General features: G+C 45.9%; 52 protein-coding genes (1 of these 52 running past the window's edge). 29 read left to right on the top strand and 23 right to left on the bottom strand.

Annotated elements, in window-relative coordinates; all coding sequences use genetic code 11:
• The 6 genes from polA to H3V14_RS01340 form a co-directional block, all read right to left on the bottom strand.
• A protein-coding gene (gene polA / locus H3V14_RS01365) for a DNA polymerase I (protein ID WP_198226151.1) crosses the window boundary here: on the bottom strand, positions 1–2,353 show its 5' portion. Its footprint begins 599 nt before the window's first position; the window shows 2,353 of its 2,952 coding nt (coding positions 1–2,353); the start codon lies at positions 2,351–2,353; the stop codon falls past the left edge of the window.
• Between the two features lie 636 nt (positions 2,354–2,989).
• Positions 2,990–3,691 (bottom strand): DNA polymerase III subunit epsilon, encoded by a 702-nt coding sequence (gene dnaQ / locus H3V14_RS01360; protein ID WP_075869500.1) that lies wholly within the window; start codon positions 3,689–3,691, stop codon positions 2,990–2,992.
• 342 nt (positions 3,692–4,033) lie between these two features.
• Complete coding sequence (gene coaE / locus H3V14_RS01355; protein WP_075915358.1) at positions 4,034–4,621, bottom strand: dephospho-CoA kinase; 588 nt, start codon at positions 4,619–4,621, stop codon at positions 4,034–4,036.
• Positions 4,622–5,479 carry a shikimate dehydrogenase gene (locus H3V14_RS01350; protein ID WP_198226150.1) on the bottom strand — a complete coding sequence of 286 codons (858 nt, stop codon included), beginning with the start codon at positions 5,477–5,479 and terminating at the stop codon, positions 4,622–4,624. It abuts the gene before it with no gap.
• A gap of 1 nt (position 5,480) precedes the next feature.
• On the bottom strand, positions 5,481–6,077 hold the full coding sequence (locus H3V14_RS01345; protein WP_198226149.1) for a Maf family nucleotide pyrophosphatase: 597 nt from the start codon (positions 6,075–6,077) through the stop codon (positions 5,481–5,483).
• Positions 6,078–6,097: 20 nt separating this feature from the next.
• Positions 6,098–6,919 (bottom strand): pyruvate, water dikinase regulatory protein, encoded by an 822-nt coding sequence (locus H3V14_RS01340; RefSeq protein ID WP_198226517.1) that lies wholly within the window; start codon positions 6,917–6,919, stop codon positions 6,098–6,100.
• 413 nt (positions 6,920–7,332) lie between these two features.
• Here H3V14_RS01340 and hemE point away from each other — a divergent pair, with 413 nt between their 5' ends.
• From hemE to H3V14_RS01300, 8 genes are all read left to right on the top strand, one after another.
• Complete coding sequence (gene hemE, locus H3V14_RS01335; protein ID WP_198226148.1) at positions 7,333–8,358, top strand: uroporphyrinogen decarboxylase; 1,026 nt, start codon at positions 7,333–7,335, stop codon at positions 8,356–8,358.
• Positions 8,355–8,900, top strand: a complete 546-nt coding sequence (gene hemJ / locus H3V14_RS01330; protein WP_198226147.1) for a protoporphyrinogen oxidase HemJ — start codon at positions 8,355–8,357, stop codon at positions 8,898–8,900. Before hemE ends, hemJ begins: the two co-directional genes overlap by 4 nt.
• Positions 8,901–9,041: 141 nt before the next feature.
• Entirely contained in the window at positions 9,042–10,307 is a 1,266-nt protein-coding gene (gene rho, locus H3V14_RS01325; protein WP_198226515.1) for a transcription termination factor Rho, read from the top strand.
• A gap of 315 nt (positions 10,308–10,622) precedes the next feature.
• The gene (gene mnmE / locus H3V14_RS01320; protein WP_198226146.1) at positions 10,623–11,930 is read left to right on the top strand and encodes a tRNA uridine-5-carboxymethylaminomethyl(34) synthesis GTPase MnmE; all 1,308 of its coding nucleotides are present in this window, start codon (positions 10,623–10,625) and stop codon (positions 11,928–11,930) included.
• 228 nt (positions 11,931–12,158) lie between these two features.
• On the top strand, positions 12,159–14,030 hold the full coding sequence (gene mnmG, locus H3V14_RS01315) for a tRNA uridine-5-carboxymethylaminomethyl(34) synthesis enzyme MnmG (protein ID WP_198226145.1): 1,872 nt from the start codon (positions 12,159–12,161) through the stop codon (positions 14,028–14,030).
• Positions 14,030–14,677 (top strand): 16S rRNA (guanine(527)-N(7))-methyltransferase RsmG, encoded by a 648-nt coding sequence (gene rsmG / locus H3V14_RS01310; RefSeq protein WP_198226144.1) that lies wholly within the window; start codon positions 14,030–14,032, stop codon positions 14,675–14,677. Before mnmG ends, rsmG begins: the two co-directional genes overlap by 1 nt.
• Positions 14,678–14,682: 5 nt before the next feature.
• Positions 14,683–15,477: a ParA family protein gene (locus H3V14_RS01305; RefSeq protein WP_075869492.1), complete on the top strand. Its 795-nt coding sequence runs from the start codon at positions 14,683–14,685 to the stop codon at positions 15,475–15,477.
• Positions 15,478–15,512: 35 nt separating this feature from the next.
• Positions 15,513–16,388 (top strand): ParB/RepB/Spo0J family partition protein, encoded by an 876-nt coding sequence (locus tag H3V14_RS01300; RefSeq protein ID WP_198226143.1) that lies wholly within the window; start codon positions 15,513–15,515, stop codon positions 16,386–16,388.
• A gap of 508 nt (positions 16,389–16,896) precedes the next feature.
• Here H3V14_RS01300 and H3V14_RS01295 read toward each other — a convergent pair.
• From H3V14_RS01295 to dapF, 6 genes are read right to left on the bottom strand one after another with little or no spacing between them, the layout of a single operon-like run.
• Positions 16,897–17,382 carry a hypothetical protein gene (locus H3V14_RS01295; RefSeq protein ID WP_198226142.1) on the bottom strand — a complete coding sequence of 162 codons (486 nt, stop codon included), beginning with the start codon at positions 17,380–17,382 and terminating at the stop codon, positions 16,897–16,899.
• Positions 17,383–18,144, bottom strand: coding sequence for a hydroxyacylglutathione hydrolase (gene gloB / locus H3V14_RS01290; RefSeq protein WP_198226141.1), 762 nt, complete (start codon positions 18,142–18,144; stop codon positions 17,383–17,385).
• Positions 18,145–18,178: 34 nt separating this feature from the next.
• Positions 18,179–18,853, bottom strand: a complete 675-nt coding sequence (locus H3V14_RS01285) for a septation protein A (RefSeq protein WP_198226140.1) — start codon at positions 18,851–18,853, stop codon at positions 18,179–18,181.
• A complete protein-coding gene (gene ftsY / locus H3V14_RS01280; protein ID WP_198226139.1) occupies positions 18,850–20,199 on the bottom strand; it encodes a signal recognition particle-docking protein FtsY in 1,350 nt (449 codons plus the stop codon). Before ftsY ends, H3V14_RS01285 begins: the two co-directional genes overlap by 4 nt.
• A gap of 12 nt (positions 20,200–20,211) precedes the next feature.
• Positions 20,212–21,495, bottom strand: coding sequence for a tRNA (N(6)-L-threonylcarbamoyladenosine(37)-C(2))-methylthiotransferase MtaB (gene mtaB / locus H3V14_RS01275; protein WP_198226138.1), 1,284 nt, complete (start codon positions 21,493–21,495; stop codon positions 20,212–20,214).
• Complete coding sequence (dapF, locus tag H3V14_RS01270; RefSeq protein ID WP_198226513.1) at positions 21,495–22,340, bottom strand: diaminopimelate epimerase; 846 nt, start codon at positions 22,338–22,340, stop codon at positions 21,495–21,497. The genes mtaB and dapF overlap by 1 nt, the downstream gene beginning before the upstream one ends.
• Positions 22,341–22,839: 499 nt before the next feature.
• On the opposite strand from dapF, the gene H3V14_RS01265 reads away from it, so the two are divergent.
• The 10 genes from H3V14_RS01265 (at position 22,840) to lpdA (ending at position 34,983) form a co-directional block, all read left to right on the top strand.
• Positions 22,840–23,385 carry an AprI/Inh family metalloprotease inhibitor gene (locus H3V14_RS01265; RefSeq protein WP_075869484.1) on the top strand — a complete coding sequence of 182 codons (546 nt, stop codon included), beginning with the start codon at positions 22,840–22,842 and terminating at the stop codon, positions 23,383–23,385.
• Between the two features lie 67 nt (positions 23,386–23,452).
• Positions 23,453–24,595 (top strand): cell division protein ZapE, encoded by a 1,143-nt coding sequence (gene zapE, locus H3V14_RS01260; RefSeq protein ID WP_198226137.1) that lies wholly within the window; start codon positions 23,453–23,455, stop codon positions 24,593–24,595.
• A gap of 337 nt (positions 24,596–24,932) precedes the next feature.
• Complete coding sequence (mdh, locus tag H3V14_RS01255; protein WP_075913772.1) at positions 24,933–25,895, top strand: malate dehydrogenase; 963 nt, start codon at positions 24,933–24,935, stop codon at positions 25,893–25,895.
• A gap of 92 nt (positions 25,896–25,987) precedes the next feature.
• The gene (gene sucC / locus H3V14_RS01250) at positions 25,988–27,184 is read left to right on the top strand and encodes an ADP-forming succinate--CoA ligase subunit beta (RefSeq protein ID WP_075869481.1); all 1,197 of its coding nucleotides are present in this window, start codon (positions 25,988–25,990) and stop codon (positions 27,182–27,184) included.
• 4 nt (positions 27,185–27,188) lie between these two features.
• Positions 27,189–28,091, top strand: a complete 903-nt coding sequence (gene sucD / locus H3V14_RS01245) for a succinate--CoA ligase subunit alpha (RefSeq protein WP_198226136.1) — start codon at positions 27,189–27,191, stop codon at positions 28,089–28,091.
• 134 nt (positions 28,092–28,225) lie between these two features.
• Positions 28,226–31,222, top strand: coding sequence for a 2-oxoglutarate dehydrogenase E1 component (locus H3V14_RS01240; RefSeq protein WP_075915370.1), 2,997 nt, complete (start codon positions 28,226–28,228; stop codon positions 31,220–31,222).
• Between the two features lie 33 nt (positions 31,223–31,255).
• Complete coding sequence (gene odhB, locus H3V14_RS01235; protein WP_075915371.1) at positions 31,256–32,476, top strand: 2-oxoglutarate dehydrogenase complex dihydrolipoyllysine-residue succinyltransferase; 1,221 nt, start codon at positions 31,256–31,258, stop codon at positions 32,474–32,476.
• Between the two features lie 16 nt (positions 32,477–32,492).
• Positions 32,493–32,888: an MAPEG family protein gene (locus H3V14_RS01230; protein ID WP_198226135.1), complete on the top strand. Its 396-nt coding sequence runs from the start codon at positions 32,493–32,495 to the stop codon at positions 32,886–32,888.
• Between the two features lie 3 nt (positions 32,889–32,891).
• Positions 32,892–33,530, top strand: coding sequence for a LysE family translocator (locus H3V14_RS01225; RefSeq protein WP_198226511.1), 639 nt, complete (start codon positions 32,892–32,894; stop codon positions 33,528–33,530).
• A gap of 46 nt (positions 33,531–33,576) precedes the next feature.
• Positions 33,577–34,983: a dihydrolipoyl dehydrogenase gene (lpdA, locus tag H3V14_RS01220; protein ID WP_198226134.1), complete on the top strand. Its 1,407-nt coding sequence runs from the start codon at positions 33,577–33,579 to the stop codon at positions 34,981–34,983.
• A 376-nt stretch (positions 34,984–35,359) separates the two neighbouring features.
• On the opposite strand, the gene H3V14_RS01215 is transcribed toward lpdA, so the two are convergent.
• Genes H3V14_RS01215 through H3V14_RS01205 form a run of 3 tightly spaced genes read right to left on the bottom strand, consistent with a single transcriptional unit; the run spans position 35,360 to position 38,918 of the window.
• Complete coding sequence (locus H3V14_RS01215) at positions 35,360–36,484, bottom strand: TraB/GumN family protein (protein WP_198226133.1); 1,125 nt, start codon at positions 36,482–36,484, stop codon at positions 35,360–35,362.
• A 40-nt stretch (positions 36,485–36,524) separates the two neighbouring features.
• Positions 36,525–37,763, bottom strand: a complete 1,239-nt coding sequence (locus H3V14_RS01210; protein ID WP_198226132.1) for a saccharopine dehydrogenase family protein — start codon at positions 37,761–37,763, stop codon at positions 36,525–36,527.
• Positions 37,764–37,820: 57 nt separating this feature from the next.
• The gene (locus H3V14_RS01205) at positions 37,821–38,918 is read right to left on the bottom strand and encodes a carboxynorspermidine decarboxylase (protein WP_198226131.1); all 1,098 of its coding nucleotides are present in this window, start codon (positions 38,916–38,918) and stop codon (positions 37,821–37,823) included.
• Positions 38,919–39,092: 174 nt separating this feature from the next.
• Here H3V14_RS01205 and H3V14_RS01200 point away from each other — a divergent pair, with 174 nt between their 5' ends.
• The 7 genes from H3V14_RS01200 to mnhG all read left to right on the top strand — a co-directional run bounded on the left by H3V14_RS01200 (position 39,093) and on the right by mnhG (position 45,883).
• Positions 39,093–39,551, top strand: a complete 459-nt coding sequence (locus H3V14_RS01200; protein ID WP_198226130.1) for a BA14K family protein — start codon at positions 39,093–39,095, stop codon at positions 39,549–39,551.
• A 214-nt stretch (positions 39,552–39,765) separates the two neighbouring features.
• Positions 39,766–42,687 (top strand): monovalent cation/H+ antiporter subunit A, encoded by a 2,922-nt coding sequence (locus H3V14_RS01195; protein WP_198226129.1) that lies wholly within the window; start codon positions 39,766–39,768, stop codon positions 42,685–42,687.
• Positions 42,687–43,028: a Na+/H+ antiporter subunit C gene (locus H3V14_RS01190; protein WP_075869471.1), complete on the top strand. Its 342-nt coding sequence runs from the start codon at positions 42,687–42,689 to the stop codon at positions 43,026–43,028. The genes H3V14_RS01195 and H3V14_RS01190 overlap by 1 nt, the downstream gene beginning before the upstream one ends.
• Positions 43,028–44,704 carry a monovalent cation/H+ antiporter subunit D gene (locus H3V14_RS01185; RefSeq protein WP_198226509.1) on the top strand — a complete coding sequence of 559 codons (1,677 nt, stop codon included), beginning with the start codon at positions 43,028–43,030 and terminating at the stop codon, positions 44,702–44,704. Before H3V14_RS01190 ends, H3V14_RS01185 begins: the two co-directional genes overlap by 1 nt.
• Entirely contained in the window at positions 44,701–45,192 is a 492-nt protein-coding gene (locus tag H3V14_RS01180; RefSeq protein WP_198226128.1) for a Na+/H+ antiporter subunit E, read from the top strand. Before H3V14_RS01185 ends, H3V14_RS01180 begins: the two co-directional genes overlap by 4 nt.
• Positions 45,189–45,470 carry a K+/H+ antiporter subunit F gene (locus H3V14_RS01175; RefSeq protein ID WP_078040253.1) on the top strand — a complete coding sequence of 94 codons (282 nt, stop codon included), beginning with the start codon at positions 45,189–45,191 and terminating at the stop codon, positions 45,468–45,470. Before H3V14_RS01180 ends, H3V14_RS01175 begins: the two co-directional genes overlap by 4 nt.
• Complete coding sequence (gene mnhG, locus H3V14_RS01170; RefSeq protein WP_198226127.1) at positions 45,467–45,883, top strand: monovalent cation/H(+) antiporter subunit G; 417 nt, start codon at positions 45,467–45,469, stop codon at positions 45,881–45,883. The genes H3V14_RS01175 and mnhG overlap by 4 nt, the downstream gene beginning before the upstream one ends.
• A gap of 286 nt (positions 45,884–46,169) precedes the next feature.
• Here the strand turns inward: mnhG and H3V14_RS01165 are convergent, their stop codons facing one another.
• Complete coding sequence (locus tag H3V14_RS01165; protein WP_075913782.1) at positions 46,170–47,114, bottom strand: prephenate/arogenate dehydrogenase family protein; 945 nt, start codon at positions 47,112–47,114, stop codon at positions 46,170–46,172.
• Positions 47,115–47,118: 4 nt separating this feature from the next.
• On the bottom strand, positions 47,119–48,225 hold the full coding sequence (hisC, locus tag H3V14_RS01160) for a histidinol-phosphate transaminase (protein WP_198226126.1): 1,107 nt from the start codon (positions 48,223–48,225) through the stop codon (positions 47,119–47,121).
• A 133-nt stretch (positions 48,226–48,358) separates the two neighbouring features.
• On the opposite strand from hisC, the gene H3V14_RS01155 reads away from it, so the two are divergent.
• Genes H3V14_RS01155 through H3V14_RS01145 form a run of 3 tightly spaced genes read left to right on the top strand, consistent with a single transcriptional unit; the run spans position 48,359 to position 51,164 of the window.
• On the top strand, positions 48,359–49,543 hold the full coding sequence (locus H3V14_RS01155) for a homoserine O-acetyltransferase (protein WP_198226125.1): 1,185 nt from the start codon (positions 48,359–48,361) through the stop codon (positions 49,541–49,543).
• Positions 49,540–50,172, top strand: a complete 633-nt coding sequence (gene metW / locus H3V14_RS01150) for a methionine biosynthesis protein MetW (RefSeq protein WP_075869464.1) — start codon at positions 49,540–49,542, stop codon at positions 50,170–50,172. The genes H3V14_RS01155 and metW overlap by 4 nt, the downstream gene beginning before the upstream one ends.
• Entirely contained in the window at positions 50,118–51,164 is a 1,047-nt protein-coding gene (locus H3V14_RS01145; protein WP_198237168.1) for a phosphotransferase enzyme family protein, read from the top strand. The genes metW and H3V14_RS01145 overlap by 55 nt, the downstream gene beginning before the upstream one ends.
• On the opposite strand, the gene modC is transcribed toward H3V14_RS01145, so the two are convergent.
• The 5 genes from modC to H3V14_RS01120 form a co-directional block, all read right to left on the bottom strand.
• Positions 51,127–52,218, bottom strand: coding sequence for a molybdenum ABC transporter ATP-binding protein (gene modC / locus H3V14_RS01140; protein ID WP_198226123.1), 1,092 nt, complete (start codon positions 52,216–52,218; stop codon positions 51,127–51,129). The two genes, H3V14_RS01145 and modC, sit on opposite strands and share 38 nt — an antisense overlap.
• Positions 52,215–52,901: a molybdate ABC transporter permease subunit gene (modB, locus tag H3V14_RS01135; RefSeq protein ID WP_198226122.1), complete on the bottom strand. Its 687-nt coding sequence runs from the start codon at positions 52,899–52,901 to the stop codon at positions 52,215–52,217. The genes modC and modB overlap by 4 nt, the downstream gene beginning before the upstream one ends.
• Positions 52,902–52,906: 5 nt before the next feature.
• The gene (gene modA / locus H3V14_RS01130) at positions 52,907–53,656 is read right to left on the bottom strand and encodes a molybdate ABC transporter substrate-binding protein (RefSeq protein WP_198226121.1); all 750 of its coding nucleotides are present in this window, start codon (positions 53,654–53,656) and stop codon (positions 52,907–52,909) included.
• A gap of 9 nt (positions 53,657–53,665) precedes the next feature.
• The gene (locus H3V14_RS01125) at positions 53,666–54,457 is read right to left on the bottom strand and encodes a TOBE domain-containing protein (protein WP_198226120.1); all 792 of its coding nucleotides are present in this window, start codon (positions 54,455–54,457) and stop codon (positions 53,666–53,668) included.
• Between the two features lie 122 nt (positions 54,458–54,579).
• A complete protein-coding gene (locus H3V14_RS01120; protein WP_198226119.1) occupies positions 54,580–55,524 on the bottom strand; it encodes a glyoxylate/hydroxypyruvate reductase A in 945 nt (314 codons plus the stop codon).
• 238 nt (positions 55,525–55,762) lie between these two features.
• On the opposite strand from H3V14_RS01120, the gene H3V14_RS01115 reads away from it, so the two are divergent.
• Entirely contained in the window at positions 55,763–56,611 is an 849-nt protein-coding gene (locus H3V14_RS01115) for a D-amino-acid transaminase (protein WP_198226118.1), read from the top strand.
• A 22-nt stretch (positions 56,612–56,633) separates the two neighbouring features.
• Here the strand turns inward: H3V14_RS01115 and holA are convergent, their stop codons facing one another.
• Complete coding sequence (holA, locus tag H3V14_RS01110) at positions 56,634–57,671, bottom strand: DNA polymerase III subunit delta (protein ID WP_198226117.1); 1,038 nt, start codon at positions 57,669–57,671, stop codon at positions 56,634–56,636.

The following is a 57,671-nucleotide window of genomic DNA, read 5'->3' as shown; positions in this document are numbered from 1 at the left end:
GAATATCAAGACCATCTGCAAATGCTTTTTTCAAAGCTTTGATATCGGCGACATGGGCAAGAACACGCAGCTCAATCTGACTGTAATCAGCAGACAAAAGCAGATTACCGGGACCGGCTATAAAAGCAGCACGGATTTTTCTTCCCTCCGGTGTGCGAACCGGAATATTCTGCAAATTCGGGTCTGACGAAGCAAGCCGTCCGGTTGACGTTGCAGCCATTGAATAATTCGTATGAACGCGCCCCGTTTCAGGTAAAATATAATTCGGTAGTGCATCGGTATAAGTCGATTTCAATTTTGTGAGCTGGCGCCAATCAACAATCTTGCGGGGTAATTCATGCCCCTCTGCTGCCAGATCTTCAAGAACCTGAGCCGATGTTGACCATTGGCCGGTTTTGGTTTTCGAGCCTCCGGGCAAACCCATTTTGCCGAATAAAATTTCTCCCAGTTGCTTGGGCGACCCGATATTGAATTTTTCTCCGGCAAGTTGATAGATTTCATCTTCCAAAGCGGCTGCCGATTGGGCAAGCTCACCGGATAATCGTGACAATAATTGCCGGTCAACCAGAACGCCGCGTTCTTCCATGCGGGCAAGAACGGTCACCAAAGGCCGCTCCAGACGCTCATAAACGCGGGTAACACCGCGGGCGACAATTTGTGGTTTTAAAACCCGCCAAAGTCGCAACGTAACATCCGCATCCTCGGCTGCATACTGCGTTGCCCGCTTCAAATCGACGGCAGCAAAACCGGTTGCCGTTTTTCCACTTCCGGCAACCTCTTTGAATGTAATCGGCTTGTGCCCCAACCAGCGCTCGGAAAGTGCGTCCATTCCATGGGTCAATGTTCCTGCATCCAGAACATAGGAAAGCAACATCGTATCGTCGAATGACCGTATTGTGACATGATACTGTCGCATCACCAGCCAATCATATTTCATATTTTGCGCAATTTTTAAAATTGCGGGATTTTCCAATACCGGCTTCAATAAAGCGACCGCTTTTTGTGTATCAATTTGTCCCTTAAGGCGGCCGCCACCCAGTAAATCATTGCCACCATCGACATGATTAAGTGGCACATAGGCGGCTTCACCGGGATTAAGACCTATAGAAAAGCCGACAAGTTCCGCTTGCATCGGGTCAAGCGAGGTCGTTTCGGTATCGAATGCAAAGAACCCCTGCCCCTTTGCCCGGTCGAGCCATTGTTTCAGATCGGCTTCGTCCGTTATGGTGTGATAAGCGGTCGTATCTATTTTTTCTGTGAGTGCTTCTTTTTTACGTTTTTCTGCCAGAAGCTGCGGGGTGTTTTCCGCTGGTGAATCATCAGAATCGCTTTCTTGTTCTTGTCGAGCATTACCACCAACTTCCGGCGCTCCGCCAACATCGGAACCTTCCTCAAGATCCGGTCCATGGGCACTTTTGCCCCATTCGACATCAAGCTCCACCGGCTCGATCAAAGCCGCATCACAATTGGTCGCTTCTGCAACACGACGCGTCAAAGAATTGAATTCCATTGCCTTTAAAAAGCCGATAAGGCGCGGTCCATCAGTTGGTTCCAACAGGAGACCGTCAAGACCAATTTCAAGCGGAACATCGGTTTTTAATGTTACAAGCTGACGCGCCAATCTCGCCTGATCGGCAAACTCGATAATATTTTCACGGCGTTTTTTTTGTTTGATATCGCCGGCATGAGCCAACAGCGTATCGAGATCGCCGAATTCTCCAAGGAGCTGTGCTGCCGTTTTCGGGCCAATACCCGGCACACCGGGGACATTATCGGTAGAATCACCGGTAAGTGATTGCAAATCAATCATCTTTTCAGGTGGAACGCCCCATTTTTCAATAACTTCCGCAATGCCGATTGGGCGGTCTTTCATACCATCATACATCCCGACCTGTTGATTGACGAGTTGCATGAGATCCTTGTCGGAAGAAATGATTGTCGTTTTCGCACCGCTTCGGGTGGCCGCAGAAGCATAGGTTGCAATAATATCGTCTGCCTCATAACCCTCTTTTTCAATGCATGGCAGATTGAAAGCGCGGGTAGCCTGCCTGATAAGGCTGAATTGGGGAATAAGATCATCAGGTGGGGTAGGGCGGTTTGCTTTATATTCGGGATATATCTTTTTACGAAATGTTTCCGACGAATAATCAAAAATCACAGCAAAATGCGTCGGCACGACGCCAACAGCATTATCACGCGCATTGCACAACAATTTCCAGAGCATATTGCAAAAACCGGCCAGCGCGCCAACCGGTAAACCGTCTTTTTTTCGTGTTAATGGCGGCAAAGCGTGATAGGCGCGAAAAATATAACTTGAACCGTCAACGAGAAAAAGGTGATCATTTTTTTGCATCGTCAATCCTGACATCGAATTTTGAAAACATTATATAAGTTAAAAAGCACATTGAACACGAAAAGCCCATCAGCAAACAATAGAAAATGTGGTGCGAGCAAAATTTATCGTTAGGCTCTTATAGGTTCTTTTCACGCATTTGTTACAAAATGTTAATATAGTTGCCCTTGAAAAGCCATTTTTAAATTCTTTTATATGACCTATCGACACTGCGTCGATATGTCCGGTGTTCCGGCTTTGTCCCCCGCCGTTTACCGGATACAACAGTCTACTTTCCCTCTCCGGACTGTTGAGTGAGTGCAGTAAAAAAGGCCGTTGTGGTTTCCCCCTCTCCACAACGGTCTATTTTTATAAAATGACTTCCCGAAGATAAATTCCGAAGACATTGATCAAATCGACTTGCAATGAAGCGCAATTCTACGAGGGGATGCATTTAAAAATCATCATCCGAGTTTGAATGTCGAGTTTAAAGTCGAAATCTACTTTTTCCTAGATTTTTAAACACGATATCCCTCAATCATGACCCCCAAATAGTCCTAATGTCGGGTATATTCTTCATTGAAGATTTTACGAAAACCAACCCGTTTGGCTACAGGATGTTTCAGTTTATCCCATCGTCCAATTTTTCCCGTCGGTTCAATTTTTGATGTGGCTCCACATGGCTTTTTCGCCAATTTTTGCAAGCAAAGCATCATGGGCCGCTTTATCTTCTTCGCTCAAACGGCTTGGCAATGGTTCAGGGCGAGCTTTGAGAACGATTTTCTTCTGATCCTCGTTTTCATTGGATTTGCTATCGGTATTAGCTCCGTCAAATCCCAGAGCACCCTGTTTGCCGCCGATAAGTTCGATATAAACATCGGCGAGAATTTCAGAGTCAAGCAAAGCTCCATGCAGCGTCCTGCGTGAATTATCAATGCCGAAGCGTTTGCACAAAGCATCCAGAGAATTCGGGCCCATCGGAAATTTCCGACGAGCCATCGCCAATGTATCGATAATACGATCAACACTGATAAGCGGTTTATGAATACGCCCCAATTCCGCATTCAAAAAACCAAGGTCGAAGTTTGCATTGTGGGCAATCAATGTTGCGCCTTCGATAAAGGAGAGAAAATCATCGGCTATTTCTTCAAATTTCGGCTCGTCCTTGAGGCGCTCATTGGTAAGTCCGTGAACTGCTACAACCTCATCAGGGATGATTACGCCTTGCGGATTGAGATAGACGTGAAAAGTTTTATCGGTAAGATAGCGATCAACCATCTCCACACAACCGATTTCGACAATACGGTCTGTTTCTTTGTGAAGGCCTGTTGTTTCAGTATCAAAAATAATTTCTCTCATAAAAATCTGCTCTCATCTACTCTTTAACGTGCATTAATTTGCATTGGCCTTTTTTAAACGAATGGTCACTTCAAACCGGATTGTTTCATATTTTTCTAGCGTTTCGGGGAGACAATAAACAACAAATCACGTTTCCAATGATTATATTCGCTCACCTCTCCGGAAGAGTGGCAATCCAAAATAATCGACGCAAAAAACATTTTGATGACTCTTACATCTTATATCTGAAAGAAACTATGGATAATCCGGATATAACGGCGCAAAAATCCGCCGATAACCTCGTCATTTCAATTTTACAAAAACTGTCACCAAAAAATACTATTATTTTTATGGACAGGCGGTCTACTTGCCAATCAAACGGGAAATCAGATGTTTTACCTGTTGTCTGGCATCATCAAGACTCTTGCCCGTATCAATAATGAAATCCGCACGCCGACGCTTTTCTTCATCTGATATCTGGCGTGACAAAATACGGTCGAGCTTCTCATCATCCCAGCCGCTGCGGGCAAGTACACGTTGCCGCTGGATTCCGGTTGGTGCCGAAACAACCGCTATCTTGTCAACCCGTCCTTGAGGCCCTTTTTCAAATAATAAAGGAATATCGAGAACCACAAGCGGATCACCCCGATCGCGGTGCATTTTTACAAAATCTTTTTCTTTTTTGCGCACCAGCGGGTGAATAAACTTTTCCAAAAGGACAAGTTTTGCCGGATCCCTGACAATTGTTTTCGATAATTTTGAACGATCTATCCGGCCATCTGTCAAACAATCGGGGAAAATACGGCTTAAATTTTCAATAACCTCTTTATTTTCATAAAGTTCATGGACAGCCCTATCAGCATTATAAACAGGTATGCCGGCTTCCTCGAAAAAGCCGGCTGTCGTCGTTTTTCCCATGCCGATAGAACCTGTAAGCCCGAGGATAATCATTTAATGGCCCATTTTACCCAGAATTTCTTGTCGTAATTCGTTGTCAACAACAGGTCTTATTCCAAACCACCGTTCAAACCCCGGTACAGCCTGATGAAGCAACATTCCGATTCCATCAACATAATTGAGGTTTCTAGCTTTGGCTTCCAAGAGAATCGGCGTCATCAAAGGAGTATAAACAATATCTGTCACCAGGACCGACGGCTTTGCCTGATCAAGGTGAATAAACGGTTTGCTGTCTTTCACGATAAGATTATTTGTCATTCCCAAAGATGTCGTATTAACGATTAAATCCGCCAGAGGAACGAGATCATCTATTTCGCTCCAATTGCGTGCTTTTACCTGATTGCCAAAATAACCGGCAAGCTTGTCGGCACGGGTTTTCGTCCGGTTTACAAGATAAATGTTCTCAAAACCGCGTTGTTCAAGCGTATAAATAATTGCGCGCGCTGCACCTCCGGCGCCGATGACAAGCGCCGCATTTCCACCCCAACCTGGAGCAAAATCGTCAAGATTGGCTTCAAAACCATAACCATCGGTATTGCTTGCACAAAGTGTGTTATTCTCGAACCATAATGTATTGGCGGCTCCTATCCTTGTTGCAGCGTGATCTTTTTTTTCAGAAAGGCGAAAGGCTTCTTCCTTATGGGGCAGCGTAACATTGCCACCGCAAAAACCTTTTTTTTGCAGCGAACTGATAAATATTTCAAAATTTTCCGGCTTTACCTCGACTGCATCATAAGTTCCGGCCAAGTTATATTTTTTGAGCCAAAAGCGATGAATTTGCGGTGAAAGCGAATGTCCGACCGGATAACCGGTTACAAAAGCATGGGGTATTTCAGTTGTTATGTTTTTCATCTTATTGAATGATGATTCCTGTCTCGCGTAATTTCTGCAACAATAATAAGAGGGGTAAACCGATAATGGTAAAATAATCACCATCTATTTTATCAAATAGCTGGATACCCAAGCCTTCAACCTGATAGGCACCGACACTTGATTGAACATCTTCTCCTGCTTTATCGATATAATAATCAATAAATTCGGGAGATAATGACCGGACTGTCATTTTTGCCGTTGAAAGCCCGACCCAATCGGCTTTACCAGCTTTTGCCAGAGCGATGCCGCTATGGAGATAATGTGTTTTACTTGATAAAGAGAAAAGACGGTCACGCACTCCCTCAAGATTTGCCACTTTATGAAGTGCATTTCCTTCAAGCTCCAGTGTTTGATCGCATCCGATAACAAACGCATCCGGAAACCGGCTGGAAACATCTTCAGCCTTTTTCATTGCCAGTTTTTTAGCAAGTTCCTGAGGCGTGATTTTACCTAAAGTTTTTTCGAGCTCGCGCTCATCTATTTTTGCTCCTTCAACATCGAATTCGAGACCGGCATTTTCCAAAATCGATTTTCTGAATGGGCTTAAAGATGCGAGAATAAGCGGTTTATGAGACATAGTTTTTCTTTTTATGAAGTTCAGATTTGATGATCGCGCAGGTAAAGTTCGAGAATCGCAGTTGCTGTTTCTTCAATAGAACGGCGTGTAACATCAATAACCGGCCAATTGTTGCGCTGAAAAATCTGTTTCGCATTATTGAGTTCCTGCGCGATACTTGCCCTGTCAATATAGCTTTCGACGGTAAGACCTCCGCCAATATTGCGACTTTGCCGCACCTGACTTATCCTGTCAGCAGAAGCAATAAGACCGACAATCAATGGCTTTTTTGATGAGAAAAGCTCACTTGGCGGTAAAACACCGGGAACCAATGGAACATTGGCTGTTTTGATACCACGATTGGCAAGATAAATACTTGTCGGCGTTTTTGATGTTCTCGAAACCCCGACGAGAATCACATCGGCATTTTGTAGCCCATCGGGTAATTGGCCGTCATCATGTTCCATTGTGTAATCCAGTGCCTCGATGCGTTTGAAATAATTTGCATTAAGCTCGTGCTGGGCACTGGCGCGCCTATTTGCCGGTAACCGCAAATAGGAATGGAAGGCTTTGAAAACCGGGTCAAGAACAGAAACCGAGGGCACACCCATTTTTTCACATGCCGAATGCAGTAAATGTGCGATTTTTTCATCCACAATCGTATAGAGCACAATTCCAGGTTCCCGATTGATCTGGCCGATCACTTCCTGCAACTGGGCTTCGTTGCGAATAAGTGGATAGACATGTTCGATAGCGTTAGCTTCGACATATTGAGAGGCGACTGCGCGCCCTGCCGAGAGGAGAGTCTCTCCGGTCGCATCAGAAATCATATATAAATGAAAGTCCAATTTTTGTTTTGCCACAGGATTCACAGGCCCTTGTTGATAGATGTGCAAAGAAACAAGCATTTTGTGCACACCAAAAAAATCAGAGGATAAGTCTATAATGTTATACACAAGCCAATGCGTTGTGGGAAATTCAAATTCAGACTTATGAATTATGGGGAAAACTCTTATTCTTTTAAATTGAACGGGTCTTTGACAATCCATCATAAAAACCGCGAATCCATTTGATTCTATAAATCATTTTTTATCTTTTAAGATGAATAGACGGGCGTTGGAAAACGCCATTTCCTGATTTTAAAAAATATCGCCAAATCTGTGGATAAAATAAGGTTAATAAATAATTAACAGAAAACACAGACTCTAAGAATCAGAATCCCGATTCAAAATAATTTCTTTCTTGAAACCTCCCTTTGGAAAAGCCAACATAAGCCATGACAAAAAAAGTTCTTGAAGTTCTAAGTGGTAAAACACTTTCTCCACCACCAATCTGGTTGATGAGACAAGCCGGAAGGTTTTTACCGGAATATCGCGAAGTCAGGGAAAAAGCAGGAAGCTTTCTTGATCTTTGCTATAATCCTCGCCTTGCTTTTGAAGTCACAATGCAACCGGTCAGACGATTCGGCTTTGATGCAGCAATTCTGTTTTCGGATATACTCGTTGTTCCCCATGCTTTAGGCAGAGATCTACGTTTTGAAGAAAAGAAGGGACCGATTCTTGATCCACTATCGATCAATGAAATTGAAAATTTAAATGTCGAAAGGGCTCAGGAAAGACTAGCCCCAAGTTTTGAAACTTTATCTCTTCTCAAAACCGCTTTACCTTGTGACACAACGCTTATCGGTTTTTGTGGAGCTCCATGGACCGTTGCAACCTATATGATTGCAGGACACGGCACTTCAGATCAGGCTCCTGCCAGACTGTTCGGATTTAGCCACCCCGAAGCTATGAAATCACTTCTCGAAATTCTTGCCGATGTTTCGGCAGATTATCTTATCAATCAGGTAAAATCGGGGGCTGAAGTTCTACAGATTTTTGATTCCTGGGCAGGTGTTCTGGATGAAGAAAGCTTTGATAGCTATGTCATTTATCCAATAAACCGGATGGTTCAGCGTATCAGAAAAGTTTTTCCGGAAGTTCCTATAATAGGTTTTCCGAAAGGTGCAGGTGCCCTTTATGAAAATTTTGCCAGGAAAACGGGTGTTACAGCTCTTGGACTTGATTGGTCTGTGTCTCTTTCCTTTGCTAAAAAATTGCAACAAATAACACCGGTTCAGGGAAATCTTGATCCATTGCGACTGGTTTCGGGTGGTGTCGCGCTCGAAAAAGGAATAGAGACTATTCTGGAGAATCTGGGGCAGGGCCCGTTGGTTTTTAATCTGGGGCATGGAATAACACCACAGACACCTATCAAAAACGTCGAAAGACTGGTCAAACTGGTGAGGAATTTTAACAAATGACGAATTCTAAAACGCACATGACAACAGGGACAATCTGGCTTCGCGCCATCATTTCAATATTGATTGTTGTGGTTGTTTTATGGGCATTGTTTCACGTGAATCCGGAACAATATCCGAATGCAACGTTGTGGATCAAATCTTTCCATGTGATTGCCATCATCTGCTGGATGGCGGGAATGTTCTATTTACCGCGCCTGTTTGTCTACCATTGTCGGGCCGAAACCGGTTCAAAGCAATCAGAGACTTTCAAAATTATGGAAAGACGGTTGTTGCGCGCAATTATCAATCCTGCGATGATCGCCTCATGGATAACCGGGCTTTGGTTGGCATGGGAAGTTTATGCGTTACAGGGTGGTTGGCTACATCTGAAACTTCTTGTTGTTATTATACTTTCTGGCTATCACGGATTGTTGTCACGCGGGGTTCGCCATTTTGCCGAGGACAGAAATAATATTTCGGAAAAAACATGGCGTATTTTAAACGAGGTGCCAACGGTGCTGATGATCATCGCTGTAATCGATGTCATTGTAAAACCGTTCTGAATGAAAATGGCTTGCTTTCTTAACACAAGGGGGGTAGATGGAATTTACCCTCCTTTCTTATTTTCCAAAGTTTCTGAATAAGGCACTTCTCCAAGGAAAATATTTTTCCATAAATATAAGAGTTTATATTGGATGCAGAATATTCAACAGATGAAACTACAAGAGCTGAAAAGTAAAACTCCAGTTGAACTTGTCGCTTTTGCCGAAACGCTTGAGGTAGAAAACGCTTCATTAATGCGCAAACAGGAACTGATGTTCGCCATTTTGAAGAAACTTGCCCTTCAGGATGTTGAAATTATCGGTGAAGGTGTTCTGGAAGTTTTGCTCGACGGTTTCGGGTTTTTACGCTCGGCCGATGCCAATTATCTTCCGGGGCCGGATGATATTTATTTGTCACCATCCCAAATCCGGCGGTTTTCATTAAAAACCGGCGATACTGTGGAGGGACCGATACGCAGCCCTAAAGAAGGCGAGCGTTATTTTGCTCTGTTAAAAATCAATACAATCAATTTTGAAGATCCGGAAAAAATCCGTCACAAAATCCATTTTGATAATTTGACACCTCTCTATCCGAACGAGAGGTTGAAAATGGAGTTAAGTGACCCGACAAATAAAGATATGTCGGCAAGGGTCATTGATCTCATCTCTCCTTTGGGTAAGGGGCAGCGTGCACTGATTGTTGCACCGCCAAGAACCGGTAAAACAGTTCTCTTACAGAACATTGCCCATTCAATTACGGCCAATCATCCGGAATGTTTCCTGATTGTGTTGCTTATTGACGAACGGCCGGAAGAAGTGACCGATATGCAACGTTCGGTCAAAGGTGAAGTTGTTTCTTCAACATTCGACGAGCCGGCATCACGCCACGTTCAGGTTGCTGAAATGGTCATTGAAAAGGCAAAGCGCCTTGTTGAACAGGGACGCGATGTCGTCATTCTTCTTGATTCGATCACCCGTCTTGGTCGCGCCTATAACACAGTCGTTCCTTCATCGGGAAAAGTGTTGACAGGTGGCGTTGACGCAAACGCGTTGCAACGACCCAAGCGCTTTTTCGGTGCAGCCCGCAATATTGAAGAAGGCGGATCGCTCACGATTATCGCTACGGCTTTGATTGATACAGGAAGCCGTATGGATGAAGTTATTTTCGAAGAGTTTAAGGGAACAGGTAACTCTGAAATCGTGCTTGACCGGAAAGTGGCTGACAAGCGAATTTTCCCGGCAATGGATATTTTGAAATCCGGAACCCGCAAGGAAGATCTATTGGTTTCCCGTCACGATTTGCAAAAAATATTTGTTTTGCGTCGCATTCTCGCTCCAATGGGCACAACCGATGCAATCGAATTTTTGATTGACAAATTGAAACAGACGAAAACCAATGCGGAATTTTTCGATTCAATGAATACTTAATTGGGAAATACCTAATTTGGAAACACCTGATAGGGAAGGTTACACCTCGGATAATATCGGGGATAATGCCTGATGGGTGTTTTAAAAAAATTGATGTAACAGTTTTTTCCGTCCGGAGAGTTTCTCGGACGGTTTTTTATTTTTGGTCCGGCCAAATAACATCTTGAGACGAAGTTGAACAAAGTTATGCAAAAAATGGATGGTCTCTTCTACTTCAAATGCCTTATAGAACATTTGTTGAATTTTCGAACTTTTGGCCGTTCAAAATGAAGCGGGAGAGATTGGAAGACCTATTCCACAACGAGGATGACGACTATGGATACGATTTTTGCTTTATCAAGTGGAAAGCTTCCCTCCGGATTAGCGGTCATCCGCGTTTCGGGAAATATGACTAAAGCAATCGTCAAGACGTTGCTCGGTCGAATTCCGACGCCCCGCGTTATGACATATGGAAAGCTGGTATCCCAAGACGATGATTTTCTCGATAGTGCATTAACGGTGTTTTTCCCTTCGCCTCATAGTTTTACCGGTGAAGATTGTGCGGAATTTCATCTTCACGGGGGCAAAGCCGTCGTTGAACGGTTTTTGAACGAGCTTGCGAAGTTCGATTCATGTCGTTTGGCAGAACCGGGTGAATTTTCGAGGCGCGGGTTTTTTAATGGTAAGCTCGATTTAACGGAAGCCGAGGGATTGGCTGATCTCATTGAAGCAGAAACCGAAAGCCAAAGGCGACTAGCCATCATGGGGGCAAGCGGTAAACTTGCGACGCTTTATCGGCAATGGCGAAGCGATCTTATTAAAGCTCGCGCCATGATAGAGGCAGAGCTTGATTTTTCCGATGAAGAAGACGTTCCGGGTTCTGTGAGTGACATTGTTTGGAATAATTTACGAGCTTTAAGCCATTCAATCGCGGATTTTATTGAAAAGAGTGAACGTGTCGCATCCATGCGCGATGGTATAAAAATTGTCATTGCTGGTGCCCCAAACGCTGGAAAATCTAGTATTATCAATAAGTTAGTGGGATTTAATGTAGCAATTGTCACCGACGAAGCAGGCACAACCCGCGATGCTTTGGAGACGCGTATTGTGATTGATGGCTATCCGGTTTTGATAACAGATACGGCCGGATTGAGAGAGACAGAGAACAAGGTTGAAAAACTCGGTATTGAAGTCGCTTATGATCGAGTGAAGGATGCTGATCTTGTTTTGGTTGTTGATGATTTGGCACATCCGCTTCCGATAGAGCTTCCCGAAACCGATGCAGAAATTTGGCATATCGGAAATAAATGCGATTTGGTAAATGGTTCACCAGAAGAATGGCCAATCCAGTTTTCGACAAAAACCGGTGAAGGATTTGATTCTTTTGTAAAAGCGGTTGCTTCGTTCTGCTCGAATTTTTCATATGACGTCGGAGAAGTGGTCACTGCTCGCAAAAGGCAATTAACATTGTTGAAAACTGCTGTCTCCGAGATAGATAATGCGGTTCAACATTCAAATCGCGATTTGTCATTGAGAGCCGAACATTTGCGGCTCGCTGCAGATTCGCTTGGTAGAATTACCGGTGATATTGACGTCGAAGACATTTTGGACGTTATTTTTTCGCAGTTTTGTATAGGAAAATAGGTTGTCTTGTACGGTTGATGACTTTTTCCAAAAATTGATTCACGTGAAACAGTGAAGTGGTGGTTCACGTGAAACAGAGGTTGAATTATATGTTCAATCTTCGAAAATAATGATTCACGTGAAACATTCTATGTGTTAGACAGATTGTTAAATTGATGTACCATCCAAGAAGGTACAGTTCTTTTGTTTCACGTGAAACGTTATAATTTTAACGGTGTTAATATAAAATTGGCTGATAAATTCGATATAATTGTTGTCGGGGGCGGACACGCCGGATGTGAAGCTGCTGGTGCGGCTGCACGTACCGGTGCAAAAACCGCGCTGGTCACCTACCATTTTGCTTCAATCGGAACGATGTCATGTAATCCGGCAATTGGCGGTCTTGGAAAAGGTCATCTTGTGAGAGAAATTGATGCACTTGACGGACTGATGGGACGGGCGGCAGACGAAGCCGGAATACAGTTCCGGCTGCTTAACAAGAGAAAAGGACCGGCAGTAAGGGGGCCACGCACACAGGCAGATCGGAAACTCTATAAACAAGCCATGCAGGCGTTAATTTCGGAACAGCCCAATCTTACGGTTATAGAAGACGAAGTCATTGATCTTATTGTAAAAAATGACGCAATTTCAGGCGTTGTCTGTAAAACCCATGGACAAATTGAAGCCGGTGCCGTTGTCTTGACAACGGGTACATTTTTGCGTGGACTTATTCATATAGGTGAAAAAACGTGGCCAGCCGGAAGAATGGGCGAAGAACCCAGTAATCTTCTTGGAGAACGTCTAGGACAATATGGTATCCACTTGGGACGGTTAAAAACCGGTACTCCTTCACGCTTAAGTAAAAAAACGATTGATTGGGACAATCTTCCAAAGCAGAGTGCTGACGAGGATCCGGTACCGTTTTCTTTTTTGACAGAAACAATTCGTCAACCGCAAATAGATTGTGCTGTTACAAGAACCAACCACAAAACCCACCAAATTATAAAAGATAATATTCATCGTTCGGCAATGTATTCGGGTGCGATCAAAGGCATAGGACCGCGATATTGTCCCTCGATTGAAGATAAAATTGTAAAATTCGGCGAGCGTGACGGACACCAGATATTTCTGGAACCGGAAGGATTGGATGATGATACGGTCTATCCGAACGGTATATCGACATCTCTGCCGGAAGAGGTTCAACTCGATTTTATCAAGACCATTGAAGGGTTGGAACACGCCAAGGTTTTGCAACCGGGTTATGCAATCGAATATGATTTTATCGACCCGCGCCAACTTTATGCAACGTTGGAATTAAAAGCGATTTCAGGTCTTTTTCTGGCCGGTCAGATCAATGGAACAACAGGTTACGAAGAAGCGGGTGCACAAGGTTTGCTTGCAGGACTGAACGCTGCAAACAAAGCTTCAGGTAAGGAACAGGTTACAATCAGCCGGTCAACCGCCTATATCGGGGTTATGGTGGATGATCTGATTACACGTGGCGTCAGTGAACCTTACCGTATGTTCACCTCTCGTGCCGAATTCCGTTTGTCTTTAAGAGCAGATAATGCCGATGAAAGATTGACACCTTTGGGATTAAAATGGGGAATTGTCGGCTCGTTACGTCAACAGGCTTTTCAACATAAACAGGATTTGTTGAAAACAGCCCGTGACCTTTGTCAATCTATAACAATTACACCAAATGAGGCCAATGAAAAAGGATTGCAAATAAAACACGACGGAATTCGCCGGAATGTTTATGATTTGCTTTCTTATCCGGAAATGTCACTTTCTCGTTTGAATGAAATTTGGCCATCACTTAACGAGATTGATAAAAAAACAGCTGAAACACTCGAGATTGAGGCCCAATATGCGGTTTATCTTGAGAGACAAGCTCAAGACATTGCTAATCTTCAGCGTGATGAACAACTTCGTATTCCAGCAGAACTCGACATTGATGTGATTTCCGGCCTTTCCAATGAACTGAAAGGAAAAATCCGTGCCCGTGCTCCCCGATCAATAGCCGAAGCACAAAAAATCGATGGCATGACACCAGCAGCTCTGTCTCTTATTATTACCCATATTCAACGTTTACACCGCGAAAATCGGAGAAGCGCCTGATGACCGAATGGGTAGAAGAAAAATATCAATCATTGCTGCAAATTGTACCTTCGGTTTCACGTGAAACAGCAGAAACTTTGATGGCATTCGAGGAGGCGGTTAAAAAGTGGCAATCCCATATCAATCTGATTGCAAATGCGACTTTGCCCGATCTCTGGAAACGGCATATTCTTGATAGCGCACAACTCGCAGAGTTCAAACCACAAGCAAAAAATTGGTGTGATATTGGTTCCGGTGGCGGTTTTCCCGGAATTGTCATCGCAATTCTTTTGAAAGAACAAAGCGGTTTTCATATCGACCTAGTCGAAAGCAATAGCAAAAAAGCCGCATTTTTGAGAAGTGTGAGTGCCGAATTCAATTTGCCTACAACAGTTCATACCTGCCGCATTGAAACAAGTTACATACACATTAACAAACCGGAAATTATCACGTCACGCGCCTTGGCATCGCTTGAAAAGCTTTTTGAACTGACACAACCCTGGTTCGAGCAAGGCGCAACCGCCCTATTCCAGAAGGGCCGTGATTATAAGAAAGAAATAGCCGAAGCAGAGAAAAACTGGAAATTCGATTTTGAAGTTCATCAAAGCAAGATTGATAAGCAGTCAGTTATTCTCGAAATTAGCAAGATCGATTCACGTAAGGGATGAGGGAAATGAGCGACACACGTATTATCGCCATTGCAAATCAGAAAGGCGGGGTTGGCAAAACAACAACAGCTATCAATCTTGCTACTGCGCTTGCAGCAATTGGCGAAACCGTATTGGTGATGGATATCGACCCGCAGGGTAACGCCAGCACCGGACTGGGAATAGATCGTAACAAGCGCCCGCTATCGTCTTATGACGTTATCGTTTCAGGTGCATCTGTGAATGATGCGGCCTTGGAAACAGAAGTGCCAAACCTTTATGTTGTGCCTTCGACGCTCGATCTTCTCGGAATCGAGATGGAAATTGCACCGGCAAATGACCGTATTCAGCGGTTACAAAAGGCCTTGCGAAAAAACCCTATGGTGACCGAGAAATTTTCATATATTCTGATTGATTGTCCCCCTTCCCTCAATCTTTTGACACTTAATGCAATGGGCGCAGCCGATTCCGTTCTTGTGCCTCTACAATGCGAATTTTTGGCACTTGAAGGCTTGAGCCAATTGTTGGAAACGGTAAAACAGGTTCGTGGCTCACTTAATCCTGCACTGGAAATACAGGGTATTGTGCTTACCATGTATGACGGCCGCAATAATCTTTCCAATCAGGTTGTGGAGGATGTACGGTCCTTTATGGGGGACAAAGTCTATCAAACTGTTATACCGCGCAATGTTCGTGTGTCGGAGGCGCCCTCCTTCGGTAAACCGGCTTTGCTTTATGATCTGAAATGTGCAGGCAGTCAGGCCTATTTGCAACTTGCTTCCGAAGTCATTCAACGCGAACGCCAGTTGCGCGCCGCTTGAATTTTTTAACCTATTGAATAATCAAGGAAATAAATATGAGTGACGATCAATCGAAAAAACGGCTTGGACGTGGGCTCGCGGCTCTTATCGGCGATGTTGATCTTGGTATTGATAAACCTGTCACTACCCAGAAGACATCGTCGGAACGTCAGGTTCCAATCGAATTTATTTCCCGTAATCCGCAAAATCCGCGGCGCCACTTTACCGAGACCGAGCTTGATGACCTTGCCCAATCCATCCGTGAACATGGCGTGGTTCAGCCGGTTGTCGTACGTCCCTCACCCGACCACCCGAACCGGTTTGAATTGATCGCCGGTGAACGTCGCTGGCGTGCTGCCCAGCGGGCAAACCTCAATGAAATACCGGTTATTATTCGTGACGTCGATGACCGTACGGCTTTGGAACTTGCCATTATTGAAAATGTTCAAAGAACCGATCTTAATCCACTGGAAGAAGGCATGGGCTATCAGCAACTGATCGATGAACATGATTATACCCAAGCCGATCTTGCACAGGTAATTGGCAAGAGTCGCAGCCATGTTGCTAACACATTGAGATTATTGAAACTTCCGGCCAAAGTGCAACAATTCATCAATGATGGACAATTGTCGGCCGGCCACGCCCGCTGTCTGATAACAGTCGACGACCCTCTGGCTCTAGCAGAAAAAATTATCCGTGACGGCCTATCCGTTCGTCAGGCTGAAGCTTTGGCAAACGGGCAATCAAACGGAAAAACAAAAAAACGCACACCGACCGAAAAGGATGCCGATACCAGGTCACTCGAAAAACTACTTGCCGATGTCATAGGCATGAAAGTTGCCATCAAACACGGGAAAAAAGGCGGGGATGTTAAAATTCATTATTCTTCGCTGGAGCAGCTTGACGACATTTGCAGGCGTTTACAGAACTAGAAGTGCTTGCCGTCAATCTTGCACCCCGATTGATCGGGAGACGCGATGCTCGACGTTATCCGGCTTTCAAAAATAGAGTAGCCGAATCTATTTTCGTGTTTGCGATGTCTTTTCCTCTTCAGAGACTCTGCAAAACCGGTCTTACCAGTGTGAAAACTCTTTGTAAGTTCGCTTATAAAAATGACACGCTGTTTGCCCGGATTTTAGTAAAATAATGAAGTGAAGATACCATAGAACGCAAATCGAAAAATATTGAAGTAAAATCGTATAACTTTGTCGCGTCATATAATATAAAAACATTTCTTAGGAATGTGACTATTTATATTTTTAAAAGTATTGTTAAAACTCACACCATCAAAAATTATAGCGATCTCATGTTATTTTCTTAATAAAGAGATTTTTCTTCAAGTATAAGTACTTTAACTCACCGCGCCGTGAAAAAGCATAGGGAGGTGCTGCACCAATTTGTGCTATCGAGTTTATCTGATTTAACGGTAGGCTATAAATCCTATTGTTCGAGAACCTTACGAATACGGTCGGCGAATTGTTTTCCAAATTCGAGATTTTCTTTTGATACTGTTGTGCTATCGTCAAATATTGCATCCTGATCTTCAAGCGAGGATGCAGCAGCAAGGCTTGCTTGTAATGCCAGATAACCGACAACATAATCCTTTGCTTCGAGCGCGTTTTTTTTCAAAATGTTCATGACGCGTTCATCTTTTGAAATGGTTTTAACGAGCCCGTCAATACTACCATCATTACCGGTTTCAGATTCCGAAAGCCTGATTGTGGACTCCGACATTTCCTTTTGGACACTTTCCATCTTTACCAGAAAAGCTTCATTCAAAGGATATTCCGCTACAATCTTCGGATTACCCGTAGGAGAGAGATAGAATTCGTTTTGCTTGTCATCCTGCTTTGGAGCATCTTCGCCAAAAGCGGCAACCGGAAAGACAATCAAACAAAGGGCAATGACAAATCGCTTGATAAACATTCAGAAATGATCCTTGCGTTTTCTTAATTCGGCAAAAACAGCGACATCCGAAGCATTTTCCATCTTCAATGTGCGGCGTATATCGGGGTTATTGCAGCGCAAAAAAGGATTTGCCGCTTTCTCGCTTTTTATCGAGCTCGGGAGCGAGGTTTCTCCAACTGCTATAAGCCTGTCAACAGCAGCAGCCCGATTGATAAGCGCGACATTATCCGGATCGACCGAGCGTGCAAACCGAGCATTTTCTTTGGTGTATTCATGGCCGCAATAAAGCTTGGTATCATCGGGAAGAGCTTTGAGCTTTTCAAGCGAAGAAAACATCATCTCGGCTGTTCCTTCAAACAGTCTCCCGCAGCCCAGAGAAAATAACGTATCACCGGTGAAAACCAGTTTGTCTTCAGGAAAATAATAGCAGACGGATCCAAGCGTATGACCGGGGGTTTCAAGCACTTTCACATCGAATTTTGCGAATTTACAACCTGATTGTTCATTGACCGCTTCATCAAGTTCGCCAATTTTATCGGCTTCACGCTCCGGCCCGATGATCTTTGTGCCATAAATGGCTTTAAGTGCTGCAATTCCCTCAATGTGATCCATGTGATGATGGGTAATGAAAAGAACATCAAGCTTATAACCTTTCCGGTCAAGCATTTCACGGATTGCCTTTGCGTCCGGCGCATCAATAGCCGCAGTCAGTCCGCTTGCCTCGTCATGAAGCAGCACTCCGAAATTATCACTGCGGCAAATGAACTGTGTAATTTCCATTGTTTCAATCCCATTGATTTTTGAAATTCTCGACTTACTCGTCAAGCTTTGTCTGTTTTACACCTATCGGCGAGGTAGCATGTTTCATGATAATCGGCATTTGAGCAATCATAAAAATAATGGTGATTGGCATGACACCGAAGACCTTGAATGTCGTCCAGAAATCATTGCTGAAATTGCGCCATACCAATTCGTTCAATACGGCAAGAAAAATAAAAAACCATGCCCAGCGGCGGGTTAAAATTTTCCAACCTTCATCATCAAGTTGAAAAGCCGAGTCGAGTACATAGCCGAGAAGCGATTTATTAAATGCCAGACCGCCAAATAGAATAAAACCAAAGAGAGTGTTGATAATTGTCGGCTTCATCTTGATGAACGTATCATTATGGAGCCAAAGCGTTAAAGCCCCGAAAACCAATACGAACACACCCGAGATAAGCGGCATAATAGGGAGTTTCCGAGCAATAATCCATGAAGCAACAAGTGCGATAACAATGGCAACCATGAAAATTGCAGTGGCAGGAAAAATCGGTTTTTCAAATCCCTGAAACAGGCCGACATGTTTGATAAGCCATTCGCCCTTGTAATTAGCAAAGAAAAACACCACCAATGGCCCCATTTCCAGAATAAGTTTGAGCGCCGGTGACATGTGTAGCTCTTTAACCGCTTTGGTATCTTCCGGATCGGGTTCAAAAAGTGAATTGGTCATTCGTGTTTTCCTGCTATTGCCTCGGCAAAGTCCGACGCAGCAAAGGGTTCGAGGTCATCAATGCCCTCTCCTACCCCGATAAAATAAACCGGTAACTTGTATTTTGCCGCAATTGCAACAAGGATGCCGCCGCGCGCTGTTCCATCAAGTTTTGTCATGACAAGGCCGTTCACACCGGCAATGTTGCGGAATATTTCCACCTGGTTTAGTGCATTTTGACCGGTTGTAGCATCAAGTGTTTGCAAAACAGTATGTGGCGCATCCGGATCATGCTTGCTTAAAACACGCACAATCTTGGCAAGCTCGTCCATAAGTTCGGTTTTGTTCTGCAAACGTCCTGCCGTGTCAATGATAAGAACGTCACTTCCGGCGGCTTTGGCTTTTTCATAAGCGTCATAGGCAAGGCTTGCCGCATCGGCACCGAGTTTGGTCGAAACAACCGGTGCATTGACCCTGTCTCCCCAGATATGAAGCTGTTCGATAGCAGCAGCACGAAAAGTATCACCAGCTGCCAGCATCACCTTTAATCCGCCGGCGGTAAGCTTGGCTGCCAATTTTCCGATTGTTGTGGTTTTTCCGGTTCCGTTCACTCCGACAACCAATATGACATGCGGCTTATGGCTCAAGTCGAGTTCAAGCGGGCGGGCAACCGGTTCAAGTACTTTCTTGATCTCGTCACTCATGATCGTGCGTACTTCGTCGGTTGATATATCTTTGCCATATCGGCTTGATGCGAGGGTATCGGTGATACGGAGAGCGGTTTCAAGACCAAGATCGGCCTGAATGAGCACATCTTCCAGATCTTGCAATGTCGCTTCATCAAGCTTGCGCTTGGTAAAAATGGAACTGATCGAATCACCAAGTTGGCGGGAAGAACGGGCCAAGCCCGATTTCAACCGTTCAAACCATGACATTTTTTTGGGTTCATGGAGAGGTAAATCCGGCTTGACGACCTTGTTTTCGTTGCTTGTTACCTTGTCGGTAATTGTTACGGTTTTATGAGCCGGAAGGTTTGTTCCGGCCTTTGTTGTTTCCATCGTTTGTGAACCGACAAATTCCGCTTCGGGAACTTGTGGGCTTTTTGAAGGTTGCCTTTCCACCTTCTTCTTTTCGGCTAAATCGGGTTCTAAATTTTCCGATGAAGTGTCCGGCCGCTCTTTTTTCGCTTTGACCGGTTCGTTGTTTTCAGTGTTGGTGGCTTCGCTCTGTTTTTTTGCCTGAGCTGCCTTATAGGCTTCAAAGGGTGACAAAGCGGGTGTTGCCGCGTCTTTTGTCACACCGTTGTCTGAATCCGTTTTCGGGTTCGAGCCAAAAGAAAAAACTTTTTTAAATAAACCTTTAGCCATAAAAATCCCCGGTCAGGCAGCGTTACGTTCGGTGAGCTTGGCAATAAGCTTGTCGCCATCCTGGCCGACAATATGGCCTTTAACGATGGTTCCGGCAATTGCACCGTCGATTTTAGTCAGTGTGAAATCCTCCGTGCGGCCGATTCCATCATGTTCGACAAGAATCATGTGTTCGGTGTTTTGTAAATGCTCGAGATGCTTCTTATAGGCTTTTTGCCCCTTTTGCCGCAGTTTTTCTGCTCTCAGTTTGACAATATGCCGATCAACCTGTGGCATACGGGCAGCCGGTGTGCCTTCCCGCGGGCTATAGGGAAAGACATGAAGATGTGTCAGTTTACAATCATCAATGAGTGCCAATGTGTTTTCAAACATCGCATCGGTTTCAGTCGGAAAGCCGGCAATGAGATCGGCGCCATAAACCATCTCGGGGCGCCTGTCGCGCAAATCATAGCAAAACCGGATCGATTGGTCGCGTAAATGGCGCCGTTTCATGCGTTTCAAAATCATATTGTCACCAGCCTGAAGTGAAAGGTGCAAATGCGGCATTAACCGTGGTTCATAAGCCAGTAATTCCATCAATTCGTCATCGACTTCTACCGAATCTATCGAAGAGAGGCGCAAACGCGCAAGATCGGGAACGTTTTTCAAAATCGAACGAACAAGTTTGCCGAGAGTTGCCTTTCCGGGAAGATCAGGCCCATAGCTTGTAAGATCAACACCGGTGAGGACAACCTCCTGATAGCCGTTTCCGTTAAGGCGTTTGATCTGTTCGACGACCGCACCCATCGGAACGGAGCGTGACGGCCCCCGTCCATAAGGAATAATGCAGAATGTGCAGCGATGGTCGCAACCGTTTTGCACTTGCACGAAAGCCCGCGAATGCCCTTCGATTGAGTCAACCATATGGGGCGCATTTTCTTTCACGTCCATGATGTCGTTGACTTTGAGTTTTTCGTAATTGTTGACACCGAAATCCGGAAGCTGACGATAGGAATGGGCATGCAGTTTTTCTTCATTCCCCAAAACCAGATCAACTTCGTCCATATCGGCAAAATCCTGCCCCATAGTTTGGGCGGCACAGCCTGTTACAATGATACGTGCAAACGGGTTTTCACGCCTCGCTTTGCGAATTGCCTGTTTTGCTTGACGAACGGCTTCGGCCGTGACAGCGCATGTATTGAAGATAAAAGCGCCGTTTTCCAACTTATCAAGACCGGCTTCAGCACTTTCTTTGCGCATGACCTCCGATTCAAATGCATTAAGCCGACAGCCGAAGGTGACAATTTCAGTTGCCATTATGAAATCCTTTGATATTCGCCCGAAACCGGATCGAACTTTCCGCTAAACTCGAATTCCGTCGGTCCCGTCATGATGATATGGTTGTCTTTATCCCATAAAATGTCGAGTTTTCCACCCGGTAGAGTTACAGTCACATGACGTTTTGTGAGTGCGCGTCTTGATGCGGCAACAGTTGCGGCGCAGGAAGCGGTGCCACAAGCGCGTGTAAGGCCTGCTCCCCTTTCCCATGTCCGCAAAGTCAAAGAAGTGGGCGATGTGACGTGAGCGATTGAAATATTGCAACGTTCGGGAAAAAACGGGTCATGTTCGAGTTCGGGACCATATTTATCAAGGGCTATTTTCTCGATATCATCGCCAACAAAGAAAATTGCATGGGGGTTTCCCATGGAAACCAGCGAGGCATCATGAAGTGGCCCGCGACCGATATCGGCGTGGTTTGTGTCGGCAATGGCATGTGAGACCGGTATTTCCTGCCATTCAAGATGCGGAATTCCCATATCGACCGATACTAAACCGTTTTCACGGCGCTTTGCCCTGACAATACCTGCAACCGTATCCAGTTTGAAATTGTCGCCCAGATTTTGCTTATAGAGCCATTCAACAACGCAACGTGTACCGTTTCCACAGGCCTGAGCTTTGGATCCATCCGAGTTCCATATGACAATGTGGTAATCGCTACCGGATTTAATTGGCTTATGAACCGCCATTATCTGGTCAAACGCTGTATCGCGTTTTTTAGAAAGAGCGATAGCAGCTTTTGGTGTTATGTCTGTTTTGGTCTCGCGCATATCGGCAACAATTATTTCATTGCCGAGACCATTCATTTTTTCAAAAGGGATCATATTTGCCATCTACCTGATGTTTATTACGATAATATGGCTGAAAATCCAAAAAAATTCCAGCGCAAGCACGATCAACAATCGGAATAGTTCAGCGACTGATAAAAACCGGAGATTGATCAAAATCCGACTATTAATCAAAATATTGGAGAATTTTGAAAATGATCGCCATTTTCAACGTTTACGAACGGATTTTCGATTTAATTTAGCGCCATTTCTAAAATTCTCTATTTAAGGTAAATAAATTCCGGTAATGTTTGTGTTTAAAAATAACAATTAAAAACAATATGTTAAACAATAATTTTATGGGCAAAATTTTTTACCCAGGAAATCGAAGCTGCATCCGGTCTCCTCTTTTGTTCATGAATCATGAAGAAGAGCAGATGTTTTTCTTTTTTTCTCACACTTTTTTGCTATGTATAGTCTTTAAGTAAAATTTAACCATCGTGCCTTTCGTCTGTACGGTATCACTGCGCAATCATGCGATGAGGAAAGTAAGAATATGACAGTCTCGAGGAATTCACTTCTGGTATTGACAGTTATGGCAACAATGCTTGCCGGTTGTGCGAATTCACGATTCGGCAACAATGGTGGTGGCGAACCGCCGCAGGTGGTTATGCCGGGGCCGCCAAGTTCGGGTGGTGTCAGCCAATCCGAGTTGCCACCGCCGGATAATTTTCCGGCAGCACCCAATAATAGCGTGAGTAGCAGTGCCCCACAGCAACAACAGACCGAGGTAGCCAGTCTTCAGCCGCCTGCAAACGCTTCGGATTTGACTCCCGGAGCGATTGCCGGTGTCTGGAAAGCTTCGGTCGGCGGGCTGAATTGTCAGATTGCAACACCGCAGACAAAATATGGCCAAGGCTATCGCGCGGGACCGTTGCATTGTCCGGAAGCCTTCTCGAAAGTTGCTTCATGGGCAGTGAGTGGCAAACAGCTGAATTTCTATGACGGCGCCGGAAGTGCTGTTGCTACGCTTTATTCTGCCGGTCCTAGCCGGTTCGAAGGCAATACAGTGAACGGTCAGGCGGTTATTTTAAGCCGCTAATAAAATTGGGAGAGGTCGCAATCATCAGGCCTCTTTTATTTTCTTCAGCACAAGAAGGGGCTTGTCGATGGGAGCGATGCGTGAGCGCTATGATGCGTTGGTTGAAAACGGTGAAATCGACCGTGATGAAGCACAAATTACCCTGATCTCGCATTTCGACCGGCTTCTTGACGAGCTTGCTGTTAAGCGTATGTCGCAGAAAAGCTCTCCACTCGGCTGGCTTTTCGGGAAACACAGGGATAACCGAACCGGTGTGCGTGGCCTATATGTTTATGGCGAAGTTGGCCGTGGCAAAACCATGCTTATGGATTTGTTTTTTTCCTGTCTGCCCGATGGTGACAAAAGGCGCGCCCATTTCAATGATTTTATGGCCGATGTGCATGATCGTATAAATCGTCATCGGCAGGCATTGACGCGTGGCGAAACCAAACAGAACGATCCTATTCCCCCCGTTGCGGCAAGCCTTGCCAAAGAAGCCAAAGTTCTCTGTTTTGACGAGTTTACTGTGACCGACATTGCCGATGCAATGGTTCTTTCAAGACTCTTTACCGCTCTTTTCAAGGAAGGTGTAACACTGATTGCAACGTCGAATGTTGCGCCTGATAATCTTTATAAAAACGGTCTCAATCGGCAGCTATTCTTGCCTTTTATCAAGATTCTCGAAGATAATGTCGAAGTTTTTAACCTTGATGCAGATACCGATTACCGGCTGGAAAAAGCCGATCGCAAGCCTGTCTATATTACTCCTCTCGGCCATATTGCGCAGGAAAAGATGGATGCTGCATGGGCACTCGTCGAACAAGGAAACACCGCCAAGCCGGATGTTGTCGAAGTTCGCGGACATCCCGTTCAAGTGCCACGTGCAGTAAATAATGCGGCCCGTTTCGACTATATTGATCTTTGCTCCATTCCGCTGGCTGCTGCCGATTATCTCGCCTTGTCGGACCGTTATCATACATTTTTCATTGATAATGTGCCGATTATGGATGATGAACACCGAAACGAGACAAAACGCTTCATTCTGCTGATTGATACGCTTTACGATCGCCACATCCGGCTGTTTATTTCGGCTGCTGCAACTCCCGATAAACTCTATCAGGGAACAAACCAAACCACAGAGACATTCGAGTTCGAACGGACTTCATCACGTCTTTTTGAAATGCAAAGTGAGGAATATTTGGCCAATTGGAATGAAAAACAGGTCAAATAAAGCCTAAAAACCAGTAAACACGCATAAATTGTGTCAATTTGACGCATAAAAGTGAAGAAAAATTGACGTTTACGTAAAGTGAATTCAATATAACCGATTGAATTTATTAGCTTTAGATAATTCTATTGTAATTTTCTACGATTCAGCCTATCGACGATAAAGGTGTAGATCTCATGACTGCGGTTCGTCGCAGCTAAAATCTATACGGGAGTATTAACAAACCCGATTTTTTATTTGGCTTATCAAGCTGCAATAAAATTGAGGGGTGTTTGGATCATGTCGGCGAGGAGCAAATTCCGCTTTATATTCCGACACTATTTTTAGGGAAGAAACCAGAATGGCACGCAATAAAATAGCACTCATCGGTTCAGGAATGATCGGGGGCACATTGGCACACTTGATTGGATTGAAAGAACTTGGCGATGTTGTCTTGTTCGATATTGCAGAGGGTGTGCCGCAGGGTAAAGGTCTTGATATTGCCGAATCTTCGCCGGTTGAAGGTTTCGACGCAAAATATACAGGCGCCAATGACTATGCAGCAATCGAGGGCGCAAACGTCATTATCGTTACAGCAGGTGTTCCCCGTAAGCCCGGAATGAGCCGTGACGATCTTCTTGGTATCAACCTCAAAGTTATGGAACAGGTCGGTGCCGGAATTAAGAAATATGCCCCTGATGCATTTGTTATCTGCATCACCAATCCGCTCGATGCGATGGTTTGGGCACTGCAAAAATTTTCAGGCCTTCCGGCAAACAAGGTTGTCGGCATGGCAGGAGTTCTCGACTCCGCACGTTTCCGCTATTTTTTGGCAGAAGAATTCAAAGTTTCGGTTGACGATGTGACAGCCTTCGTTCTTGGCGGTCATGGTGATTCGATGGTGCCGCTTGCCCGTTATTCGACAGTTGCCGGTATTCCTTTGCCGGATCTTGTCAAAATGGGTTGGACAACCGAAGCAAAGCTCGAAAAAATTATTCAGCGTACCCGCGATGGTGGTGCAGAAATCGTTGGTTTGTTGAAAACCGGTTCGGCATATTATGCTCCGGCAGCTTCGGCTATTTCGATGGCAGAAGCTTATCTGAAAGATAAAAAGCGTGTTGTACCGGTTGCTGCGCATCTTTCCGGCCAGTACGGCGTTAAAGACACATATGTTGGCGTTCCTGTTGTTTTGGGTGCTGGCGGTGTCGAACGCGTTATCGAAATTGAACTTGATAAGAAAGAAAAGGAAGCTTTCGATAAATCTGTTCATGCTGTTCATGGCCTTTGTGAAGCCTGCGTAAAACTTGCACCAAACTTGAAATAAGTGGGGGTCACCCCACTTTTTCATTCACATAAGTCGGATATACCGATTTTCCGGGACCGGACTTTCGGCCCACAATAGAAAAGGAAAAATGAATGAATATCCATGAATATCAGGCCAAGCGTCTGCTTCATGAATATGGCGCACCGATTGCAAACGGTGTTGCTGTCTATTCTGTAGAGCAGGCAGAGGAATGGGCAAAAAAATTGCCCGGACCTCTTTATGTCGTTAAAAGCCAGATTCACGCTGGTGGGCGCGGCAAGGGTAAGTTTAAAGAACTTGGTCCCGATGCTAAAGGTGGCGTCCGTCTTGCAAAATCGGTTGAAGAAGTTGTTGCCAATGTCAAAGAAATGCTTGGCAAAACACTCGTCACCAAGCAGACAGGTCCGGCCGGAAAACAGGTAAATCGTCTTTATATTGAAGATGGTGCTGATATTGAACGCGAACTTTATCTGTCACTTCTCGTTGACCGTACGGTCGGAGAGGTTGCTTTTGTCGTTTCGACAGAAGGCGGTATGGATATTGAAACCGTTGCACATGATACACCTGAAAAAATTCTCACCCTCCCGATTGATCCGGATAAGGGCGTTACCGCTGAAGACAGCGCGAAACTTTGCGATGCTCTGAAGCTTGATGGTGTTGCACGTGAAGACGGATTGAAACTTTTTCCGATTCTTTACAAAGCTTTTGTCGAAAAAGACATGAGCCTTCTCGAAATCAACCCGCTGATCGTCATGAAAAATGGTCATTTGAGGTTGCTCGACTCGAAGGTATCGTTCGACAATAATGCACTTTTCCGCCACCCCGACATTGTCGAGTTGCGGGATACTTCAGAGGAAGACCCGAAGGAAATCGAAGCTTCCAAACACGATCTTGCCTATATCGCTCTTGATGGCAATATCGGTTGCATGGTCAATGGCGCCGGACTTGCCATGGCAACGATGGATATCATCAAGCTTTATGGTGGCGAGCCGGCAAACTTTCTTGATGTTGGTGGTGGTGCTTCCAAAGAGCGCGTGACTGCCGCTTTCAAGATTATTACAGCCGATCCCCATGTACAGGGCATATTGGTAAATATTTTCGGTGGCATCATGCGTTGTGATGTTATTGCCGAAGGTGTTCTGGCTGCGGTCAAGGAAGTCGGTTTGAAAGTGCCTCTGGTTATTCGTCTTGAAGGCACGAATGTTGATAAGGGCAAAGCTCTTATCAATGAAAGTGGTCTGAATGTAATCTCGGCGGATGATCTTGACGATGCCGCCAAGAAAATTGTCGCAGCCGTGAAGGGAGCTTGAAGTCATGTCGATTCTTATCAACAAGGATACCAAAGTTCTCGTACAGGGTTTGACCGGCAAAACCGGTACCTTCCATACCGAACAGGCACTTGCCTATCATGGGACCAAAATGGTCGGTGGCGTTAACCCGAAAAAGGGCGGCGAAACCTGGCATGGTGCCAATGGTGAAGAATTGCCTATTTTTGCAACTGTTGCCGAAGGCAAGGACAAAACCGGAGCCGATGCATCGGTTATCTATGTTCCCCCGGCAGGTGCTGCTGCTGCAATCATGGAAGCTATTGATGCCGAAATTGGCCTTATTGTTTGTATCACGGAAGGTATTCCGGTTCTTGATATGGTCAAGGTCAAGGCAAAATTGAGAAAATCGAAGTCGCGCCTTATCGGCCCGAACTGCCCCGGTGTTCTTACACCCGATGAATGCAAAATCGGCATTATGCCGGGATCGATTTTCAAGACAGGTTCGGTCGGTGTTGTGTCGCGCTCGGGCACTTTGACCTATGAAGCTGTTTATCAGACAACAGTCGAAGGTTTGGGTCAAACAACAGCCGTCGGCATTGGTGGCGATCCGGTCAAGGGTACCGAATTTATTGACGTACTCGAGATGTTCCTTGCAGATGACGAAACCAAGTCGATCGTTATGATCGGTGAGATCGGTGGTTCTGCAGAGGAAGATGCTTCCCAATTTCTGATCGATGAAGCCAAGAAAGGGCGCAAAAAACCGGTTGTCGGTTTTATCGCAGGTCGTACAGCGCCCAAGGGCCGTACAATGGGGCATGCCGGTGCTGTGATTTCCGGTGGCAAAGGAGGAGCCGAAGACAAGATCGCTGCTATGGAAGCAGCCGGTATTCGGGTTTCTCCGTCACCTGCGCAAATCGGCAAGACGCTCGTTGAGGTTCTTAAAGGATAATTACAAAAAAGCCACTCGGGCGACTGGTTCGGGTGGCTTGATTTTTTTAACAGAAGCGAATGCTTCTTCAACACCAATTCGTAGGGTGTTCCCGCGGATATTAAGGAGACGGAACAGGTGTTCCGGCAGAATATATGGCAAGGCAGGACCAGACAAACGATCTTTTTGAACAAACTTCGTTTTTATATGGTGGCAATGCTGATTATATAGATCAGCTTTATGCCGAGTATGAGAAAAACCCCGCCGGCGTTGATCCGCAATGGCGTGAATTTTTCGATAATTTAAAAGACAATAAAGAAGATGTGCTGAAAAATGCTGAAGGCGCATCCTGGCAGCGTGACAATTGGCCGGTAAAGCCGGTAGGCGAGCTGGTATCAGCTCTGGACGGTGATTGGTCCGCTGTTGAAAAACATATGGGCGACAAGCTCAAAGGCAAAGCAGCAGAAGCAGCCAAAAAAGGCGGTTCGGCTGTAAGCAATGCCGATATCATTCAGGCCACCCGCGATTCAGTGCGCGCGATTATGATGATCCGCGCTTATCGTATGCGCGGCCATCTTCATGCAAAACTTGATCCGTTACAATTGCGTGAAGCACCGGAAGATTATAACGAATTGTCGCCTGAAACCTATGGTTTCACAACGGCTGACTATGATCGCAAGATATTTATCGACAATGTTCTCGGGCTTGAATATGCAACAATCCCGCAGATGTTGGAGATATTGAAAAACACCTATTGCAATACAATCGGTGTCGAATTCATGCATATTTCCGATCCGGCAGAAAAAAGCTGGATTCAGGAGCGTATCGAAGGCCCGAATAATTGGGTATCGTTCACGCCTGAAGGTAAAAAGGCTATTGTTCATAAGCTTGTAGAAGCCGAGGGCTTTGAAAAGTTTCTGGATACAAAATATAAAGGAACCAAGCGTTTCGGCCTTGATGGCGGTGAATCGCTTATTCCGGCTCTTGAACAGATCATCAAGCGCGGTGGTGCTCTTGGTGTGGAAGAAATCGTTTTCGGCATGGCTCACCGCGGACGTCTTAACGTTCTTTCGCAGGTGCTCTCCAAGCCCCATCGCGCGATCTTCCATGAATTCAAAGGTGGCTCATATAAGCCTGACGATGTCGAAGGTTCGGGCGATGTGAAATACCATTTGGGTACATCTTCCGATCGTGAGTTCGATGGCAACAAGGTGCATTTGTCACTTCTTGCTAACCCGTCCCACCTCGAAATTGTTGACCCGGTTGTTATCGGTAAAACCCGTGCAAAACAGGATTTGCTTGCCGGTCCGAGCCGCAGTGATCTGGTTCCGCTCAGTGAACGGGCAAAAGTTATGCCTGTTCTTATCCATGGTGATGCGGCTTTTGCGGGGCAAGGTGTTATTCAGGAAACATTGGGTCTTTCGGGACTGAAAGGTTTCCGTGTTGCCGGCTCTATCCACTTTATCATCAACAACCAGATCGGCTTTACCACCAATCCACGTTTCGGTCGCTCGACGCCTTATCCATCAGATATTGCCAAGATGATCGACGCACCGATTTTTCACGTTAATGGCGATGATCCGGAAGCGGTTGTTTATGTTGCCAAAGTTGCAACAGAATTCCGCATGATTTTCCATAAGCCGGTTGTTATCGACATGTTCTGCTATCGCCGGTTTGGTCACAATGAAGGTGATGAACCGTCTTTCACGCAGCCATTGATGTATAAAGCTATTCGTGGTCATAAAACCACTTTGGAACTTTATGGCGAGAAGCTGGAAAAAGAAGGCCTTATCAAGGCCGAAGAACTCGACCAGCAAAAGCGCGAGTGGCACGACAAACTTGAAAAAGAATTTGAAGCAGCCACTTCCTATAAGCCCAACAAGGCCGATTGGCTTGATGGTACATGGACAGGCTTGAAAGCCGCCGATAATGCCGATGACCAACGTCGCGGTGCAACCGGTGTGCCAATCAAGACACTGAAAGAAATTGGCGAACGTCTGGTTGACATTCCCGCCGATTTTCATGTTCACAAAACCATTAAGCGTTTCCTTGATAACCGTGCGAAAATGTTTGCAACAGGTGAAGGAATCGATTGGGCGACCGGTGAAGCTTTGGCTTTCGGTTCACTCGTTATCGAAGGTGCACCGGTTCGTCTTTCCGGTGAAGATGTCGAACGTGGCACATTCAGCCAGCGTCATTCGGTTCTTTACGATCAGGAAAACGAAAACCGCTATATCCCGTTGAATAATCTTAAAAAGGGTCAGGCCATTTATGAGCCTGTCAACTCAATGCTTTCGGAAGAAGGCGTATTGGGATTTGAATATGGATATTCGTTGGCACAACCGCTCGGCTTGAACTTGTGGGAAGCCCAATTCGGTGACTTTGCGAATGGTGCACAGGTTCTTTTCGACCAGTTCATTTCCTCTGGCGAGCGCAAATGGTTGCGTATGAGCGGCCTTGTCTGTCTGTTGCCACATGGATTTGAAGGTCAGGGACCGGAACACTCTTCAGCCCGCCTTGAACGTTATCTGCAACTATGTGCAGAAGATAATATGCAGGTTGCCAATTGTACGACACCCGCGAATTACTTCCACATTTTGCGCCGTCAGATCAAACGCGATTTCCGCAAACCGCTGATCTTGATGACACCGAAATCCTTGTTGCGTCACAAACGCGCCATTTCTTCGTTGAGCGATATGGGAGCCGATACAACCTTCCATCGCTTGTTGCTTGATGACGCCCAACAGCTCAAGGATCAGGCAATCAAGTTGCAGAAAGACAACAAGATCCGTCGTGTCGTTCTCTGCTCCGGTAAGGTCTATTATGACCTTTACGAAGAGCGCGAAAAACGCGGAATCGATGATGTCTATCTGTTGCGTGTTGAACAGCTTTACCCGTTCCCGGCAAAAGCCTTGATCACTGTTCTTTCCCGCTTCTTGCAAGCGGAAATCGTCTGGTGTCAGGAAGAGCCGAAAAATATGGGTGCCTGGTCATTTATTGAACCGTATCTTGAATGGGTACTGGCTCATATCGGCGCGAAATATCCTCGTGCCCGTTATGCCGGTCGTCCTGCAAGTGCTTCGCCTGCAACCGGGCTTATGTCGCAACATCTTCAACAGCTTGCCGCGTTCCTTGAAGACGCGTTGGCTTAATTCTCAAATCACTCTGACGTATGGAAAAAAATTATGGCTAATGAAATCCGTGTTCCTACTCTGGGCGAGTCCGTTACTGAAGCAACCATTGGGAAATGGTTCAAAAAGGTTGGCGATGCTGTCGCTATGGACGAGCCCTTGGTTGAACTTGAAACCGATAAAGTAACAGTCGAGGTCCCCTCGCCTGTTGCTGGAAAATTGACAGAAATTGTTGCCAACGAAGGTGACAATGTCGAAGTTGGCGCGCTTCTCGGCTCGATTGAGGCGGGAGCTGCCGGCAATGTTGCTCCGCAGCCAAAGCCTGCCCAACCGGCACCGAGCGCTCCTGCACCACAACCGGCAGTAAGTGCACCTGCAGCCGCTTCCGGCTCGATGCAGCCTGCTCCTTCAGCAGCCAAGCTCATGGCTGAAAACAATTTGTCAGCCGGTCAGGTTGATGGTTCGGGCAAGCGTGGTCAGGTCCTCAAAGGCGATGTTCTTGATGCTCTTGCAAAAGGCATTTCGGCCGCTGCTCCGGTTGCCGCACCGCGCGCAGCTTCCCAGCCGCAAGATGCAGCACGTGAAGAACGTGTCCGCATGACAAAATTGCGCCAGACCATTGCCCGTCGTTTGAAAGACGCACAAAACACCATGGCAATGCTCACCACTTTCAACGAAGTGGACATGTCGGCTATTATGGACTTGCGTAAACGCTACAAGGAAATGTTCGAGAAGAAACATGGCGTCAAACTCGGCTTCATGGGCTTCTTCACCAAGGCTGTTTGCCACGCATTGAAAGAAGTTCCCGCTGTTAATGCCGAAATCGACGGTACCGACATTATTTACAAAAATTATGTCAATGCCGGTATTGCTGTTGGTACAGCCAAAGGCCTTGTTGTTCCGGTTGTCCGTGACGCAGACCAGCTTTCAATCGCAGGAATTGAAAAAGAAATCGGTCGCCTCGGTCGTTTGGCACGTGATGGCAAGCTCGCTGTCGCCGATATGCAGGGTGGCACATTCACCATCACCAATGGTGGCGTTTATGGTTCATTGATGTCCACACCTATCCTCAATGCTCCTCAATCGGGTATTTTGGGTATGCATGCCATTAAGGAACGTGCCGTCGTTGTCAATGGCGAGGTTGTTGCCCGTCCGATGATGTATCTGGCCCTCTCTTATGACCACCGTATCGTTGACGGTCAGGAGGCTGTTACATTCCTCGTTCGCGTTAAAGAATGCCTTGAAGATCCGGAACGTCTCGTTATCGATCTTTAAAATAGGATAGTCGCAAATGAATGCACCAGCAGCATTATTGGCCATAAGCGTCATATTGTTGTTGGTGCATATTTTTTTGCAGGCTTTTCTCACAACACGTGAATTGGGACGAAGCTGGAACGCCGGACCAAGAGATGGCGGAGAAACGCCGAAATCGGTTTATGCCGGTCGGGCAATGCGTGCGAGCGCCAATTTCCGTGAAACTTATCCGGCATTTCTGGCATTGGTGTTGCTCGGTGATTTTACACCCAATAACATTATGTTGACCGTGGCAGGTGGATCCATATGGGTCATAGCAAGGATTATCTATATTCCGCTTTACCTCTTGGGCATCCCCTACATCCGTAGCATCGTCTGGCTAATTTCCATCCTCGGATTGGTCATCATGCTTGTCGCCGCTTTCTGGAGTTAGATGATGGCTCCTTATTTTGTCGAATGGTCAACATTGATGGCGGTATTCGCAATTGCGGCAATAACGCCGGGAGCCGATTTCGCATTGATTTTGCGCCAATCTCTGGTTCATGGGCGTGAGGCCGCTTTTGCAACCGCTTTCGGCATCGGCGCGGCTCTGCTCTTTCACGTAAGTTACACGATTCTGGGACTTGGATTGCTCATTTCGAAATCCCTTATTCTGTTTAATGTCGTTAAGTGGCTCGGTGTTCTCTATCTTCTCTATATCGGCATTAAAAGCATTACCTCGCGCGGTATTGCGGGTGAAAAAAACGAAAATATGAAAAGTAAAAAAACACGGCAAAGTTTGAAAAAAGCATTTTTTGCCGGATTTACCGTCAATGCTCTTAACCCCAAAGCGGTGTTTTTCTTTCTTTCGATTTTCTCGACATTTGTCGCACCGGTGACGCCTATAGCAGTCAAGTTTTGCTATGGTCTATCGATGTCGGCACTTCTTATAGGATGGTTCGTTTTGGTTGGCATTTTTATGACGACCCCTGCCATTCGCTCATTATATCAACGCGCCGCCAAATGGATTGATCGCCTTTGCGGAGCTGTTTTCATCGCATTCAGTATCAGGCTTATGTTTCAGAAAGCCTCGTAATTTTTAAAATTTTCAGGTCTCTGCGGCCGTAACGAAAGGAAAAAGAATGTCTTATGATGTTGTGGTAATTGGAGCAGGCCCCGGTGGATATGTTGCAGCAATCAAGGCTGCACAACTCGGGCTAAAAACAGCAATCGTGGAAAAGCGCGATACATTGGGTGGTACATGTCTTAATGTCGGCTGTATTCCTTCTAAAGCTCTGCTCTATGCTTCAGAAATTTTTGCTGAAGCCCAACACGGTTTCGAAGCTTTGGGTGTTTCGGTTTCCAAACCTAAACTCGACCTTGCCGGCATGATGGCCCACAAGCAGAAAACCGTTGATGGTAACACAAGCGGTGTCGCTTTTCTGATGAAGAAAAACAAGATTGACACCGTTTACGGCACGGCCAGAATTCTTGGTGCAGGCAAAGTCGAAGTTGCTGCCAAAGATGGCTCGAAACAGACTCTTGAGACCAAAAATATCATCATCGCAACAGGTTCCGACGTTGCCGGTATTCCGGGAATGAAGATCGATATCGATGAAAAAGTTATTGTTTCCTCAACCGGTGCTTTGTCGCTTCCCAAAGTACCTCATCACATGGTTGTGGTCGGCGCCGGTGTGATCGGTTCCGAGCTTGGTTCGGTCTGGAGCCGGCTTGGTGCAAAAGTCACAGTTGTCGAATTCCTCGACAAGGTTCTGGGGCCGATGGACGGTGAAGTTTCTAAACAGTTCCAGAAACTCATGGAAAAACAGGGCATTGAATATAAACTTGGTGCAAAAGTAACCGGCGTTGAAAAAACCGCATCCGGTGCCAAGGTTACTTTTGAGCCTGTCAAAGGTGGTTCGGCTGAAACTCTTGAAGCCGATATTGTTCTCGTTGCTACTGGTCGTCGTCCTTATACCGAAGGACTTGGCCTCAAAGAGGCCGGTATAACACTGGACGAACGTGGTCGGGTGAATATCGATTCACATTGGCAAACAAATATTGCCGGAATTTACGCAATTGGCGATGTTGTCAAAGGTCCGATGCTTGCCCATAAAGCGGAAGACGAAGGTGTTGCTCTGGCTGAAATTCTTGCCGGTCAAAAAGGCCATGTCAATTATGATGTGATCCCGAGTGTCGTTTATACAGAGCCGGAAGTCGCTTCTGTCGGCAAAACCGAAGAAGAGCTTAAAGCAGCCGGCATTGAATATCGCGTTGGCAAATTCCCCTTTTCTGCCAATGGTCGTGCCCGCGCTATGTTGAAGACTGACGGATTTGTCAAAATCCTTGCTTGCGCCAAGACCGACAAGGTTCTGGGCGGCCATATTCTTGGCTTCGGTGCCGGTGAAATGATTCACGAAATTGCTGTTTTGATGGAATTTGGCGGCTCATCGGAAGATCTGGCACGGACCTGCCATGCTCATCCGACAATGTCGGAAGCTGTGAAAGAGGCTGCATTGGCCGCTTTTTCAAAACCGATCAATATGTAAGCGATTTGACATATTATTCAAAAAGGCTGCCTTCGGGTGGCCTTTTTATTGCAATCAAACCGGATTTATATGGTCACTCCGGAATTTTCAGGTCAGACTGGAATGGGAATGTCGATTTTATTTCATAGTCGGGATTTAATCACGAAAATACGTCGATACTATCCATATTGATGAATGCGATGGCAAAACTTTGCTTTGAGTTTTTTCGCTTAAAGAAGCCATTGTTGCTTTAATAGAAATGACAGGACTGGAAAAAGGGAAAAAGCGTTATCCAGTACACGTCGTAATCAGATGCGTGAGACGGCAATTTCTCGCCTTCATAAGCGTATCATGCCGTTAGCAAAAAGCTTTTGCGGATTTGTTGCTTTTAAAATTATCAAAGTTTTATCGGGCTGACATGATAGCCATGTTTGCGTAATTGTTCGACAAGGCCACTATCGTCAACCATATGTGCTGCACCAACCGCGATGAAACTGTTTCCTTGTTCAATCAAAGGAAGCGCGCGTTCAGACATGCGTAAGTTGCGTTTTGTCATCAGGATATCTTTGAAAATTTCCTGGTCTTTTTTGCTGATCGTTGTTTTGAACAGAGTATCAAGAACGAGAATTTCGCCAATACGACTTTGTTTATAAAGTTGCGTTTCGGTATAAAACATATCGGCGTAAAATTTGGAGTTGTCGAGGTAATCTTCGATTGACCTTGCCTGAAAACTTATAGGTAGTTTTTCAATTGCAGATAATTGTTCATCAACTGTTTCAAGACCGATGACCGGTTTTCCAAGTTTTTTGGCGTTTTGCCCGATTTCTACATCAAGTGCACGGTATCCATAGGCTTCCCGACGCGCCTCGCAGGCCGGTAGGCTCAATGTCATCCAGATGAACCATGGTTTGTTATTGGCAATAAGTTGAAAAGGTAGACCGTGGGTTTCAAATGCGGTTTTAAGCTTATGGAATTCTTGCCGCGAAAGTCCATCCTTGAAACTCTCGCCTTTTTTGGCAGTCAGAAAATCCGGTGAGGCAGCAAGTTTTGCTGCCATTGCTTTACCGTTATCATCCGCCGCTTCACTCAACTCGAGGACAATACGGTCTGCATTTTCGAGTGCTGTTTTGACCTTTGGAGCGAGATTGACAATTTCCGGATCGGTCACATGCATTGTGCCGAAAAGATAGGATGGCTTGGTCCCTTCTTTTTCAACCTTCCAGAATCGTGCATTGCCATTTTTTATTTTTTTTGCACGGCTCAAAAATTTCCGGTTTTCTTCTTTTGAAAGTTTTTTGGTTAAATCCTCACCCGAGCAGACAGGTGGCTCCGCCTGTTTTTTTTGTTCAAGCAGCGCCTTCGGTAAAAATTTTTCAAAAAATTTTGGCTGTGAAGGTGTCGCGTCTTCACTCAATGCCGGTGAAGAAAGGTAAAAAGTGCCGGCGAAAAGAGCAAAAAGAAAAGCAAAACGTTTCGACAATCTCGCGATCGTTTTGAAATATATTCGGCTTTTTTTTTGCATCACAGCCTTCCGCTTTGTCGGCACTTTTCAGTCATTAAAGCTATAAAACAAGCTTTTTATCTTCTTTTCCTTCACGAATTCTGGTGGGAAGTCCCATTTCATCAAGTCTTTTCAGGAACGGTTCCGGTGGCAATTCTTCCACATTGGCCATGGTTTTTACATCCCAATCGCCAAGTGCCACCAATATGGCAGCGGCGACAGCCGGAACCCCTGCCGTGTAGGAAATTGCTTGTGAACCTGTTTCGAGAAAGGCTTCTCTGTGGTCGGCGATATTATAGATAAACACCTCGCGGTGTTTGCCATCTTTTTCACCTTTGACGAGATCGCCGATGCAGGTTTTACCGGTATAATCAGGTGCGAGCGAAGATGGGTCCGGCAAAACAGCTTTGACCACTTTAAGCGGAACAACTTCCAAACCTTCAGCGGTTTTTACGGGTTGTTCGGATAAAAGCCCAAGATTTTTCAACACATTGAATACGGTAATATAGCGTTCGCCAAACCCCATCCAGAAGCGGATATTCGGCACATCAAGATTTTTTGACAAAGAATGGATTTCGTCATGACCGGTCATATAGGTGTTGCGCCGACCGACAACCGGCAAATCCCATTCGTGCCCGATTTCAAACATTTTGTTTGAAACCCATTTGCTGTTTTGCCATGACCAGACCTGACCGGTAAATTCGCGAAAATTGATTTCCGGGTCGAAATTGGTGGCAAACCAGCGCCCGTGACTACCGGCATTGATATCGATGATATCAATATCGCTGATTTTGTCGAAATAGTCCTGATGGGCAAGCGCTGCATAAGCATTGACCACTCCGGGGTCAAATCCTGCTCCGAGAATGGCCGTTACTTTATGCGATTCGCATTCTTCGCGGCGTGGCCATTCATAATTGCCATACCAGGGGGGCGTCTCGCATATTTTTAGCGGATCCTCGTGAATAGCTGTGTCGATATAGGCTGCACCGGTCTCGATACAGGCCGACAGAACGGACATATTAAGAAAAGCCGAGCCGACATTGATAACAATCCGGCTTTTTGTTTTACGAATAAGATCTGCCGTCGATTTTACATCCATTGCGTCGAGATGGTGCGTTTCGAATACACCTTTTACCTTCATGGATTTTTTCTCTTTGACGGATGCAATGATCGACTCGCATTTTTGCAGTGTTCGTGATGCGATATGAAGATCACCGAGAATATCGTTATGTTGGGCGCATTTGTGAGCAACCACCTGAGCCACTCCGCCTGCGCCAATAATCAGGATATTCTTTTTCATTCCCGGTTTGTCTCCTAAATTTTGCTTTCAAAACCCTTGTTGAATCTGGAGCCTTTTTCAAGAAAGGCTTTCACAATAGTCTTTATACCCGAATTCGCGTTGAACACGAATGGTTCCATCCAATTCTTTTATCGCAATAGCGGGCATATTAAGACCATTGAACCAATTTTTTTTCACCATTGTGTAACCGGCCGCATCTTCTATCGACAAATGGTCGCCTACTTTCAATTTTTCAGGAAAACGGAATGTTCCGAAAATATCTCCGGCAAGGCATGATTTGCCACAAACCATAATTTCATGAGGTCCCTGATTTGGCGAAATTTTCGCTTTTTCCCGATAAACAAGAAGATCAAGCATATGAGCTTCGATGGAACTGTCAACGATCGCAAGATCCTTGCCATTATGCATTGTGTCAAGAACGGTAACTTCAAGTGTTGCGCTATTGGTTATGGAAGCTTCACCCGGTTCAAGATAAACCGTAACCCCGTATTTATCCGAGAAACGCTTGAGCCTGTCGGCGAAAGCTTCAAGCGGATAATCTTTACCGGTAAAATAGATACCGCCGCCAAGGCTCACCCATTCTACATGGTGAAAAAGTTGGCCGAATTTTTGTTCTATATCGGAAAGCATCCGGTCAAACAAAGCAAAGTCGCCATTCTCGCAGTTATAGTGAATCATGAAACCGTTTACGAGCGGTAAAACCGCTTCGATCTTTTCGTAACTTGTTTCGCCAAGACGACTGAAAGGGCGGGCAGGGTCGGCAAGGTCAAAGCCGGAACAGCTCATTCCCGGATTTAGCCGCAAACCTCTTTCGATATGTTCAGATTTTTTTGCAAATCTGTGAAGCTGGTTGATGGAATTGAATATGATTGTATCGGCATAAGTGATCGCTTCATCAATTTCATAGTCGGCCCAGGCGACAGAATAGGCATGGGTTTCTTTACCAAATTTTTCTTTTCCCAGACGCAGTTCGTAAAGCGATGATGATGTGGTGCCATCCATATAGCGCGCCATAAAATCGAAAACGCCCCATGTTGCAAAACATTTCAATGCCAAAAGCGATTTGGCACCTGAGAGTTCACGCAACCGCGCAATTTTTTCCATATTGCGCATCAACTTCGATTTATCGACAAGGTAATAGGGCGTTTGAAGCATTTTTTAATCCTGCAATATCCGGTTTTCCGATGGCTATCAAAGCCTCGACCACATATAGAAACACATTTCTATAAGAGCAAATATGTTCTTCATTAACTATAGCAAAAAAGAGTGCAGTTTTCTCGATTTGATGTCTGCTATAGTCCCGATGTGTCGTTCCGGGAAGGATTCTTAATGCGTAAATTCAATAAACCTTTTTGCTTGTTTGTCGGACTGCCAGTGATCGGTCTTGTCGCCGCTTTTTCTTCATTTGCTGCCGATCTCAATGAAAATCTTGTGGTTGCGCAAAACGCAAAAACAACCGAATCTTCTGCCATTACAAGCACAAGCCGTGGCGAATTGAATGGTTTCAAAGGCTATCGCCATCACCGTACCGGTTATAAAAAACATACTGATGGCTGGTGGTATCCGGAAGCAGCATTTGAACCGGGAGCACATGCCGACAGCACCAATGTAAAACTTAAAAAAACGTCACAAAAATCCAAAAAAGAAGATGACAAGTCATGGCTTATCAAAAACCATGTCGATTTTTGTTCGTCAAAATATAAGTCCTATACAAGTTCCGATAACAGCTATCAGCCTTTTGACGGTCCGCGAAAACAATGTGTATCGCGTTATTATAGTCCGAAATGAAAATCGTCCGATTGATGACAATCGGACGACATAAACGCCCCATTCTGGTGAAATGAGAAAAATTTGAAAAAAACGGCAAAATTTTCTGGGTTAGGCCATTGAAAGGGCTTGCGTGTGAGGCTTTAAAACATCCAATATAGAATTAGGTGATACCGATTCATTTCCGGTGACCTATATAGAAACGAGGCCCGAAAAACAGGATGGTGTGCAGATAATGACAACACGGGAAGCAATCTTGATATTGCTGGTAATACTTCCCTTTGTCGGTAGTGCCATTATCGGTTTTTTTCGTTCTACAGCAAAAAATAATGAAGCATGGTTTGTCGGTGCAATCGCACTTATGGCACTGTTTTCTACAATCATGCTTTATCCGGCTGTTTCTGCCGACAATGTTATAAGACTTGATATTATCTGGCTGCCGCAATGGGGGTTGAACTTCACTTTGCGGATGGACGGCTTTTCATGGCTGTTTTCACTTCTTATAACAGGTATCGGCCTACTCGTGGTCGTCTATGCCCGTTATTATATGAATCCGGCTGATCCGGTGCCTCGGTTTTTTTCATTTCTGCTTGCCTTTATGGGCTCGATGCTTGGAATGGTGTTGTCGGGCAACATTGTTCTCCTCGTTATTTTCTGGGAACTCACCAGCATTTTCTCGTTTTTGCTGATTGGCTACTGGTACCATAATGCAAGTGCACGTGATGGTGCGCGCATGGCCCTGACCGTGACGGGATTTGGCGGCTTTGCGCTTCTTGTCGGTATGTTGATTATCGGCCACATTGTCGGCAGCTACGATCTTGATGTGGTGTTAAATTCGGGTTCGCTCATCAAGAGAAGCCCGCTTTATATTCCGGCACTTGTCTGCGTGCTTCTGGGAGCATTGACAAAAAGCGCACAATTTCCGTTCCATTTCTGGCTTCCTAATGCAATGGCTGCGCCGACACCGGTTTCTGCCTATCTTCATTCGGCAACAATGGTCAAAGCCGGTGTGTTTCTTATGGTGCGGTTCTGGCCGGTATTGTCAGGAACAGAAGCATGGTTCTGGATTATCGGGCTTTGCGGTTTGATTACGCTTTTGATCGGTGCCTATTTTGCAATGTTCCAACAGGACCTTAAAGGTCTGCTTGCCTATTCGACAATCAGCCATCTGGGGTTGATAACCACGCTCTTAAGTCTTGCAAGCCCGCTTGCTTGCGTTGCAGCTATTTTCCATATCGTCAACCATGCTATCTTCAAGGCATCGTTATTTATGGCAGCGGGCATTATTGACCATGAAACGGGAACGCGCGATATGCGCAAATTGTCGGGGCTTTTCCGTTATATGCCGTTTACCGGAACATTGGCGCTGGTTGCAAGTGCTGCCATGGCAGGGGTGCCGCTTCTCAATGGCTTCATATCGAAGGAAATGTTTTTTGCCGAAGCGGTTGAAGTCCACATGGAATCCTGGCTTGACAAGATTACGCCTTATCTCGCAACGCTAGCGGGATTATTGAGTGTTACCTATTCTGTGCGTTTTATTCATGGGGTATTTTTTGGCGGAAAACCGCATGATTTACCAAAGATTCCGCATGAACCTCCGCATTTCATGCGTTTTCCAATCGAGTTGTTGGTATTTTTGTGTCTTCTCATCGGTATATTTCCGAAATTTGCAATCGGTGGCATTTTGGGCACTGCCGTTCATTCGGTATTGGGGGGCGAGTCGCCGCATTATGATCTCGCTTTGTGGCATGGCTTCAATACGCCGCTTGTCATGAGCCTCATTGCTTTGATAGGCGGGCTTGTACTTTATATTCTCACGCGCAAATATCTGAAATCATGTGAAGGTGGCCCGCCATTTTTCAGACATTTGAAGGGACAGCGTATTTTTGAACGCGTATTGGTAACAATATCCTGGAAATGGGCGCGTTCGGCCGAGGCTTTCCTTTCCACGCGTCGCCTGCAAGTAGAGGTGCGCTGGATTGTTCTTGCGCCAATCGTTGCACTCTTGTTGTTGATCGCCGGCAATCAATGGATTGATGCGGGTGCGTTGCCGCTTTTCCCGCTCGATCTGCCATTTTTAATTATCTGGCTGATCGGGGGTATTTGCGCAATATTGGTTGCATGGCAGGCAAAATTCCACCGCTTCGCTTCACTTATGCTTCTGGGCGTTACAGGGCTTATGACATGTGCCACATTCTTGTGGCTTTCAGCCCCCGATCTTGCCTTGACACAACTGGTTGTTGAGGTTGTCACAACTGTTCTTCTGCTTTTGGGGCTCAGATGGTTGCCCAAACGCTTGCAGGCTCCCGATCCTATGCCAAGCGGTTTTACGCCATGGTTGAGAAGAGGCCGCGATTTCCTTATTGCTGTCGTTGGCGGTGGTGGGCTTGCCTGGCTCTCTTTTTGTGTGATGACCCGTCCCCAAGGCCAAACGATTTCAGACTTTTTCCTCACCCATTCCTATTCCAATGCCGGTGGCCGCAATGTCGTCAATGTGCTTCTTGTTGATTTTCGTGGCTTTGACACGATGGGTGAAATAACGGTGCTTGGCATTGTCGCGCTCACCGTTTTTGCCCTTTTGAGGCGTTTTCGTCCCGCAGTTGAAAGTATCGAGGCACCGGCGCAACAAAAGCTTCAATCAGCTTTTGACAAATCAAGACCCGACCGCGAGGTTGGTGATACCGTTTCCGATTACCTTGTTATTCCACGCATCATCATGCATTGGCTTTTTCCGGTTATTATGGCCTTTGCGGTCTATCTTTTCATGCGCGGGCATGATTTGCCTGGTGGCGGTTTTGCCGGCGGTGTCACTATGGCCATCGGATTTATTCTGCAATATGTGGCTTCAGGAACGCGGTGGGTGGAAAGTCATCTTAAAGTTTTACCGCTGCGCTGGATCGGATTCGGTATTCTTCTGGCTTTGGTAACAGGCATCGGCTCGTGGTTCTTCGGCTATCCCTTTCTTACCTCCTATTTTCAATATACGAAGATTCCTTTTATCGGAAAAATGCCGACAGCCACAGCTATGGCGTTCGACCTCGGTGTTTTTTCACTCGTTGTCGGTGCAACTGTGCTGATGCTCATTGCGATAGCGCACCAATCAATCCGGCATTATCGCATTGGTAAACGCACAACCCGTAAAGAGGAGGAACACTGATGGAAATTGTTCTTTCTCTCGGTATCGGTGTGCTTGCCGGTTCAGGAATCTGGCTTCTTTTGCGGCCAAGAACCTATCAGGTCATTCTAGGGCTTTCACTTATTTCCTATGCGGTCAACCTGTTCATTTTTTCAATGGCACGTCCCCGCTCGAACGCGGCACCGATCGTTGATCCCTCCAATCCTGTCAATCCGGCAAATTACGCCGATCCGATACCGCAAGCTCTGGTTCTTACAGCCATTGTGATCGGTTTTGCCACAACCGCATTATTTCTTGTTATTCTGCTTGTTTCACGCGGATTAACCGGTTCGGACCACGTCGATGGAAGGGAAAATAAATGATCGAAAATTTTCTCTACCATCTCGTTATTCTGCCTATTCTTCTGCCCATTGCGACTGCGGCACTTCTGCTTTTTTATGATGAAAGACGCCGCAAACTCAAATTATGGATAAGCCTTTCGTCGATAGGACTTCTCATTCTTGTTTCTATCGGATTGATCGAACGGGCTGTCGATGTTTCGCCACATGCGGAGGTTTATAGCCTTGGAAATTGGCAAGCGCCTTTCGGAATTGTTCTGGTGCTCGACCGGTTAAGTGCGGTCATGGTTTTTCTGGCAAGCATTCTTGCGGCTGCTTCATTGGTGTTTTCTGCTGCCCATTGGCATAAAGCCGGTCCACACTTCCATTCTCTCATGCAATTCATGATTGCCGGTGTAAACGGGGCTTTCCTGACCGGAGACCTGTTCAATCTGTTTGTGTTCTTTGAAGTTATGTTGACAGCATCTTACGGGCTTGCCCTCCACGGTAGCGGGCTGGCGAGGGTGCGTGCTGGTATGCACTATGTGGTGATCAATCTTATTGCTTCCTCGTTTTTTCTGATAGGCGCAGCTCTCATTTACGGTGTTTGCGGAACATTGAATATGGCCGATCTTGCGTTGAAGCTCCAAACTCTCAAATCGGCCGATCGTATTATTTTCGAGTCCGGCGCGGCAATTCTCGGAATTGCCTTTCTGGTCAAAGCCGGCATGTGGCCGCTCAACTTCTGGCTGACACCGACTTATAGTTCTGCTGCTGCACCAGTCGGTGCAACATTTGCTATTTTGAGCAAGGTCGGAATTTACGTTGTTTTGCGGCTTACATTACTGGTCTTTGGAACAAATGGTGGAACGTTAACCGGTTTTGGTAATGACATATTGTTTTATGGCGGGCTCGCAACTTTGATATTCGGTTTTATCGGAGTGCTCGCAAGTCAGGCTCTGGGACGGCTTGCCTCCTATAGCGTTCTGGTGTCATCGGGAACGCTGCTTGCCGCTATCGGAACCGGCAATGCTTCGCTCACCGCTGGCGCACTTTTTTATATTGTTTCCTCCACTTTGTCGCTTGCGGCATTTTTCCTGCTCGTCGAACTCGTCGAACGCAGTCAGGATACAGCAGCCAATGTTCTTGCGGTAACAATGGAAGTTTATGGCGAAGACGAGGAAGATGAAGAGGATGAAGTCGGCACTTATATTCCGGCAACGCTTGCAATTCTTGGAGCATGTTTCGGAATAACGGCTATTCTCATTATCGGTATGCCGCCATTTTCGGGGTTTGTTGCAAAATTTATGATGATTACCGGTATTTTCAATCCGGATGGACTAAATGGCGATGGTTACCAACCAAGCGCGAGGGATTGGACTTTTGTCGCTCTTCTCATCTTTTCCGGTTTTGCCGCACTTATCGCCATGACAAGAACCGGTATCCGCACTTTCTGGGCTTCAATTGAAGGTAAAGTGCCACGCGTGCAAGTGATAGAATTTGCTCCCGTTGCGGGCTTGCTCGGTTTGTGTCTTCTATTGACCATCGCTGCCGGTCCGGTAGCAAGCTATATGGGAAAAGCTGCTGAAGAACTGCATCATCCGCAAAATTATATCGACAGTGTTTTGCCGCAGCAAACCGTAGCAGTGAGACCGATCCCGTCAAAAGAAATAACGGCGGGACTTATTGATAAAGTTGAAGTGGAAAGGGGTATGAAATGAAACGCATAATCCCCTATCCGTTGTTGACCTTGTCGCTTCTTGTCATGTGGATGATTTTGAACGGCTTTACCTTGGGGCAGGGTCTCATCGGCATTGTCGTCGGAATTGCGGGCGGCTTTCTGATGCGGTTATTAAAACCGCAGAAGGTACATATCCATAATTGGGGCTCGGTTATAAGGCTGTTTTTTCGCGTAACGATCGATATCGTCAAGTCGAATTATGATGTTGCTCTCTATGTGCTTTTTAGCGGTGCAAAACGGAAACAATCCGGTTTCATCACGGTTCCGCTTGAACTTAAAAACCATACAGCACTTGCTGTATTATCCTGTATTATGACGGCAACACCCGGGACTGCCTGGATTGCCTATCATAGCAAGGATAGCAGTCTTCTTGTCCATATTCTTGATCTTGATATGGATAATGAAAATTATTGGAGAGATTTCATTAAAAATCGTTATGAAAGTCTGCTTCTGGAGATATTCCAATGAGTATTGTTATTCTTTATTGGGGCATCAATATTGCGCAATTGTTTCTGGGACTTGCGATGATCTTGTCGTTTATTCGCCTGATCCGTGGACCGCGTGCTCAGGACAGAATTTTGGGCCTTGATGCACTTTATACGGCTACTTTAATGTTGTTCGTCACTTTCGGTATGCGTTCTGGCACAACTGTTTATTTTGATTCCGCATTGGTGATTGGCCTTTTGGGTTTTGTTTCAAGTTCGGCTTTGGCCAAATTTCTGATGCGCGGGGAAGTGATCGAATGATTGAAGACTTTCCTCTCTGGCTTTCTATCGTCATTGTGTTTTTCCTGCTATTAGGCTCGGGGTTGACATTGATCGGCGCCATCGGTCTTAATCGTGCAAAAAGCTTTTATGAACGTTTACACATGCCAACGCTTGGAACAAGCTGGGGTGTCAGTGGCATTATCATTGCCTCGATCATCTATTCAACGGTAAGCGGTCACAAACTCATTTCCCATTCTATATTGCTCGCAATATTTATTATTGTGACAACACCTGTCACACTCATGTTGTTATCGCGGGCAGCCATGCAGCGCGATCAATCCTCCAATTCATCCGAATTACCGGAGAAAATGCGCTATCAAAAGATTGACGATTCTTTGCCGACGCCGCAAGAGCTTCTCGAAAAAACGCCTAGCCTTGATGATTTCAAATAATGACAAATGGTGAAATGGCTCAACGACTGTAGAGGCGAAACGGCACATTGATTAAGCCGATTTAACCGAGCCAACGCTGGCATAAAAGAAATCCGTATTAACAAGAAGGCGCCCTATTTTCTTCGTCAAATATGGGCAATCATTGCTTATCGCTTGTTGCTTTTTGTTTTGAAAGCCAGTTGAGGTACACGGACATGAACTGCTCGTCTCAGACAAATCCGGTTATAAGAGATAGTTAAAAGAAGCGCGTTTAATTTTGGCAAACACGCTTCTTTGTGAAGTCCGGTTATTTTTTCAGATCTTCGGGGTGTTTGCGAGCAACCTGACGACCGAAATCGGGTGCATCAACTTCCTGCCCCGCATCAATAATGCCGCGTCTTACGGCACGTGTACGCGTGAAAAGATCAAATAGAGCTTGCCCATCTCCCCAGCGGATTGCGCGTTGGAGCGACGCGAGGTCTTCACTGAAGCGTCCGAGCATTTCAATGATAGCGTCTTTATTGTTCAGGCAAATGTCGCGCCACATGGTCGGGTCGGAAGAGGCAAGGCGGGTAAAATCACGAAAACCGGAAGCCGAATAGGCAATGACTTCGGAATTGGTGACTTTCTCAAGGTCGCTTGCCGTGCCGACAATGTTATAGGCAATAAGATGTGGCAAATGCGATGTAATTGCCAGAACCAGATCGTGATGTTCGGGATCCATTCTGTCAACTTTTGCACCACAGGCTTCCCAGAATTGGGTCAATTTGGCGATTGCTTTTTCATCCGTATCAGGAAGCGGTGTCAAAATGCACCAGCGATTGATGAAAAGGTCGGCAAAACCGGCATCGGGACCGGAAAATTCGGTACCGGCAATAGGGTGACCAGGGATAAAAATGACATTATCGGGCAATTCCGGTTTCATCTGGCGGATAACCGATGCTTTGGTAGAACCGACATCGGTAACAATGGCACCGGGTTTTAAATGCGGTGCAATTTCCTTTGCAACCTGACCGGATGAACCGACCGGCACAGAAACAATAACGAGATCGGCATCTTCAACCGCTTTGCCATTGTCGGTTGTATAGCTGTCACCGAGTTTAAGTTCGCGTGCCCGTTCAAGCGTCGTTCCTGTGCGGGTGGAAATGGCGATATGATCGGCCAACTTTTTTTGTCGGATGACACGGGCAAGAGAAGAGCCGATAAGACCGATACCGATAAGGGCGATTTTTTTAAATTTCACTTCAGACATTTTTCTACTTCAAAAAATTTTTCAATGTGGCGATAACGCCGCGATTTGCTTCTTCGGATCCAATGGAAAGGCGCAACGCGTTCGGAAATCCGTATCCGGTAACGCGGCGCAAAATATACCCGTTGGCTTTCAGATAATCATCAGCCTGAGCGGCCGATTTTTCCTTGTTTGCCGGAAAATGGATGAGCAGAAAATTGGTGACAGAAGGTGTAACCTTAAGCCCCAAAGCCTCGATTTCATGTTTGAGCCAGGAACGCCATTTTGAATTATAGGCTATAGCATTCTGGATATAGGCTCTGTCGCGAAAAGCAACACTTGCTGCGGCTTGTGCCGGTACACTGACATTGAAAGCTCCGCGAATACGGTTAACCGCATCAATGACATGAAGGGGCGCATACATCCACCCCACACGCAAACCGGCAAGCCCGTAAATTTTTGAAAATGTGCGTGTCATGACAACATTTTCATTTGTCGAAACAAGTTCTACGCCGGTATCGTAATCATCCTCGGTGACAAATTCGGCATAGGCACCGTCAAGGACTAAAAGTACATTTTTAGGCAGTCCTGCATGAAGCCTTTTGACCTCGGTTGCTGTCAGATAGGTGCCCGTCGGATTACCGGGATTGGCGATGAAAACGATTTTTGTTCTTTCTGTTACTGCGTCAAGAATGGCATCAATATCAATTCGGCAATCTTTTTCTTTCACAATAACAGGTTTTGCACCGGTCCCTCTGATTTGTATTTCGTAAACACCGAAGCCGTGCTCGGTCATAATACCTTCATCACCGGCTGTAAGATAGGTATTGGCTAACAGCCCCAACAAATCATCCGATCCGTTTCCCGCCATCAGATTGCTCCTTGCAAGCCCTGTCACTTCCGAAATGGCTTCAAGAAGCGGTGTGGCCGAACCATCCGGATAGAGTTCAAGATGTGCTGCTGCCTGCCGATAAGCATCAATTGCTGCCGGGCAAGGACCAAGCGGCGACTCGTTTGAAGAAAGTTTGAAAACTTTCTTTGTATTTTTTAGCTCGCTTGATCCGGGAACGTAAGCTGCAATGTCCAGAATACCTTTTCTAGGCTGTGGACGGTCAACAATAACATCTTTTTTCATCGATATTTATCCGGTCTGGTAGTTTAATATTTAAGGAAATACCCTTGCTTTCATCTGAAGTCGAGAGAAAATCTTGACATTTGTCAGAGGAGACGACTAGCTATTATTTTTCTTTCTAGACGGTGCAACCGATATGACACAAACGAGATCGACCGGAAAATCTTCCGGCGCGAAAAATTCCCAAGCCGATTTTCCTGATAGTAAAGTAGCGCTGTTCGGGCCAGACGAGCCGCTAAAGCTTGATAGCGGCGTTGTTTTATCGACTTTCCAGATTGCCTATCAGGACTATGGCACATTGAATGAAGACAAAAGCAATGCCATTTTAATCTGCCATGCCCTCACCGGCGATCAACATGTTGCCAACACCCATCCGGTGACCGGAAAACCCGGTTGGTGGGATATATTGGTGGGACCCGGTAAAATTATTGATACCGAACGCTATTATGTGGTCTGTTCCAATGTTTTAGGGGGATGTCTCGGCTCTACCGGTCCGGCATCGAAAAATCCGAAAACGGGAAAACCCTATGCACTCGATTTTCCTGTTATCACGATAGGAGATATGGTGCGCGCACAGGCAATGCTTGTTGAAAAACTGGGAATCAAGACATTGTTTTGTGTGGTTGGTGGTTCCATGGGCGGAATGCAGGCATTGCAATGGGCGGCAGCTTATAAGGAAAAAGTTTTTTCATCCGTTATTCTTGCGACCGGTGCGCGCCATTCGGCACAAAATATCGCTTTTGATGAAATTGGCAGACAAGCCGTTATGGCCGATCCCAACTGGTTGGGCGGGCGGTATCTCGAAGCAGGAAAACGACCGACAAAAGGTTTGGCTGTTGCCAGAATGACAGCCCATATCACCTATCTTTCGGAAGCGGCACTTCATCGCAAATTCGGGCGGAATTTACAAAACCGCGACCAGATAACATTCGGCTTTGATGCCGATTTCCAGATAGAAAGTTATTTGCGTCATCAGGGTATGACATTTGTTGAGCGCTTTGATGCCAACAGCTATCTTTATTTGACGCGTGCTATGGATTATTTTGATCTTCAAGCCGAATATGGGGGCCATTTGGCCGATGCCTTCAGGGGCTCGCGCGGGCGGTTCTTTGTCGCTTCATTTTCCAGCGATTGGCTGTTTACCACCGAGCAATGTCGCACCTTTGTCCACGCACTCAACGCTGCCGGGGCACGGGTTTCTTTTGTTGAAATCAAAACCGATAAAGGTCATGACGCTTTTCTGCTTGATGAACCGGTGATGTTTTCTGCCATTCACAGTTTCCTGACAGCGGCTGCAGAACAGAGGGGATTGACGGCATGAGCGAGAATGAAGAATTATTGTCGGCGTTAAAATCCCGTACCGATTTTGAAGTGATCGCCAATTTTATAAGGTCGGGTGCCCGTGTTCTTGATGTCGGTTGCGGCGATGGCAGTCTGCTTTATCTGTTGCAAACGCGGCGCAATGTTGATGGACGCGGTGTCGAATTGTCGCAACAAGGTGTTGACCAATGTTTGCTTAAAGGACTTTCTGTCATTCAGGGAGATGCCGATAGCGATCTCGTTTATTATCCGGATTCGTGTTTCGATTATGTTATTCTCTCGCAAACCTTGCAGGCAACACACAATCCGAAGGTCGTGCTCGAACAACTTTTACGCATTGGCGAGAGGGCTGTTGTCTCCATTCCCAATTTCGGTTATTGGCGCGCCCGCGCTCATCTGCTTTTTCTTGGCCGTATGCCGGTTACCAAAGAGCTTCCCTATAGCTGGTATGATACGCCGAATATCCATTTTTGCACGATTGAGGATTTTGTCGATCTCGTTAAAGAAATAGGAGCGGAAATAGAAGAAGCGGTGGTATTGAACCGGCAGGGAAAGCCCGTCAAACGCAAACTGCCTTGGGGGGCCTGGAATTTGTTCGGGCAACAGGCAGTGTTTCTGTTACACAGATGATCAATAAAGCCGAAAACGACCTTCCGACTTTGATAAGGAACAATCTTGCTTGTTGGGATATTCCTGAGAGTGCCCGCATCGACCTCCTTACCATATCGGAAAATGCGACTTTTCGGGTAACTTTCGGGAACGAGACAAGAATTATCCGGATTTATCGGCCGTCCTATCATCAAAATGATGAAATTTTATCCGAACTCCTTTGGCTTCAGGCAATTGAGCAATCCGGCATTGTGACAGTTCCACATCTTTTCATTTCCCGTTTTGGCAAATTGTTTGTCGAAGCGGGCATTTTCAGGCTGGCCTGTTTTTCTTTTATACAGGGACAAGAGCCTCGAGCTGATAAGGCGCTTGTGCACCGGTTTTTTGAACTTGGCAAAATTTCCGCCAAACTGCATCGCCAATCCATGAATTGGGTGAGGCCGGAAAGCTTCATTCGTAAACATTGGTCTTATGAAACAATGATCGGCCGAAATGCTATCTGGGGAAATTGGCGAGAGGCCGAAAATCTTTCATCTCAGGATCGTGAAATTCTTGAAAACTGCGATAGAACGCTCGAATATTTTTCTTCAACTTTTCCGAAAGATAAAGCCCATTACGGTCTTATCCATGGCGATTTGCGGCTTGCAAATCTATTGATTGACGGCGAAAAACTCGCCGTAATCGATTTTGATGATTGCGGCTTTTCATGGTTCGGATTGGATCTTGCCAACGCATTGAGCTTTATAGAAGATAATCCGTTTGTGCCAAGCTATATCAATGCATGGCTTCAAGGTTATGGCGAGGTGATGCCGGTAAACCGGGAAATGGCATATATGATTGTCCATCTTATCATGATGCGCCGTTTGCAATTGACAGCATGGCTTGAAACGCACAATCAAACGCCAACGGCCAAAAAGCTTCGCAAAACTTTTTTGAAAGGCACAGTCGAACTTGCGCGAATCTATCTTGAAAGAGTTACCCCTCTTGCTGGTCGATCAGGGCAACGCCTTTAATTTGGGCATAAACGTCCATTCCTTCTCTAAGCCCTAATATTTGCCATGAATGGCGTGTGAGGCGTGCAAGAAAATGCGCTCCCTTTCCATTGCCACCCAATTCCAGTTTGACCAGAACTTCAAAATGCCCCTGTTCCCGCATTGTCAGAATGCGTGCCGGCATCACATTGAGTATCGAGCTTTTTAGCGGTTTTTTAACAGCAAGGCTTACATCATTGGCAGCAATGCGAATGCGCATTTTTTTCCCCCCTACCAAAGGTGCAGAAGGGGCAATGAACGTGCCACCCGGTACATCCACTTCGACAAGGCCGGTATGTTCGTTATAGGATTTGACATAGCCGTCAAGATTGACGGCCGCTTCGCGAGTATTGGCAAGCGGCAAATCAGGATTTGCTTCGATTTCTCTCAAACTGCCAGAGGCAATAACTTTGCCACTATCCATCAATACCAATGTGTCGGCCAACCGTTCGACTTCGTAAATATCGTGGGTGATATAAATGATCGGCATTGAAAGACGGTCACGCAAACCAATCAAAAAGGGAAGGATTTCATCCCTCGACCGTTTGTCGAGTGCCGATAGTGGTTCATCCATAAGGAGAATCTTGGGATGTGACAGGAGAGCACGGCCAATCGCCACACGTTGACGTTCACCGCCGGAGAGATTGTGCGGCGCACGATCAATAAGGTGGGCAATATTCAAAAATTCCACCACTTCGTCAAATGTCGGTGAGAGATTGTTTTCGCCTTTTACCATAGCAAAGGTAAGGTTCTTTCTGACAGACAAATGCGGAAACAAACTGGCTTCCTGAAAAACATAACCGAGGGGACGTTTATAAACAGGAACGAAACCGGTTTCGTTTTGCCAGCATTCATTGCCGATCTCGACTTTTCCTGAAAACCGGTTAAGTCCGGCAATGCCGCGCAAGACTGAAGTTTTCCCGCATCCGGAAGGGCCGTAAAGCGCAATGACACCGCGAAGCGGTGCATGAAACGTGCAATCGAGCGAAAAATTGCCCAGTGTCCCTTTAAGATCAACAGAAATAGTTTCATTCATAATGTTCGTGCCTGCATAAATTTTTGCAAGAGTGAAACAGTAAGAATGATGCAGAATGAAAAGATAACCATAATGATTGATAGAACATTGGCTTCATGCATCTTACCGGCTTCGACATAGCTCATAATGGTGGTCGAGATCACGGCCGTTTTGCCGGGCAGGTTTCCACCAATCATCTGCACAACACCGAATTCGCCAACAGTATGGGCAAACCCCAAAACTGCGGCAGTCATAAAACCGGGGCTCGCAATCGGAAGGGCGACTTTCCAGAATGCTTTCCATGGCGAAGCACGCAACGTTGCCGCAACTTCCATCGGTCTCTTTCCCATAGCCTCGAATGAATTGCGAATGGGTTGAACAACAAAAGGCATGGAATAAATGACCGAGCCGATGACCAGCCCTTCAAAAGTGAAGGCAAATTTATCCATGCCGAACCATGGTGCAATAAAGCCACCTGGTCCATTAGGTCCCAGAAATACCAGAAGATAAAAGCCCAGAACCGTTGGTGGCAAAACCAAAGGTATGGAGATAATGGATGCGACGATTTCTTTTCCATAAGTTTTGGATCGCGACAGCCACAAAGCAATCGGCGTTCCGATAGCCATCAGAAAAAACGTGGTTACCGTCGCCAATTCGGCCGTAAGCTTGATCGCGGTCCATGTCTCATTGGAAAGTAGCATCATGCTTTCTACTTTGTTTCCGGCAAAGTGTAGCCATATTTTTTGATAATGGTTGCCGCTTCCGGACCTTTGAGGAAGCTCACAAAAGCCTTTGCCGCTTCATTATTTTCACCGGTTTTCAAAAGCACGGCATCCTGACGGATCGGGTTATATTCGTTTTGTGGAACAACCCATTTCGAGCCGCCTTTTTCATTGATAATCTGCGAAAGTGCAACAAAACCGATTTCGGCATTTCCGGTTTTGACAAACTGGTAGGCTTGCGAAATGTTTTGCCCTTCGACAAGTTTGTCCTTGATTTTGTCGTGGACTTTTAGCGCATCCATTGTCTCGACAGCCGCCTTGCCATAAGGAGCCGCATCAGGATTGCAGAAGGAAATGTGGGTAATTTTGCTATCCGTCAAAGTTTCAGGACCCTTTACAAGGTCGTCTTTTGCACTCCACAGCACCAATGTGCCGATTGCATAGGTAAACTCTGTTCCCTTGACACCATAGCCTTCTTCAACGGCCTTGGTTGGCCTTTCGGTATCGGCAGCAAGAAATACCTCGAAAGGAGCACCATTCTTTATTTGTGTATAGAAATTACCGGTGGCACCGAATGAAAGTGTTGCCGTGTGTCCGGTCTTTTCTTTGAACTGTTCGGCAATTTCCTTGACGGGTTCAGTAAAATTGGCGGCCACCGCAACAACGGTTTCACCGGCATGGGCAAAGGTTACACTTGCCAGCAACAGACTTATCGATAAAGCGAGTTTGGATTTCATTGCCTTCTCCTAACATGTTGCAATTATGATGTTTTCAGCCTTGATAAGCGCAAGAACAGGTTGATCGGCCATAAGTCCTTCAAGTGCGGGGTCGTCCGGTCTCATTGTTGCAATGAGTGTTTTGTCTTCACCAATCGTGATGTGAAGTTCTACGCTTTTTTTGCCGACAGTGATTGATTGTAAAATTCCCGGAATACGGTTTTGTTCAGAAAAATTGTCCTTGTCTTCAAAAGGTATGATCCTCACAAAAGGTGCTTTGATAAGAGCTGCGACCTCACGCCCTTTGACAAGTCCAAGCTGCTCGACACTTTTTTCGGTAATTTCGGCCTTGATTTCGATTTTATCGGAAATACCGATGGTCACAAATGCGGCTGGTACTGCACTTTCGATGGATAAAATGTGACCTGATAAAACATTGCGTGCCGAGGTTCTCATCATGAAACCTTGTAAAAGCCCTGTCGAACTTAAACCTATTTCCGACAAATTATCGGAGGCTTGCTTCATCATTGTGGCAAGTCCGGTTTCAAGATGGTGAAAAGTTTCGACGAGTTTTAACGCTTCCGGTGTCAGGGTGGCACCACCGCCATTTTTCCCGCCGATATTCTTTTTCAAAAGCGGTTTTGCAACGAGGTTTTGCATGGCGCCAATGCCATCCCATGCCGCCTTGTAGCTAAGCCCGACAGAACGGGCGGCGGCAGAAATCGAACCTTCACGGCCGACAGCCTCGAGAAGCTTGATGCGCTCGCGCCCGACCGAGCCGATATGATCTTCTGTGAAAGATAAGGTTGCTTTGACCGACATAAATATACCATTCTGTTATATAGATTAACTATATAACGATCATGACGAAAGCAAGGTTTCCGCACCAATTTTTCTAAAGCCGGTTTTTGGTGGTTTTTCCGGTGTTTTATCGAGCAACCATTTTAGTAGCCACGCATCCGGTTGACTGTGGGCGGCAATTTCCCGGTTTTTCGCCAATTCGCTATATTTTTTGCCACAATTTTTGCAGCACTTTCTTTATTTGTTGGAGCCGAAATATGGGGAAGCACGGTTATATTTTCATTCTGCCATAAGGGCGAATCGGGCGGCAAAGGTTCCTGATCGAAAACGTCAAGAACCGCATGATCGAGCTCACGTTTATCAAGAGCGTCAACAAGAGCATGTGTATCAATAACAGGCCCTCTGGAAAAATTGATAAGGCTTGCTCCTTTTTTCATATGGTCAAATTCGTTCTTTCCGAGAAGCCCCGTTGTTTCACGAGTGAGCGGTATAAGCAGAACGACAATATCGCTTGTTTCAATCAGCCGCATAAAACCGGCATTTCCACTTAAACATGTGACATTATCGAGCGTTTTTTGGCTCTTTGACCAACCATTTATCTGAAATCCGGTAAGTGTTAGCAATTTGGCCGCAGCTCTTCCCAATTCACCTAAACCGAGAAGGCCGATTTTCCATTGTGAGGCAGCCTTATAGCTATGTGGTTGCCAGAGGCGTTCCTGTTGCTGGCGATGATAGCACGGCATATCGCGGGTTAAATAAAGCGTCCATGCAAGAACAGCTTCGGCCATGGCTTCGGTCAAAGCGGGATCAACGAGCCGGACAATCGGTGGCGCATTTTCGGGTAATTCCTTCACCATCCGTTCGACACCTGCCCATAGGCTTTGTATCCATTTCAGATTTTTGAGTTTTTTCAATTGGTCGGGATCAGGGTTTGCAACAATGGCAAGTTCGATTGCGTCATAATCTTCCGGTTTCAAATCGTTGAAATCTACAATCTTTTCATCGCCTAAATTTTCGGACAGGATTTTTAACCAGTTATCCCTTTCGGTTTGTTCACTACGGCTGACAAAAGCAATCGGTTCTGCCATCGGTTATTTTCCTTATGAAAAAAGCGGCACGAAATGATTGGCCGCGACATCTCTGCTATTGCTGCTCTGTCAAATCTGCCTTAAGTTTAGCCAAAATTCCATAGTGATTTTTAAACGCGGAAAATGATCGTCCGGAAAGAGTTGAAGGCTTCCGGTTTCTAAAATCGGAATATCCGGATTCTCTCCGGCAGGATAAATGTTTTTCGCTGGTGAATGATGTTGAAGAGGTAAAAATACAATGACACGCACCGTTTATGTCAACGGCGATTGGTTTGATGAAACAAATGCCCGGATTTCGATTTTTGACAGGTCTGTCATGTTTGCCGATTCCGTTTATGAAGTCACCTCTTTTCTTGACGGAAAGTTTCTCGACTTTGACGGACATATCAAAAGGCTTAAAAATTCTCTGAAAGCGCTGGATATAGAATTCAACGTGGATAGGGATGAATTTCTCAATATTAATCGCGAGCTTATCAAGCGAAACGGTCTTGATAACGGCACTGTCTATCTTCAGGTTTCACGCGGTGCGGGGGATCGTAATTTTGTTTATGATAATAGCGAATTGAAGCCCTGCCTTTTCATGTTCACGCAGACAGGCATTGTCAAAAATCTTCAAAAAATGCCGCAGTTGAAAATGATATCGGTGAAAGAGGGCCGCTGGTGCCGCCGCGACATCAAGACGACGCAGCTTCTTTATTCGTCTTTGACCAAGACTCACGCCCATGCCGAAGGTGTTGACGATGCTGTCTATGTCGAGGATGGCTATCTGACCGAAGCAACCTCGTCCAATTTCTTCATTGTCGATCGTCAGGGGACACTTGTCACCCGCCAGTTGGATCACTCCATTTTACCCGGTATTACCCGCGGTACCATTCTGGAGCTTGCGCGCAAAAATGGCATTAATGTCGAAGAACGGCTTTTTACATTGGAAGAAACCTATGCCGCCAGTGAAGCACTGATTACCTCGACCACCAATTTTGCAGCTCCTGTTTTGAGCGTTGACGGGCGTAAAATTGGCGATGGTAAGCCCGGAAAAGTAACATTGCGCTTGCGCGAACTTTATATCGAACACGTCAAACGCAGTTAAAGCTTTTGTTTAATATCGGAAACTAGTTCTGGCGCTTCGATTGAACAGCAAGCGCCAGAAGTGCCTGCCGGATAATCGGTTCGGCAAGAGCTGTATTTTCTCTGCTTTCAAGAACAGCTTTTTGTAGCCGTTCCATCGCTTCCGCAATCCGTTTCAATGTCCAACGGGTGAGTGCCTGTTCAATGATTTTTTGTCGGCGAAAAAAAATAGGCGGACGCGCCGAAGAAATGGCAGAAGAGGGCGTTTTCCCATCGATTTCCACTTGCTGGCGCAAAAGTTGCAATTGTTGGAATTGTCTCTCGGCAGCGCTTAATATCAAAAAAAGCGCATTGCCGGTTGCAACCTGACGGTCAAAACGGTTGTTGAAACCGACAAGATCTCCAATGAGAACAGCATCGATAATTTCATCGTAAGTGAGGCCGCTTACATCACTGACGGCAGCTTTTACATCATCAAGCGTAATCTCGTCCTTCCCCATTGCATAAAGGCAAAGCTTGTCCAATTCACTGCGCGAAATAAGCCGGTCGCCCCCCAGACTCTCTCTGAGCCATTTTCTTGCTTCAAGCGAAATGGCGAGGTGATATTCGCCAAGAACGTCATCAATCAGTCTTTCAAGCGAGCGTGCGTCATCGGCATAACAGGGAAGAGCCATGGCTGACGGAGCCGTTTCCACAGCGGAGCGTAAGCCCGCACCTTTTTTAAGGTCTCCGGCTTCTATCATCAGATAAACATTTTCAAGTCCGGTTTTTGCAAGTTTTTTGACGACTTCAGTGAGATTTCGTCCATTGCCTGCGTTTTTTATCGAGATGAGCCGTTTTCCGCCAAACAGCGAAACCGTATGGGCTTCGTCAAGAAGGCGCGTAGGGTCGCGTTCAAGATCGGCCGCTTCAAGCCTGATATTGGAAAACGGGTCATCAAGTTTGACGCCGGTGAGCTTGGCAAATTTCGACGCCCGTTCGGAAACGAGCCCCTTATCGGGACCGTAAATCAGAACAATGGGGTATTGCGCTTGTAAACGTGAAAGGAAACCGTCAACCTCATGTGCTTTTTTCTGCGCCAT

Origin of the sequence: Bartonella sp. W8151 (assembly GCF_016100385.1) — a bacterium.
GTDB lineage: Bacteria > Pseudomonadota > Alphaproteobacteria > Rhizobiales > Rhizobiaceae > Bartonella > Bartonella apis.
The sequence above is the reverse complement of the archived record's forward strand: the minus strand, read 5'-3'. Positions and strand labels throughout refer to the sequence as shown.

Excerpts from the sequence above, each read along its gene's own strand:
- dnaQ (WP_075869500.1), bottom strand. The coding sequence starts at position 3,691 with ATGAGAGAAATTATTTTTGATACTGAAACAACAGGCCTTCACAAAGAA.
- coaE (WP_075915358.1), bottom strand. The coding sequence starts at position 4,621 with ATGATTATCCTCGGGCTTACAGGTTCTATCGGCATGGGAAAAACGACG.
- H3V14_RS01350 (WP_198226150.1), bottom strand. The coding sequence starts at position 5,479 with ATGAAAAACATAACAACTGAAATACCCCATGCTTTTGTAACCGGTTAT.
- H3V14_RS01345 (WP_198226149.1), bottom strand. The coding sequence starts at position 6,077 with ATGTCTCATAAACCGCTTATTCTCGCATCTTTAAGCCCATTCAGAAAA.
- hemE (WP_198226148.1), top strand. The coding sequence starts at position 7,333 with ATGACAAAAAAAGTTCTTGAAGTTCTAAGTGGTAAAACACTTTCTCCA.
- hemJ (WP_198226147.1), top strand. The coding sequence starts at position 8,355 with ATGACGAATTCTAAAACGCACATGACAACAGGGACAATCTGGCTTCGC.
- mnmE (WP_198226146.1), top strand. The coding sequence starts at position 10,623 with ATGGATACGATTTTTGCTTTATCAAGTGGAAAGCTTCCCTCCGGATTA.
- rsmG (WP_198226144.1), top strand. The coding sequence starts at position 14,030 with ATGACCGAATGGGTAGAAGAAAAATATCAATCATTGCTGCAAATTGTA.
- H3V14_RS01305 (WP_075869492.1), top strand. The coding sequence starts at position 14,683 with ATGAGCGACACACGTATTATCGCCATTGCAAATCAGAAAGGCGGGGTT.
- H3V14_RS01300 (WP_198226143.1), top strand. The coding sequence starts at position 15,513 with ATGAGTGACGATCAATCGAAAAAACGGCTTGGACGTGGGCTCGCGGCT.
- H3V14_RS01295 (WP_198226142.1), bottom strand. The coding sequence starts at position 17,382 with ATGTTTATCAAGCGATTTGTCATTGCCCTTTGTTTGATTGTCTTTCCG.
- gloB (WP_198226141.1), bottom strand. The coding sequence starts at position 18,144 with ATGGAAATTACACAGTTCATTTGCCGCAGTGATAATTTCGGAGTGCTG.
- H3V14_RS01285 (WP_198226140.1), bottom strand. The coding sequence starts at position 18,853 with ATGACCAATTCACTTTTTGAACCCGATCCGGAAGATACCAAAGCGGTT.
- ftsY (WP_198226139.1), bottom strand. The coding sequence starts at position 20,199 with ATGGCTAAAGGTTTATTTAAAAAAGTTTTTTCTTTTGGCTCGAACCCG.
- mtaB (WP_198226138.1), bottom strand. The coding sequence starts at position 21,495 with ATGGCAACTGAAATTGTCACCTTCGGCTGTCGGCTTAATGCATTTGAA.
- dapF (WP_198226513.1), bottom strand. The coding sequence starts at position 22,340 with ATGATCCCTTTTGAAAAAATGAATGGTCTCGGCAATGAAATAATTGTT.
- H3V14_RS01265 (WP_075869484.1), top strand. The coding sequence starts at position 22,840 with ATGACAGTCTCGAGGAATTCACTTCTGGTATTGACAGTTATGGCAACA.
- zapE (WP_198226137.1), top strand. The coding sequence starts at position 23,453 with ATGGGAGCGATGCGTGAGCGCTATGATGCGTTGGTTGAAAACGGTGAA.
- mdh (WP_075913772.1), top strand. The coding sequence starts at position 24,933 with ATGGCACGCAATAAAATAGCACTCATCGGTTCAGGAATGATCGGGGGC.
- sucC (WP_075869481.1), top strand. The coding sequence starts at position 25,988 with ATGAATATCCATGAATATCAGGCCAAGCGTCTGCTTCATGAATATGGC.
- sucD (WP_198226136.1), top strand. The coding sequence starts at position 27,189 with ATGTCGATTCTTATCAACAAGGATACCAAAGTTCTCGTACAGGGTTTG.
- H3V14_RS01240 (WP_075915370.1), top strand. The coding sequence starts at position 28,226 with ATGGCAAGGCAGGACCAGACAAACGATCTTTTTGAACAAACTTCGTTT.
- odhB (WP_075915371.1), top strand. The coding sequence starts at position 31,256 with ATGGCTAATGAAATCCGTGTTCCTACTCTGGGCGAGTCCGTTACTGAA.
- H3V14_RS01230 (WP_198226135.1), top strand. The coding sequence starts at position 32,493 with ATGAATGCACCAGCAGCATTATTGGCCATAAGCGTCATATTGTTGTTG.
- H3V14_RS01225 (WP_198226511.1), top strand. The coding sequence starts at position 32,892 with ATGGCTCCTTATTTTGTCGAATGGTCAACATTGATGGCGGTATTCGCA.
- lpdA (WP_198226134.1), top strand. The coding sequence starts at position 33,577 with ATGTCTTATGATGTTGTGGTAATTGGAGCAGGCCCCGGTGGATATGTT.
- H3V14_RS01215 (WP_198226133.1), bottom strand. The coding sequence starts at position 36,484 with ATGCAAAAAAAAAGCCGAATATATTTCAAAACGATCGCGAGATTGTCG.
- H3V14_RS01210 (WP_198226132.1), bottom strand. The coding sequence starts at position 37,763 with ATGAAAAAGAATATCCTGATTATTGGCGCAGGCGGAGTGGCTCAGGTG.
- H3V14_RS01205 (WP_198226131.1), bottom strand. The coding sequence starts at position 38,918 with ATGCTTCAAACGCCCTATTACCTTGTCGATAAATCGAAGTTGATGCGC.
- H3V14_RS01200 (WP_198226130.1), top strand. The coding sequence starts at position 39,093 with ATGCGTAAATTCAATAAACCTTTTTGCTTGTTTGTCGGACTGCCAGTG.
- H3V14_RS01195 (WP_198226129.1), top strand. The coding sequence starts at position 39,766 with ATGACAACACGGGAAGCAATCTTGATATTGCTGGTAATACTTCCCTTT.
- H3V14_RS01190 (WP_075869471.1), top strand. The coding sequence starts at position 42,687 with ATGGAAATTGTTCTTTCTCTCGGTATCGGTGTGCTTGCCGGTTCAGGA.
- H3V14_RS01180 (WP_198226128.1), top strand. The coding sequence starts at position 44,701 with ATGAAACGCATAATCCCCTATCCGTTGTTGACCTTGTCGCTTCTTGTC.
- H3V14_RS01175 (WP_078040253.1), top strand. The coding sequence starts at position 45,189 with ATGAGTATTGTTATTCTTTATTGGGGCATCAATATTGCGCAATTGTTT.
- mnhG (WP_198226127.1), top strand. The coding sequence starts at position 45,467 with ATGATTGAAGACTTTCCTCTCTGGCTTTCTATCGTCATTGTGTTTTTC.
- H3V14_RS01165 (WP_075913782.1), bottom strand. The coding sequence starts at position 47,114 with ATGTCTGAAGTGAAATTTAAAAAAATCGCCCTTATCGGTATCGGTCTT.
- hisC (WP_198226126.1), bottom strand. The coding sequence starts at position 48,225 with ATGAAAAAAGATGTTATTGTTGACCGTCCACAGCCTAGAAAAGGTATT.
- H3V14_RS01155 (WP_198226125.1), top strand. The coding sequence starts at position 48,359 with ATGACACAAACGAGATCGACCGGAAAATCTTCCGGCGCGAAAAATTCC.
- metW (WP_075869464.1), top strand. The coding sequence starts at position 49,540 with ATGAGCGAGAATGAAGAATTATTGTCGGCGTTAAAATCCCGTACCGAT.
- modC (WP_198226123.1), bottom strand. The coding sequence starts at position 52,218 with ATGAATGAAACTATTTCTGTTGATCTTAAAGGGACACTGGGCAATTTT.
- modB (WP_198226122.1), bottom strand. The coding sequence starts at position 52,901 with ATGATGCTACTTTCCAATGAGACATGGACCGCGATCAAGCTTACGGCC.
- modA (WP_198226121.1), bottom strand. The coding sequence starts at position 53,656 with ATGAAATCCAAACTCGCTTTATCGATAAGTCTGTTGCTGGCAAGTGTA.
- H3V14_RS01125 (WP_198226120.1), bottom strand. The coding sequence starts at position 54,457 with ATGTCGGTCAAAGCAACCTTATCTTTCACAGAAGATCATATCGGCTCG.
- H3V14_RS01120 (WP_198226119.1), bottom strand. The coding sequence starts at position 55,524 with ATGGCAGAACCGATTGCTTTTGTCAGCCGTAGTGAACAAACCGAAAGG.
- H3V14_RS01115 (WP_198226118.1), top strand. The coding sequence starts at position 55,763 with ATGACACGCACCGTTTATGTCAACGGCGATTGGTTTGATGAAACAAAT.
- holA (WP_198226117.1), bottom strand. The coding sequence starts at position 57,671 with ATGGCGCAGAAAAAAGCACATGAGGTTGACGGTTTCCTTTCACGTTTA.